Raw genomic sequence first — 56,713 nt, 5'->3', positions numbered from 1 at the left:
GAGGACGGACGGATCAATGCCCGCCTCGTACCTGGCCACCAGGTCACGGGTCTTCCTGGGCAGCCCCCTGGCGGCCTTCCGCATCTCCTCGTATCCGTCCGCGGTCAACACCTGGACGGAGAGCGGGAAGCGGAGCCGGTCAGCAAGGCTGTAGCCGGCACCGAAGTGGGCGGTCATCTCCTGCTCGTAGTTGATCACGTAGGCCTGCGCCCTGCCGCCCGTGACGATCCTCAGGTTGTGCTCGTAGCGGTGTTCCACCTTGTTGCGCAGGGCGACGAAGAGCTCAGCGTTGAGGCGCACCGTGTCGCCGCTGTTGGGAAAGCGCTCCTTCAGGCACTTCTCGAGGTCCCAGGCCTTCGGTTCGCCGTCGATCATCTGGTGGCGGCCGGTCTTGGAGTCCAGATAGTGGTAGTCGATCTCGGCCTTGTGGAATTCCGCGTGGAGCAGGTAGTGCCAGGCCTTGTGCATGTGGGTGAGGAAGTCGCTGTAGTCGCCGCTGGAGCAGTTCCATTCGTCGAGCGCCTTGAGGGCGTGACGCTGGGACTCCATGAGGATGTGGTGCCACCGGGGATGGGCCATGAAGATGCTCGCTCGTTTTCGTCCGGGTACGGGGAGATCGGTTCTCAGGGTGATAGAGCTGTCCGCAGACGGCGTGACGTGGGCTGCCTCGCGTTTCCTGCGCCTGCCTGTGTCGACGTGAACGTACGAAGACGAAGGAGGCCGGGAGGCTCGGCAACTGCCGCTTCGGTCCATAGCCTCAGGCAGCAACAAGGTCGCTCTCCGGCGCCTGCGGTGTGCCGTCCGGCAGTCCCCTGGCGCGGAGTTCCTGCCTCAGGGCCTCGGCGAAGGCCGCCGGGGATGACATGCGCGCCACCCTCAGTTCCAGCATGTCCACCGGCCGGGAGCGGCCGACGAGGCGGCGGGCACGCTGCTCCTTGCACACGGCCACCGCCTGCGACCGGGCCTGTCGCACCCTGCGCGCGTGTGCGCGCAACCGTCGCAGCCGCTCGGGGGGCTGAGCCGAGAGTTCCGCGCGCCGGACGGCCCCACGAGCGAGGACATCGACGTGGGCGAGAGCGACGGTGATGGGACCGACGAGCGAAGCGTGTTCCAAGGCCGCGGCGATCTCCGGAGCGCAGATCCCGTTCATGCGGGCGAGAACTGCCTCCTGCAGGGCGGTGAAGTCATCGGCGAAGCGACGAATCAGTTCTGTGTGCTCGGTGATCGTCACAATGGCCTTCCAGGTCGCGGGTGGTGGTGAGCGGGGCCGCACATGGTGTGCGAGCAGGGCGTGGGTGCGGGAGCCGTGGGTCGTGCCCCGCGGGGGGCGCCGTCCGGAGAGGGGCGTCGGCTGAAGAGGTCTCGGCGTCAAAGAGCCCGCGCGGCCGACCTGTTCAGCTCCGCACTCCCCGGATCTTCCGGCCCAACTGGCTGTTCGGGTCGAGGAGCGCGCCCGCGACGCGGCCGGCGGAGTCCTTCACACCGCCACTGAAGTTGAGTCGGCCGGTGGAGCCGACGCTGGCGCAGACGCCGTCCCAGTAGGCGGGTTCGCGCTCCCAGCGGACGTCGGCGAGCAGGTCCTCGACCGTCTCGTAGCTCATGGCATCACCGGGGTCGCACCAGGGGGTCGCGCGGTGCAGCAGGACGCCGAGGCCTGCCATCACGGCCGGGGCCGTGATCGCGCTGCGCCGGGCGAAGTCCGGGAAGCGGCCCCCGATCAGCCGGGACACCAGACGGACGACGACCGTCTCCACCTCGTCGGCGTCGGTGTTGGACGGCAGGTTGCCCTCGTGGACGTTGGCCGCCGAGTACTCCACACCCTTGCCGCCGAAGACGGTGGTGACGATCAGCGCCCGCAGCGCGGACAGCGTCACGACCTCCTTGTCGGTCCTGGTGAGCTGCCGCTTGCCGGCGTTGACCAGCTTGCCGAACGGCATCCGCCGACCGTCCGACTCGACCTCGAGTTTTTCGCCGACGCCGTAGGCGAGGCGGGTGGCGAGGTCGCGCTGGTCCATGGACATGGCCAGGTTCTTGGCGACGTCGATGCCCTTGACGTTGCGGTCGTAGAAGATCTGCCGCGCGTCCGCCGGGGAGATCCCCAGGTAGAGCTCGAAGGGGATACGGACCCGTCGGCTGAGCTCGGCGTAGGTGAGGCCGAATGCCTCCGGGTCCCGGTAGATGTCGTGCCAGGCGGTGGTCTGCGTCTCGCCGTCGATGGCGATCACCATGGCGTCCGGGGCGACGGTCAGCGTCCGCAGGCCCGACTCGGGGACCAGCTCCTCACTCACCGCGGCGGCCTCCCCCGCGTGCCAGAGCGTGATCGGGGGCGTGGACCAGGCGGAGCCGTGCTTGCCAAGGATGCCGTTGGCGATGTACTCGGCGTACTCCGGGATGTTCTTGCCCTTCTGGGACTTCAGCGTCCGCTGCACGGTCGAACGGAGCTCGGCGTGGCGCCGGTCGTGCCCGGAGGCGGTCTTGAGGGCGCGCGGGTCCTCCTCCTGGCGCGGTGACGGCACGAGACGCACCAGCGTCGCGAGGGACATGGTGCCGATGACCGCGTCCTCGCGGAACGGCATGACGGTGAGCGGGATTCCTTCCGGGGTGCCGCTCGGCATGGTCAGGCGCATGGGTTTCCCCCTGTGTCGTGGTCGATCGGGCTCGCCTGGCCCTCAGGCGCCACAGGTCCCCCGGCATCCGGCCGGGGGCGGTTGGCGCAGGACAAGGCGCTGGGTGCTCAAGGACATGGCTATGGCAAGGGAAGTCACGCTTCCGCCGGGGAGTACCGCTCACCAGTGGAAGCGATTACATGAAAGCATGACCGTGAAAGCACTGTCCAACAGCTTGCCGAAGTTGACTCGTGCTGTACGGTGTAACCACGCCGACCATCGGAGCAGGACCACATCCATGCCGCAGCCCCTCGCACCATCCGCCCAGGTGACAGCCGCCGAGATCTCCCGCATCGCGGGCGTCACGCGTGCCACCGTCAGCAACTGGCGACGCCGGCACGACGACTTCCCGGCGCCGTCCGGGGGCACGGACAGCAGCCCGCTGTACGACCTGGAGTCGGTGCGCGCCTGGCTCGCCTCACGCGGCCACGTCTCGGCGGCGAATCCCTCGGAGGAGCTGCGGACCACGCTGCGCCTGCGCGCGCAGAGCGGCGGCGGCGCGTCGGACCTTCTGCTCCTCGTCCTGGCGGCGGCGGGCCGCTCCCCGGAGGAGCTCACGGCCGCCGCACAGCTGCCGGACCGGGACCTCGTTACCCACGCCCAGCGCGATGTGGCCACCGCGGCCGACGCCGTACCGAGCGCGGACGCCGTCCACTTCACGGCGGACGACGCGGCGGTCCTGCGTGCGCTGTACGCGTGTGTACGCGACGACGGCGGCCAGGCCGCACTCGGCGTGCTCGCCGAGCGGGAGTTGGAGGACAGCGCCGCGTCCGGCGCGTACCGCACCCCGGAACCGCTTGCGAACCTGCTGGCCGCCCTGATCCCCGGATCAACGGCCCGCGTCCTCGACCCGGCCTGCGGCAGCGGCACCCTCCTGGAGGCTGCCGCCCGCCGGGGAGCTCGTGAGCTGTACGGCCAGGACAACCTGCCCGTGCAGGCCCTGCGCAGCGCCGTGAGCCTGATGCTGACGGCTCCGGAGGCCAAGGTCACCGTGCACGCCGCCGACAGCCTCCGCGCGGACGCCTTCCCCGACCTGCTCGCCGACGCGGTGCTGTGCAATCCGCCGTACGGCGTGCGCGACTGGGGCCACGACGAGCTGGCGTACGACCCGCGCTGGGCGTACGGCGTCCCGGCGCGCGCCGAGTCGGAGCTGGCGTGGGTGCAGCACGCGCTCGCCCACCTCACCCCTGGCGGTCACGCCGCCCTGCTCCTGCCGCCCGCCACGGCCGGCCGCGCGTCGGGGCGCCGGGTCCGGGCGGAGCTGGTACGAAGCGGGGCCCTGCGCGCGGTGATCGCGCTTCCGGCCGGCGCGTCGGTGCCGCTGCACGTCGGGCTCCAGGTGTGGGTGCTGCAACGGCCCGAACCGGGCGGCCCGGAGCACAAGTCAGTGCTGTTCGTGGACACGGCGGCGGACGCGGCGACGGGTACGGCGACGGCGGCCGGGCGCGGCCGAACGGCGGTGACCGCGTGGACGCGGGGTGGGAGCCGGTCCGCCTCCTTGGACTGGGAGGGGATCACCGCGCACGCCCTGGGCGCGTGGCGGGCGTTCGCGGAGAACCCGGACGCCTTCGAGGGCGAACCGGGTGTCGCGCACGCGGTCGGCGTGGTGGACCTGCTGGACGACGTGGTGGACCTGACCCCGGCGCGGCTCGTCCGGGCGTCACGGACGGAGATCAATCCGGCGAAACTGTCGGCCCAGGTCGATGCCACGCGCCAGGACTTGGTGAAGGCAGCGAAGTCCCTTGCGCGGGCGGCCGGTCGCGAGGACTGGAGCGCCGCGGGCGCCGGTGCACGCGAGTGGCGGACGGCGACGGCCTCCGACCTCTCGCGAGGCGGAGCACTCACCCTACTCCGCTCGGTGCCGGACAATGCGCGCACGCGGGCACACGCCGCGAGCGGCGAGAGCGAGCCACCCGAGACGCGGGCGGTGCTCACCGGTTCGGACATCGCGACCGGGTCGGGTCCCACGGGAGAGCCGGTGGGGCTGTACGACGACACGTCACCCGTGATCGCCGTCGGGGACGTCCTCGTACGAGCGGTCGCGAGCGCGGACGGCCCCATGGCCCGGGTCGCGGGCGAGCAGGACGCCGGCGCTCTGCCCGGACCGCAGGTCCACCTCTTCCGCCCGGACCCTGCACGCCTGGACGCCTGGTTCCTCGCCGGGTTCCTGGGCGCGGAGGAGAACATCGCGGGCGCGTCGACAGGCAGCACGGTCCTGACCGTCAGCCCGGGCCGACTGCGCGTGCCGCTGCTGCCGCTGGAGGAGCAGCGGCGGTACGGGGAGGCATTCCGGCACGTGCACGCGCTCCGGGCGGAGGCGCGGCGGGCGACCCTGCTGGCGGAGGAGACGGCACGGCTGCTGGCGGGCGGGCTCACGGGCGGGCAGTTGCTGCCGGCACGGGATGCCGCGGGCGGGGGTGTGGTCCGCGGCCGGGGTGACGATTCACCGCATTAGGCACGGCCCCTCACGCATAGACCACACTTGTCGGACCGCCCCTGGCCGGTTGATCGGCTCGGGCGGTGGGGTTGGGACGTTTCGGAAGGAATCCGGGGATCCAGTTGAACAGCAGTAAGCACACGGAGTTGGCGAACCACGCGTGGTCCGTCGCCGACCTCCTGCGGGGGGACTACAGGCAGTCCGACTACGGCAAGGTCATCCTGCCGTTCACGGTGCTGCGGCGTCTCGAGTGTGTGCTGGAGCCGACGCGCGAGAAGGTCGCGGCGCTGGCGGAGCAGCACAAGGACAGCGGGATTGACCCGCACCGCTTCCTGCAGCGGGCCTCGGGCCACTCCTTCTACAACAAGTCCAGCCTGACGTTGAAGAAGATCGCGGCGGACCCGCAGAACGCGGCGCAGAACCTCCAGGTGTACGTGGGGGCGTTCTCCGACAACGCACGGGGGGTGCTGGAACGCTTCGAGTTCGCGCAGCAGATCAAGCGGCTGGACAGCGCCGGGCTGCTCTACAAAATCATCGGCAAGTTCACGGACCTGGACCTGCATCCCGACGTCGTGCCCAACCACAACATGGGCTACATCTTCGAGGAGCTGATCCGCCGCTTCGCGGAGCAGTCCAACGAGACGGCCGGTGAGCACTTCACTCCGCGTGAGGTCATTCAGCTGATGGTGCGGCTGCTGGTTGCTCCAGACGGTGACGGGCTCCACCTGCCCGGTACCGTGCGTACGGTACTAGACCCGGCCTGCGGCACGGGCGGCATGCTCTCCGCGATGGACGACCTCATCACTGAGCTCAACCCTGACGCCACGGTCGAAGTGTACGGGCAGGAGCTCAACCCCGAGTCGTGGGCGATCTGCCGGTCCGATCTCATGATCAAGGGCCAGAACCCGGAGAACATCGCCTTCGGCAACTCCTTCTCCGACGACGGTCACGCCCGCAAGTCGTTTGACTACATGCTGGCGAACCCGCCGTTCGGCGTGGAGTGGAAGAAGGTCAAGGAGGAGGTCGAGCACGAGCACAAGTCGCTGGGCGAGGCGGGCCGCTTCGGCGCGGGGCTGCCGCGCATCAACGACGGGTCGCTGCTATTCCTGCAGCACATGATCTCGAAAATGAAGCCGGTGGACGTGAACGGCGGGGGCGGCTCGCGGCTCGCGATCGTCTTCAACGGCTCCCCGCTGTTCACGGGCGCGGCGGGCTCGGGAGAGTCGGAGATCCGCCGCTGGATCCTGGAGAACGACTGGCTGGAGGGCATCGTGGCCCTGCCGGACCAGCTCTTCTACAACACCGGCATCTCGACCTACTTCTGGATCCTGACCAACCGGAAGAGCCCGGACCACAAGGGCAAGGTCGTGCTGCTGGACGCGCGGGACCAGTGGCAGAAGATGCGGAAGTCGCTGGGCGACAAGCGCAAGCAGCTGGGCCCGGACCACATCGCGACGGTGGTCAAGCTGTACGGCGAGGCGCTGGCCGTGGTGGACGACCCGGAGCACCCGCTGCACGGCAAGGTGAAGGTCTTCCGCAACGAGGACTTCGGCTACCAACGGATCACGGTGGAGCGGCCGTTGAAGCTGCGGTTCGAGGTGACGGAGGAGGCGCTGGCGGCACTGGAGGCGTCCAAGACGATCCAGAAGCTGCCGCAGGCACCGGTTCTGGCGGACGCGTTCAAGTCCTTGATGGGCGCGAGCTGGGGCACGAAGCAGGAGGCTTGGCTCGCGCTGAAGGACGCGGTGGTGCAGGCCGGCGGTACGTGGCCGACGGGGGCGCCGTTCACCAAGGCGCTGCGGGATGTCATCGGAGTGCGGGATCCGGAGGGCGAGGTGCAGCTCGTGAAGGGGCAGCCGGAGCCGGATGGGGAGCTTCGGGACTACGAAAACGTGCCGTTGGGTGAGGACGTCGAGGAGTATCTGGCGCGGGAGGTTCATCCTCATGTGCCGGATGCGTGGATCGACGGCAGTAAGACGAAGGTGGGGTACGAGGTTCCATTCACTCGGCACTTCTATGTGTATGAGCCGCCTCGGCCGATGGCAGACATTGATGCGGAGTTGAAGGCGCTGGAGGCGGAGATTCAGGGGCTGTTGGGGGAGGTGACGGAATGAATACCACCAACTGGCAAACCGTGCCGCTCTGGTCCGTCGCTACCGAGACTCGTGTAGCGGTTGATCCCGCCGACCTCGGCGACCAAGTGGTGCATTACAGCATCCCGGCTGTTGACGCGACAGGAACAGGTCAGGTCGAGGCAACTGACTCCATCAAGTCCGCGAAGCTCCGACTGCAAGGTGGGGAGGTGTTGGTCAGCAAGTTGAACCCACGAAAGAGCCGGGTCCTGATCGTCCCTAACTCACCGTTGCCAATCGTCTCCTCAACCGAATTCGTTGGTCTCCTTCCGGGAGCGAAGCTTGAGCCTCGGTTCCTGGCTTACTTCCTTCAGTCCGAGGTAACACGCCAGGTCTTGGACTCTCAGGTTCAGTCTGTAACCCGCAGTCACCAGCGAGTGGCGCCGGAGGATGTTACGCACCTTCCGGTGCGGTTGCCATCAATGGATGAGCAGCGCCGCATCGCAAACTTCCTCGATGCCGAGACGGCACGGATCAAACAGATTGGTGCCAAGCGCCTTAAGCAGATGGACCTGCTGACGGAGCGCCGCACGGCTGCACTGGCTGAGTGCGTCTCCTCGGACGGTCCCGATTCGATTCAGCACCCCCTCGTGGGCACCGTGCCGCACACTTGGCCGGTACTGCCTCTACGTCGGGTCATTCCGGCGGTGAACGTCGGTGTCGTCGTTAACCCATCAAGTTACTTCACGGACGATGGAGTTCCTTTCATCCATGGATTCAATGTGCGATCCGGATGGATCGAACCGCATGGCATGAAGTTCATGTCCCATGAAAGCAATGAGGAACTCCACCGGTCACGCGTCCGCAGCGGAGACGTTCTGGTAGTCCGAGCTGGCTCCCCGGGGAGGGCCGCCGTCGTGACCGAGGAGTACGACGGAGCAAACTGTGCGTCTGTGCTGATTTTGCGGCGTGGTCGTGCGATGCTGCCGCAGTTCCTGTCGGCATTCATCAACTCACCGGCAGGACGGGGTCAAGTGCAGGTGTCCCAGTACGGAGCTGCGCAGGAGGTCATCAGCGCAGCACAGACACTCTCCTTCGTGGCCCCTGTTCCGGACGTGTCCGAGCAGCAGTATCGCGTTGACCGACTAAACGCACTCCTCAACAAGCAAGATCAGGTTGTCAGCAAGCTCCAGCGTCAGGCTTCTTTGCTTGCCGAACGCCGACAAGCTCTCATTACCTCCGCTGTATCCGGCCAGTTCGACGTCTCCACCGCCAGTGGCCGCAACGTAACCGAAGGAGTAACCGTATGAGCCCCGTGCACGACGAGTCCTCCTTCGGGTCCGCCATAGTCGCCGCCCTCTGCGAGCGGGGATGGCGGGAGGCAAACCCCGAGGACTACCGACCCGACCTCGGGCTCGACACCAACGAGTTGTTCACCTTTATCGGGGCGACCCAGCCCGACGAGTGGAATGAACTGCTCACCGTCTATGGTGGTAACCCCAACGAGGCACAGCGCGGTTTCGCTCAGCGTCTCGACCGGGCCATCGCCGATGAGGGGTTGCTCCATGTCCTCCGTAACGGTGTCAAGGATCGCGGTGTCCGGCTCCGCGTCGCCTACTTCAGGCCCAACCTCATCTCCGCCGACTCCGTTCTTAACGGATACCGGGCCAACCGCCTCACCGTCGTCCGGGAACTCCCCTACGCCACCAAGCAGGCCGACTGGGGTCACCGCCTCGACCTGACCCTGTTCCTCAACGGCGTCCCCGTCGCCACGGCCGAGCTCAAGAACCCGCTCACCGGGCAGGGCGTCGAACAGGCCAAGGAGCAGTACCGGACCGACCGGGACCCGACCGAGCTGATCTTCACTCGGCGGGTCATCGCGAACTTCGCCGTGGACCCGGACCTGGTCTTCGTCACCACGCAACTGCGCGGCAAGAGCACCCAGTTTCTGCCCTTCAACACCGGCTCGAACGGCCCCGGCCAGCCCGGCGGGGCAGGAAACCCGGCGCCCACCGCCTACGGCACGTACGCCACCTCCTACCTCTGGGAACAGGTCTGGCAGCGGGACAACTGGCTCGACCTCCTCCAGCGTTTCGTGCACCAGCAGAAGCACAAGACGCGCGGCGGCGGCACCACCAAGTCGACGATCTTCCCCCGCTTCCACCAATGGGACGTGGTCCGGAAGCTCACCGCGCACGCGTCCGTCCATGGCGCCGGCCAGAACTACCTGGTCATGGCCTCCGCCGGCTCCGGCAAGTCGAACACCATCGGTTGGCTGGCCCACCGTCTCAGTGACCTGCATGCCCGGACCGATCCGAGCGTCCTGAACCCTCATGCCCTCGCTGAGGGCCGTATCCAGCCGGGCGAGCCCGTCTTCGACAAGGTCATCGTCATCACGGACCGTCGGAATCTGGACGCTCAGCTCCGGGAGACCGTCGGCAGCTTCAGTCAGACCGACGGCCTGGTCGTGAAGGTCGACGAGAAGCACGGCGCCAAGAGCGAGCAGCTCGCCCGTGCCCTCTCCCGGGACACCGGGAAGATCGTCACGGTCACCCTGCACTCGTTCCCGGCCCTGCTCGACTACATCAAGCGCAACCCCACCGAGATCAAGGGCACCCGCTTCGCGGTCATCGTCGACGAGGCGCATTCCTCCCAGTCCGGTGATGCCGCTACCGCCGTGAAGTCCGCTCTGCGGGACCTCGGTCTGGACGCCGACTCGGACGACGAGGGCGCGACCGCGGTCACCGTGGACGACCAGCTCAAGGCGAAGGCGGTCGCGCGTTCCCGCGCCGCCAACCTCTCCTACTTCGCCTTCACGGCAACGCCCAAGTCCAAGACCCTCGAACTCTTTGGCACAGACGGCGTCGAGAACGGCAAGACCGTCTACCGCCCCTTCCACACCTACTCCATGCGCCAGGCCATCGAGGAAGGCTTCATCCTCGACCCGCTGCGCAACTACGTCACCTACAACACCTACTGGAAGCTCGCGAACCTCAACCGCGACGAGAAGGAGGTGGACCCCTCCAAAGCCAACAGCCTGCTCGCCCGGTTCGCGCTCATGCACGAGCACACGGTGTCGCAGCACGCCCAGGTGATCGTCGAGCACTTCGTCCACCACACCCGCGGCCGGCTCGGCGGACGGGCGAAGGCCATGGTGGTCACGGCTTCCCGTCACTCCGCCGTCCAGATGGCCCGCGCCATCCGCAGCTATATTGCCGACCGCGAGTACAACACCAAGTACCCGGACCTGGGCGTGCTCGTCGCGATCTCCGGCACCCTCACCATCGACGGCGAGGAGACCACCGAGGTCAAGGAGAACGGCGGCATCTCCGAGGCCGCGCTGCCGAAGGCGTTCGGCTACACCCGTGCCGACGACAAGGCCGCCAAGGCCGGCGGCAAGGGGCAGCAGGAGTACCGGATCCTGATCGTCGCCGAGAAGTACCAGACCGGCTTCGACCAGCCGCTCCTGACCACGATGTACGTCAATAAGACGCTGACCGGCATCGCCGCCGTGCAGACCCTCTCCCGCCTCAACCGCACCGCCGAACGCAAGTCACAGGCTGACCTTGCTGTCCTGGACTTCGTCAACGAGGCCGAGGACATCCAGGACGCCTTCCGCCCGTACTTCGAGGAGGCGCACACCCTCCCCTCCGACCCGAACCTCCTCTACACGGCACAGAGCCGCGTCATGTCCGCGCCGATCATCTCGGAGCAGGACATGGACGAGTTCGTCGCCGCGTACTTGGAAGCGGAGAAGAAGGCCGGCGGCGTCCAGTCCAAGTGGGAGAAGCTGCACGCCGAGCTGTACCGGCTCCTCTCCCCCGCCGTCGCCCGCTTCACCGCCCTCCTGGAGAGCGAGGAGGAGGACGACGTCGAGACGGCCGAGGCATTCCGCGCCAACCTCAACGACTACGTCCGCAAGTACGGCTTCCTCGCGCAGATCGTCCCGTACAGCGACGCCGAGTTGGAACGCCTGCACCTCTACGGGCGGCACCTGCTCAACCGACTCCCCCGCCTCGCCGACGGCGGAGTCGACATAGGCGAGGTCGACCTGAGTCACCTGCGCGTCGAGAAGACCGGCGAACACGACGTGTCTCTCAACCCCGAGGGCCCCGCCGAACTCAAGGGCTTCGGCGACGGGGCCGGCGGTGCGAAGGACGCGGACAAGTCACTGCTGTCCGAGCTGATCGAGAAGTTCAACTCCAAGTTCGGTACGGAGTTCACCGAGGAGGACGTCCTCCCAGCCTTCAACGCTACGAAGAAGGACCCCAAGGTCCGGGCCGCGGCCGTCGTCAACGACGAGGAGAACTTCGGGATCGTCTTCGACAAGAAGTTCGAGGAGAACATGATGGATCATGTCTCCACGATCGACACGCTCGGCAAGCGGTACTTCGGCACCGACCGGGACTTCAAGTCCAACCTCGACCGCAGCGCTCGCCGCGCGGCCTGGCGGATGATCCGCCGGGAGGAAGGACTGGACGACTTCTGAGACGAGCGGGGGCCGGTGCGCGCGTCACACCGGCCCCCGCTCGTCGTACGTCCGCGTTCAGCGACCTGAGGCCATCCGCACAAAGCCGGCCCACGCCCCCGACCCGAAGGACAGCCTGGCTTCTGCGGGCCGCTTGGAGTCACGCACCCATACAGCGTCGCTGGCCTCGGCAACCTCGATGCACTCGCCGCCCTCGCCACTGCTGTAGCTGCTCTTGAACCAGGCCGACTCAGGAACCGTCGGCTCATCCACTCGGTGGTTCATGTCCCTCCCAAGAGTCCTTCGACGAAGGCCAGCGATTCCCGGGGAGTCAGGGCCTGGGCCCTGAGGATGCCGTACTGCTCCTCCGCATCCCGCACCTCCGGACGGTCGGTGTAGAGGCGGCTGTTCTGCTGAACCTCAACGTAGGCCATCCTCCGCCCTTCACGGTTTTCGATCAAGGTGAACGGGCCACCCAGGCCGCAGTGTTCGGTTCCCCCAGTGGGCATCACCTGAATCACGACGTTCCTCCGCTGACCGTGCAGCAGAATGTGTTCCAACTGCCCCCGCAGCACAGGCCATCCGCCGATTGGCCGCCGAAGGACCGACTCCTCGATCACGAAGCTCAGGGTCGGTAGCGGCTTGCGCGAGAAGATCTCCTGCCGCGCCAGACGGGCCGTGATGCGCTGCTCCACCGTTTCCTCATCCAGCAGCGGGCGTCGCATCGTGAACACGGTCCGCGCGTACTCCTCCGTCTGCAACAACCCCGGTACCGCCAAGGCTCCGTAGACGTGGAGGGACACCGCACCGGCCTCCAACCGAGCCATGTCTCTAAAGAATGCCGGGTACTGGGCACGCCCGACCTCTTCCTTAAGCGCCGTAAGGACCCCACCCGCCCCCAGCACCTCATCCGCCTGCTCGATGAACTGAGGCTGCGGAATCCGCCTCCCCTGCTCAATGGACGCGACCGTCTCCCCCGAGTACCCCACCCGCTTCCCGAACTCCGCCCGCTCCAGCCCCGCCCGCGTCCGCAGCAGCTTCAACTGCCGCCCGAACGCGGTCACCACGCCCGTCCCCGGCTCATCCTCCGGCCGCTGCTGCCGCCGCGCCGCCGTCTCCTCGTCCCGCACCTCGGTCACCGCTGTGCCGCCTCTCCCCGCGTACCGCTCCGTACACCACCCGCGCCCGCTCCGTACGAAGGTCCGTGAGCGGCGCGTCACCACTGGTCACGCTAGGCCACCGCACGCCACGGTGAGTGCATGACCGCAACACAATCACCCCTCACGGTGCACCAATTCACGATGCGCTTCAGCTCCACGCCGCGCGGTGCCCGCCTCGCCCGCCGCCTGTGCGAGCACTGCCTCGATGCCTGGGGCGTCCCGTACGGCAGCGACGCCCACGACGTCGTCACCCTCGTCGCCGCGGAGCTGTGCGCCAACGCCGTACAGCACGGGCACGTCCCGGGCCGGGACTTCCAGGTGCATATGACGGCCTCCCTGTCGACCCGCACCGTACGGATCGAGGTCACCGACACCCGTGGAGAAAACGTCCCCCTCCTCCCCGCCGACCCGTCACCGGACGGCGAGAGCGGGCGCGGCCTGCTGCTGGTCGCGGCGCTGGCCGACCGCTGGGGCTGTTCGCCGCGCGCCGGAGGCGGGCCCGGCAAGACGGTCTGGGCCGAGTGCACCCCTTACCCGGCATGACCTGATCACGCAAGCGGCACCCCCGCAGGTTGGACGCGCACGCCCTCGCCCGGAAGACTGATCCCCGAACACATCGGAGACCTCTGAAGACCTCTGAAGTCGTCTTCGGACACTCGACGCGGGCGGGGGCCAGGACCAGGTGCCGGACGTACGACGGATCGCGGGGCGCTACGAGCTGCTGGAGCAGTTCAGCCACGGCGGCATGGGGGACGTGTGGCGCGGCTACGACGCCGTGCTGGACCGGCCGGTCGCCGTGAAGCTGATCCGCCCGCAGGCCGTGACCTCGCCGCATCTGGCGGAGGAGTTCGCGAAGCGGTTCCGGCGCGAGGCCCGTGTCACCGCGCGCATCCAGCACCCGGGTGTGCCCCAGGTGTTCGACGCGGTGCTCGACGAGTCGTACGAGCAGCTGTTCCTGGTGATGGAACTGGTCGACGGCGTGCCGCTGACCGCGTACGTGAGCCCGGACCGGCCGCCGCTCCCCGTCAGCTGGGCGGTGGCCGTGGCGGCGCAGGTGGCGACCGTGCTGTCGTACGCGCACGACGTGCCCGTCGTCCACCGTGACCTGAAGCCCAGCAACATCCTCGTCGCCCGGGACGGCACGGTGAAGGTGCTGGACTTCGGCATCGCGGCAATCCTGCGCACGGACGTCACCAAGCTGACCGCCACAGGCAGCCCGGTCGGGACGTACCAGTACATGGCGCCGGAGCAGGTGCGCAGCGCCCGGGTGACACCGCACACCGACCTGTACGCGCTCGGGTGCGTCGTGCACGAACTGCTGTGCGGACAGCCGCTGTTCGCGGGGGACAGCGAGTGGCAGCTGATGATGCAGCACGTCAACGCGGCCCCGGTGCCGCTGCGCCGGCTGCGGGCCGACGTTCCGGAGTCACTGGAAGAACTCGTCCTGCACCTGCTCCGCAAGGCGCCCGAGGCGCGCCCGGCGGACGTGCAGGAGGTGTACGAGCGGCTGCGCCCCCACCTGCCCGTGCCCGGCGAGGAGTCCGAACCCGAGGCGGCGGGGCTCGCCGGGGCGCCCGACCCCACCGGGATCTTCCGCCGCCCCTACGCGCCCCGCTCGCGCGCCGCAGCGTCGGGCGCGCGGGAGAACGCGGTCGGCGCCGGGCCGGACGCGGTTCCGGCACCCGTGCTGCCACCCGCCCAGCGTGACGAGCTGCGGGAGCAGATCCGCGAGGTGTACGAACACTGCGCCGCGCTGTGGGACGAGGACCGCTTCTCGCAGGCGGCCGAAGTGGTCGGCGAGATGATCGAGTCGGCCGCCCGGGTGCTCGGCGCGGAGAGCAAGGCGGTCCTCGCGCTCCGCAGGCGCCGGGCGTTCAGCCGTCAGCTTGCGGGTGATCACCGGTCCGCGTTGCCGGAGTTCGAGGCCCTGGCGGACGCCTATGGGCGTGTCAGCGGGCCGAGCAGCGAGGAGGCCCTGGACTGCCGCGCGCAGGCGGCGCGCTGCCGTGGCGAACTCGGCCAGGTGACCGAGGCGCTGGCCGGGCTGCACGACGTGCTCGACGCCGTCCGCGCCGTCGACGGTGACGTGAGCGAGAACGCGGTGGAGCTGCGCCGCGACATCGGCATGCTGTTGCTGGCCCAGCAGCGGGCGGCGGAGGCGTACGACGTCCTGGAGCCGCTGCACACGGACCTGTGCGTGGTGTTCGGCCCGGACGACGAGCTGACCGCCGAGGTGGCCGAGACCCTGGCGGTGATCCGTCTGGATCTCGACGGCGACAGTGCCGGTTCCTCGGCCTGACCTGGCCTTTGCCCGCACCGCGGGCGGCCGGGGCACTAGGATCTCCGCATGCCGCAGCTCGCCTTCGACATCGGTTTCTTCGCCGAACTCCCCAAGCTCCAGCCCCCGGTGAGAAAGGGTGTGCTCGACGCCTGGGAGAAGTTCAACCGGCTCACTCTGGACCAGCTCTTCCAGGATCAGGGTCTGAAGCTGGAAAGCCTCGTGAAGGCGAAGGACAAGCAGATCCGGACGATCCGCATCGACCAGTTCTGGCGCGGTGTGGTGCTCGCACCGCCCTCCGGGGACACCTTCGTCCTGCTGAGGGTCATGGCTCACGACAAGGCCATCGCCTGGGCCATGAAGCAGAAGTCCAGCATCAACGAGGTCACGCGCGCGGTCGAGATCCGGGACGCGGCGACCCTGGACGAGATCACGCCGGCGTACGAGCGAGTGGCCGAGTCGTCGCCGAAGCCCCGGCTGTTCGCGAAGTTCTCCGACGGGGACCTGAAGGCTCTCGGCATCGATGACGAGACACTGCGGCAGGCCCGGTCGCTCGTCGACCAGGAGCAGTTGGACGTCTTCGCGCCGCTGCTGCCGCAGGACCAGCGGGAGGTGCTGCAGTACCTGGCCGCGGGCTGCACGGTGGAGGAGGTCTGGCAGGACATCGTGGCGCCGGCGCTTCAGGCGTCCACGCAGCCGGTGGACACGCGGGACTACGAGACCGCGATCCAGTACACCCGGGCGCGTATCGCGCTGGTGACGGCTCCCGAGGAGCTGCGGGACATCCTCGAGAAGCCCTTTGCGGCCTGGCGGGTGTTCCTGCACCCCTCCCAGCGGAAGGTGGCCTACCGGGCGTCGTACTCGGGCCCCGCGCAGGTCACGGGCGGGCCTGGCACCGGCAAGACCGTCGTCGCGCTGCATCGGGTGAAACACCTGCTCGGCCACCTGCGCGAGGGCGACCGCATCCTCCTCACCACCTACACCAACGCGCTCGTGGGCGCACTCCGATCGGGCCTGGAGTCCTTGGTGGACGACCCGGAGCTGCGCGCACGCGTGGACACGTCCACCGTCGACGGCTTCGCGAGCCGGGTCGTCGCGGAGGCACCGGACGCCGTGCCGCTGCGGCCGCTGATGAACAACGAGGAGGTGAGCCGCTGGGGCAAGGCCGCCAAGGTGACGGGCTTCACCGGCAGCGCGCAGTTCCTCGCCCAGGAGTACCGGCATGTCGTCCTGGCGCAGGGCATCACCACCCTCGCCGAGTACGAGGCGGCGGACCGGCGGGGACGGGGCAGCCGGCTGACAACCGCCGAGCGGCCTCTGGTGTGGGAGACGGTGGAGCGGTTCACCGCCGACCTGGCCGCGGACGGGGCCCGCACCTGGCTGCAGACGTGCGCGGAGGCGGCACGGCTGCTGGAGGCGAAGGGGCCGCCGTACCGGCACGTCGTGGTGGACGAGGCGCAGGACCTCCACCCTGCGCAGTGGAGGCTGCTGCGCGCGGCCGTCCCCGCCCGCCCGGACGACCTGTTCATCGCGGGCGATCCGCACCAGCGCATCTACGACTCGCGGGTGTCGCTGAAGTCGCTGGGTATCAAGGTGGCCGGACGGTCGATGAAGCTGCGCAAGAACTACCGCAGCACCCAGGAGATCCTGCGCTGGTCCACCGCCCTGCTGATCGGCCGCCCGATCGCCCAGCTCGAAGACGAGGGCCGCAACGAGACCCTGCTCGGTTACCGCTCCGCCCTCCACGGCGACGGCCCCGTCGTACGGGACGCGTCGACCGAGGAGGCCGAACTGGACCTGCTCGTCGAGCAGGTGAAGGCGTGGATGTACGCGGGTGTCGGCGCCGGGGAGATCGGGGTCAGCGCCCGGTTCAACAAGACGTGCGCGAAGGCGGTCGCCCGCCTGAAGGACGCCGGCGTTCCCGCCGCCACCCTGCGCGCCGCCGAGGCCTCCACCCAGGACGGGACGACCGTGCGCGTCGGGACCATGCACTCGTTCAAGGGCCTGGAGTTCCGCTGCGTCGCGGTCATCGGCGTCACCGAGGACGCGCTGCCGTTCCCCAAGGCGGTCACACCGCCCGAGGTGGATCCCAAGCAGCACGAGACGGACATGCTGTCGGAACGCTGCCTGCTGTTCGTCGCCTGCACAAGGGCCCGCGACAGCCTGTACGTCTCCTGGTCGGGCAAGCCCAGTCCGTTCCTGATGGAGGCGGGAGTGTAGAGCGAGTTCCTCACTCTGGTTCTGCCGACATGGGTCAGGCAAACTCTTCGTCGCAGCTTCGTGTCCCGCACACAGGACACGGACACGGAACAAGGCGATCGCCACCCGTGGCGCCTCCCTCGCCGGCGTTGACGTGGCGCACCGTCACGGCCGGGGGCACGGCGGGGCACGGCTGAGTTCGCGCGACAAGGGGGGCCGATCGTGAGTGCTCAGGAAACACACTTCCAGGGTGCAGAGATCTTGCAGAGCACACGTACTCATGTCCGCTGGACCTTGCAGAAGCTTTCCGCGCCGGTTTCCTTCTCCTGCCACCTGTGCGGCAGGGCGACCACGGACACAGTGGTCGCCATCAAGACCACGAGTGCGGGAAGGAAACTCGCCCACTGCGCGGACTGCCACCTGCAAAGAACCACTGAGGTGGCCAGTACCCATGAGCCTCATGCCCCGGCCGTCGTCACTGCCTCGGCTCCTGACGGTGCAGAAGGTGCAGCGACCTCCCAAACTGGACCGCAGCCGGCTGCGTCTGTCTCTCACCCCACTGGAACGTCCCGTCTTCATCGCGAAGAAGCGGTTCTCTTACGCGTATGACTCCCGGATCATCGCCCGTGAACTCCCGACGAGCCTGGCCCACAGCCGAGCGGGCATCGGTGTCTCGCTCGAGGTGCTCGTGCAGGAGACAATCCGCAAACTCGGCCATCTCGACGAGGCGGGCAGCGCACTTCTGCCGGTGGAGAACCTGATCCGCGGCGTTCGAAGCCGTGGCATGTCCCACCAGTACTCGAGCGACGCGATCCGCGCTTCGGTGAACGGGCTCATCGCCCGAAAACGCCTCACCTGGGAAACAGGAAGCTGCGCGGCCGACGGCGTTCTTCACTTTCCGGCCCGTCCGGGCGAGAGAACGGTCCGCCTCGTCTGCTACACGCCCTTCGTACTGCCCAAGCCGAAGAAGCAGCGGGTCGTGCACCTGCCGAGCGCCTCTTCACGGCACGGCGTCGCGGGGCACCTGATGAAGATAGGGCACCTGGGCAAGCAGGCCAGCGATACGGCCCAGGCCGCGTACGCCGACGCCCATCGCAGCGCCGGCCTGACCGGGTCTCATCAGCTACCGAAGGGACACACCTACGTCAAACCTCACAAGCGCGGAGGCCTGACGTAGGCAGGCAGATGGAGGGGCCGTCCACTACCGAATGCTCTGCAACAACCGCCCCGTGGCAGTGACGGTCCAGAACGTCCATCCGTTCCGATTCGGATTGACGTGCGGGTTCAGGGCGTGGACCAAGGCGACCGCCGCCCCGCTGGGAGTCTCGTACTCGCCTCGCCCCGGACCGGAGGGGATCCTCACGACGCGGGACGCGGGATCGTAGTAGGCGTCAACGCGCTGGCCTTCGTAGGTCGCATGGATCTCAACACCGTACTTCGTGCGAAGTTCTTGGAGCTCCGCCCCGACGAGCGTGGGTGCGGTCGGGCCCTCCACGATCAGCTGCTCGTCGGCAGGCAGCTCGTCGGTGTCCCGGTGGGTGGCCTGTGCGTCGTAGCGGGGAAGACCGAGCAGCTCGTTGAGGACGTTGGCCAGCAGACTCCGGCGTGCGGCCAGGAAGTCGGGAAAACGGTCCAGGGACCGCAGCTCCGGATCGCCGGGGATCCACTGCTCGGCCAGGCGCTCCGGCGCGATCCCCGCCATGTAGTCGACGGGCAGCCTGGAGGAGATCATCTTGTTCGTCTGACCGGTGACGAAGGCCAGGTTGGCGAGGCTGTTCCACTCCTCCTTCGCGTATGTCCCCTGGACTCGGGCGCGCGGGAACACGTGATGGAATTCGATCTTGGCGCCGCTGCTCATCGGCTGGTCGCTGATGGCGATGTTGGTCGCCCAGTCTCGCGCCGTGCCCCGCAACGCGGCGATGTAGAGCAGTTTGAAGAAGGGATGCGTGGAGTACTTCTGCTCCAGGTCCCTCGGATGGAGGGCGCTGTCCCGGGACCGGGTGCCGGAGGCCCGGCGGATGAGTTCGGCGAACAGGCCCTCTCCCTCACGCGATTTGATCAGCCGTGCCTCCGCGTCGAGCTTGCCCTCGACCTGCAGCGAGTAGTGACTGAACGCCATCGCCGTGTACACCCAGCGGCGCAGCAGCTGAGCCTCCCCCGGACGCAGCTTGCCGTCCCGGTGGTGCAGCAACAGGGCGGGCACGATAGTGACGTTCGGCGACGAGAGGACCTCGGACCGGGGGATCGAGCACTCGCCCTTCAGGAAGTCGATGGCGAAGCGCAGCGCCCTCTCGGTGGCGTGCCAGGCCTCCTTCAGCGCGGCTTCGTCCATGTCCGCCCCGATGAGCTTGATGTGATGTGCGCCGGTTCCCGCGAGGAGGCTCGTGAGACGCAGGACGGCTTCCCTGTTCAGGGCGAAGTTGCTGTCCTGCAACTCCTGGTGGAAGGCGTCCATGGTGTCCAGGCCGTCGGACCAGCGCGCCGCGATGGCGCTGTAGACGAGGTCACCCTTGGACAACCTTCGACCGCCCTTGTTCAACCGGGCGAAGAGTTCGGCGACCTCCTCGTAGTCGTCGGACTCGTAGGTGATGACGGCGATCTCCTGCCTGCGGATGTCATGCACCTTCTGCAGGCGCTGCATCCATGCGCCGAACTGCGGGGCGGAGTACTCGATCCCGGCCGCTTTGAGCACCTCGTGGTACTGCACGTTCTCCTGCAGCAAGGTGGAAACACGGAACAGGAGCGGGTCCTTGCCTTGGATCGCGCTCGGGTTGACGAACTCCTCGGTGCGCACGTCGAAGCGCAGGTCGATGAACCGGCCGTCCGCCTTCGACTCCGGCCGGTACACCCACGCGAGGGAGGTCAACCGCTGTTGCCCGTCCAGCAGGTAGAGAGGCTGGTGCGCCGACTTGTCGGCCTGGACGACGGCAGCCGTCTTGAAGGGGACGGTCAGATTGGTCTTCCACAGCAGCAGGGCACCGACGGGGTAGCCCCGGTAGAGGGAATCGAAGAGATCGCGTACGTCGGGCCTCATCCAGACGAAGTCGCGCTGGATGGAGGGAATGACGACCTTGCCCTGCAACAGGTCCTCGATTTGAGAAGCGATCTTTTGGTTTGCCAGCCCCATGCTGCCCCCAGCCTGCGTGTGCTCCGCCACACACACGCTATCAACTACCGAGAAGGGCCAACTGCGGCCGAGCGGAACCACCTTCGCTTGCCAGGGTCGTCGCGTACCCCGCTCGGCCCTCCGGATGCCCGTACCCACGCCCCTACGCCGAACTGGCAGACATGGACGGCACGACACGCTGATCGGGTACAGCTCGGCCCTACACGGTTTCGGGCCACGCGTCCGCGCGGCGGAGATGGAGGAGGCTGAGCTCGACGACCGGGTCGAGCAGGTGCGTGAGTTGGTGGACGGCGGTGCCGCGTACGAGGAGATCGGTACCTGTGCGCGGTCATAGTGACTTGCGAGAGCCAAGGACCGCTCGATCGCGGCCGGGGTCCCCGCAAGCCGGGTGGTCCGCGCAAGCCGGGTGGTCCGCGCAAGCCGGGTGGTCCGCGCGGGAGTCGCCCGCACCGACGACGCAGTCAACGCGGGTGCATGCACACTTTTTAGGGCTCGAGTACCGCTACACCGCCGTCGTCGGCGTCAACGACCACGCCCTGCCGAATTCTTCGGCCGCCACCCCGCAGAAGCTCGACCGGCTCCAGCACGAGGCCACCCTCGCCGCGGAAGCTGCATGCTGTTCGCCGCCTGCACCCGGGGGACAGCCTGTACGTCTCGTGGACCGGGCAGCCGTGCCCGTTCCTGGTGGGGCCGCGTGCGGGACGTAGCCGACACAGTCTGCTCGTCATCCCTGAACCGGGCACACACCAGCGAACCGAAGCGGTTTGACGATGCTTTCAAGCGTATGGGAAGGTGTAGCCGCTTCAGCTCGTGTAAGGCGGCGCGGCGAAGGACGTCGTGACGCGAAGGGGTGGACGGGCGGTAGCGAGGGGGATGCGGCTTCAGCCGCCCACAGGGCTGCCGGGATGCCGGCGACCGGAATCCTTCTCCTACCCGCAGCAGTGCGGGATGCCCCCGGCGGGGCGCTCGCGGAAGGAGCATGTGATGGCCGACGAGAAGACTCCTGATGAAGGAGCGGCCGAGAAGGCCGGGCAGTGGGTCGCTGAGCTTGCGGAGAAGGTCATGGTGAACGGCGTGGGGCCGATCAGGGGGTCGGCAACCTGGGCCGAGGACCGTCTTTCGCGTCGGCAGGGTGCCGATTACCGGGCACCTGGTGACGATGAGCGCCGCTCTCCCCAGGACATGAAGGACGACATCGACGCGGTCGTCGCCCGCCTCATCAAGGAGTCCGTGGCCGCAGCCGGGGCTCAGGGGTTCATCACCGGGCTCGGAGGTCTGCTGACCGCAGGCGTGACGATACCCGCGAACGTGGCCGCATCCTTCGCCGTCAACATGCGGATGGCCGGCGCCATCGCGCACCTTCGGGGATGGGACATCCGTGATCCGCACGCGCGGACCGTCGCGATGATGCTCGCGATCGGGATGAGCACGCAGCACGTCCTCGCAGCCTTCGGGGTGAAGGCAGGCCAGAAGTTCGGCGAGCAGATGATCAAGAAGATCCCGATCACGATGATCCGGGCGATCAACAAGAAGGCAGGGACCCACCTCGTCGCGAAGTATGGGACCCAGCGCGCTGCGATCACGCTCGCCAAGGGGATCCCAATCCTGGGGGGCCTTGTCGGAGGGGCTGTGGACGCAGGAGCGACTGCTGTCATCGGGCGGGCCACGGACAAGGCCATGCGTGGCGACACCCTGCGGGCCGAGGAACCGAAGTAACGAAGAAGCGAACCAGGTGGACCAGCGCGCGCCTCTTCCTCGCTGGGTGCGGAGGAGCAGCGGGAGGACTTCCGGCACTCCCTGCGCTCGTCGCCGCCTGCCCTTGTCAGACCTCGTCCAGGTCGTGGGCGGTGCTTGCAGGTGTTGCAGAGCCTGTCGACAGGCACGTCACCGTCATCCCGGAGGTCGAAGCGAGTTCTACTGCCCGCTAATGCCCACCCCGCTCATCACTGCGGGCGCCACGTACATCGACAGCCGCACGGACGAGGACCGCGCCCACGCACTCAACCTGATCCAGTCCCGGAAGGACTACCAGACCAAGATCAAGGAGTACGGCCCCGCAGGGGACCAGCGTCGACAGTGCCCCGCCCTCGGGTCCCACGCCACGGTCACCTGCTACCGCCGACCCCAGCCACGCCCGTCCACCGTCGTCGACCTCGACGCCCCCGCTGTCCGTACCCCGGCGGCCCTGCCCACCATCCCCAGGCCCAAGCGGGACACCCCCGTCTACCCCGACATCTGCAGAGGGAAGAGCATCACCGTCCCGGGCACCGTGTTGGCCAAGTGGCGGCAGAAATACCCCCTGTTCACCCCTCTGTGGCAGGAAGCCTGGTCCGGACTGCGCAGTCAGAACGAGGGCGGCAACGGCAATCTCAAGAAGTCCGCCCTCGACAGCATCGACAATCCCCAGCTCCGCCTGCCGCACGGACGCGTCGCACAGACCCTGCTCAATGCCGTCATCATCTTCGTGGCGAACCTCAGAGCCATCCGACGGTTCCTCCGCGACCAGGGCATCCAGCCCCGCAAAGCCAGCACGCAGAGCGCCGCAGCCCAACCCGGTGAGCCCTCCTACCCGCCCCAGGCGCGACCGCTTCCGACCGAGCAGGTGGAGCCTCCGCCACGCGAGTGACGCACCTCCGCCGCGCTCCGCCCCCTGAAAACCCCACATGCCTGCGCCACGGCTACTAACCGTCGCGCAGGCATGTCTTGTTTCCGCAGGTGAGAGGCGCATTGCCTGGGCCGCCACCGCCTCACCTCCTCATCGAGCCGATCACGAGGCTTGAGGCCCCAGAAACGACGAATTACCGGTGAGTCACATGACTCGACCGGTAATTCGTGAACGCTTCGGGACGATCTCGTGAACGTCCCACTGGTGTCCGAGGGGGGACTTGAACCCCCACGCCCGATAAAGGGCACTAGCACCTCAAGCTAGCGCGTCTGCCATTCCGCCACCCGGACAAGGTGTCTGTCGCTTTCGGGCTGCTCCCCTCGGCGACACGGATAACTCTACCAGGGGTTCGAGGCGCCCTTCACCCGCATATCCCGTGGTCAGACGGCCGGGGCGGGTCTTCCCCAGGCACGCCCCGGGCGACTGACACGGAGCGTTTCCATGTGCGTACGAAGCGTAGGAGTAGCGTGCGCGTGTGCGCTTTGTGCCGGAATCCCGCAGGCCTCGCATGCTGTCACCGCTGCGGGAGCATCTGCGGGACACCTTCTGGTTCGCCCCCACCGCGGGGCTGGTGTGCGTAGTCGTGCTCTGGATGGTGGCGGCGACGGCCGATGCCGCGATCGTCGACCACCTGCGGGAGCGGCGGGCGTACGAGGAGATCAGTGATCTCACCTCGATCGCCGAGGACGCCAAGACGGTCGTCACGACGGTCAGCTCCGCCATGATGACCTTCATCGGCGTGGTCTTCAGCATTTCGCTGGTGGCCGTGCAGATGGCCAGCGGGCAGCTCACTCCCCGGGTGGTGCGGATCTTCGTGCGGAGCCGGATCAGCAAGCTGACGCTGACGGTGTTCCTGTCGACGTTCCTGTTCTCGCTGCTGGTGCTGACGTCGTACGAGAGCGAGACCGACCCGGAGCGGATCACAACCGTGCCACTGGTGCAGTCGGTGGTGACGTTGTTGCTGGTGGGGCTGAGTCTGCTGTTGTTCATCGCGTATGTGACGACCACGCTGCGCCTGATGCAGGTGGGACCCGTGGTGGACCGGATCACTCGGGAGGCGTTGGGGGCGCTGGTACGGCAGTCGGCCGGTGGGCGGGACCTCGACGTGCTGCCGCCCGAGACCGGCCGGATCGTGCACCGGGGGCGGGCCGGGGTGCTGCGCGACGTGTATGTGGCGCGGCTGGTGCGGGTGGCACGGCGACAGGGGATGGTGTTGCGCTTGATCCCGCGTATCGGGGACTACGTGGTGCCGGGTACGCCGGTGCTGGCCGTGCACGGCGGGCGGGCGCCGGTCCCGGGCGCCTTGCGGTCGGCGGGGGTGGTGGGGGTGTCGGTGGGGGTGGAGCGGACGTTCCACCAGGACGTGGCGTTCGGGCTTCGGCAGCTGGTGGACATCGCGCTGCGTGCAATGTCGTCGGCGGTGAACGATCCGACGACGGCGGTGCAGTGCCTCGACCGGATCGTGCAGTTCCTGGCGGCCGCCGCGGCGCGCCCCCTGGGTACCGTGCGGCACCGCGACCGGCGGGGCGTGGTGCGGCTGGTCCAGGACGTACCGGGGTGGAACGACCTGGTCGATCTCGCGTTCACCGAGCTGAGGCTGTGCACGGCGGGCAGCCCGCAGGTCACCCGGCGCATGCTGGCCGGCATCGACGATCTGTTGCTGCTCGCTCCGCCAGAGCGGCGGGAGCCTCTGCTGCGCCACCGCGCGCTCCTCCAACAGGCCGTGGAGCGTACGGTGGCGCAGTCCGCCGACCGGGTGTTCGCCATGGAAGCCGACCGGCAGGGCATCGGCTAGGCGGTGGGCGGGGACCCGATGCCCCCGCTGCTGCGCTACGGCCCGGCGCTCGCTGGGTCGGGGTGCCGTCGCGGCCCCGACCGGCGCGGTACGAGGCGGCGTCGGAGCGTCGGGGTGCTCCACCGGGAGGCAGTGGCCGATGTGGTGGGAGCTGACGGCGGGCGGCCATGGGCCGGCCATCAGGGCGAGCCCGCGGCCGATCAGCCGGGACGGCTAGCAGTGCTTCTCACGGAGTGAGTGGAGGTGAGTGCTCGCCTTGCGGGCGAACGTGAAGGACTCGACCGGATTGTCGTGTTCGGCCTGCCAGTGGTGGTCGCGGCGGCCGCCGTGCGTGCGGGTGACCGCCGAGATGAAGCGCTGGTAGTCGATGTCGCCGTCCCCGACGTCCACCATCCGGTAGCCGTCGCGGGCGGAGGTGTCGTGTTCACCGTCCTTGACGTGGAAGAGCGGGTAGCGGTCGGGGTGCTTCAGTACGTAGGCGAGCGGGTCGAAGGGTGCAGGCGTGCCGTCGGCGCGCCTGCCGAACCGGAACTGACCGGCGTACGCCCAGTAGATGTCCATCTCCAGGTAGACGAGGTCCGGGTCGGTCTCGGCGAGGAGCACGTCGTAGAGCCGGACGTCGGGCCGGTCGGTGGCGAAGGAGAACTCCTCGGCGTGGTTGTGCTGGTAGAACTTCATGCCGCGCTTCTTCGCCTCGGCACCGTAGTGGTTGAACTCCTCGGCGCAGCGCTTCCAGCCGTCGACGGTGGCGCCGTAGCGCCAGGGGCCGGAGGCGGTGCCGATGTGCCTGAGGCCGAGCGCCTGGGCGTCGTCGAGGACCTTGGTGAGGTTCTGGGCGAAGGTGTACGCCGTGGGGTCGGAGGAGTAGTAGCCGACATGGCTGCCGATGGCGCGCAGGCCGTGGTCGCGGGTGAGCCGCTTCAGCTGGGTGAGGGTGATGGGGCCGGCGGCGCCCTGTGAGTATCCGGCGTACTCGACCTCGTCGTAGCCGAAGCGCCGCAGTTCCTCGAAGACCTTGGCGAAGCCGAGGGTGGAGACCTTGTCGCGCAGGGAGTACAGCTGGATGCCGAGGCGACCGGGAGGCAGGACGGGGCGGCCGCGGCCGCTGCTCGCGCCGGTTTCGGCGGCCGAGGCGGGGGTCGTGGTGCCGCCGAGGAGGGCGGCGGCGGTGGCGCCGGCGGCGACACCGAGCATGTTGCGTCTGCTGAGTTTGTGCGCGAGCTCGGGATCGGTGGTCCTGGTCGTGCGACGCATGTGGATAACTCCTCGTTGTCAGTGGCGTCTGCTTCACTGAGGTCAGGTCAGTGGAGACCGGCGAGTTGGAGCAGCAGGGACTTCACATCGGTGGCCGCGACGCGGCCTTGGAGTGCGCGGGGGGTGGAGCACACGATGAGCGGACCTTCGTCATCGCTCGTGGGGAGGCGGCCATGGCTGCCGCGAATAGGTGAGGGGTCGAGGGGCACGACCGCCAGGCGGTAGCGCATGCCGAGTTTCTTGCGGGCGATCGCCGTGGCCGCCTTGAGGCGTACATAGGGGTCGAGGGGGTCCATGAACAGCTCGACGGGGTCGTAGCCGGGTTTGCGGTGGATCTCGACGAGCTGGGCGAAGTCGGGCGCGCGTGCGTCGTCGAGCCAGTAGTAGTACGTGAACCAGGCGTCGGGGTCGGCGAGGGCGACGAGCTCGCCCGAGCGGGGGTGGTCCAGTCCGTGGGCCTTCTTGCCTTCGTCGTCGAGGAGCGTCTCGATACCGGGCAGGTCGGCGAGGGCGGCGCGGGCGGCGGCCATGTTCTCGGGGTTCTCGGGGTGTCGTACGTAGACGTGGGCGATCTGGTGGTCGGCGACGGCGAAGGCTCGGGAAGCCATGGGGTCGAGGTACTCCATGCCGTCCTGGGTGTGGACCTCGAGCAGCCCGGCGCGGCGCAGGGCGCGGTTGATGTCGACGTGCCGGTTCACCCGGGTGATGCCGTATTCGGACAGGGCGACGACGGTGCGGCCTTCGGCCTGCGCGTCGGCGAGGAGGGGGGCCATGGCCGCATCCAGGTCGGTGGCGGCCTGGTGGGAGCGCGGGTCGTCGGGGCCGTAGCGCTGGAGGTCGTAGTCGAGGTGCGGGAGGTAGCACAGGGCGAGGTCGGGGGTGCGGGTGCGGATGATGTGGCGGGTGGCGTCGATGATCCATCGGCTGGAGACGATGTCGGCGCCGGGGCCCCAGAAGTGGAAGAGGGGGAAGGTGCCGAATTTCTCGGTGAGTTCGTCGTGGAGGGCCGGTGGGCGGGTGTAGCAGTCGGGTTCCTTGCGGCCGTCGGCGTAGTAGACGGGTCGGGGGGTGACGGTGATGTCGGTGTCGGCGCCCATGGCGTACCACCAGCAGATATTGGCGACGGTGTAGCCGGGATGGGCGCGGCGGGCCGCGTCCCAGAGTTTGTCGCCGGAGACGACTCCGTTGTGCTGGCGCCACAGCAGGACGTCGCCGAGTTCACGGAAGTACCAGCCGTTGCCGACGATGCCGTGTTCGGCGGGGAGGGTGCCGGTGAGGAAGGTGGACTGGGCGGCGCAGGTGACGGCGGGCAGGACGGTGCCGAGCGGGGCGTGGGAGCCGTCGCGGGCGAGCCGTCCCAGGTGGGGCATGTGGTCGAGGAGCTGGGGGGTGAGGCCGACGACGTCCAGGACCAGGAGGGGGGTGGGCCGGTTCATGGGAGTTCCTTGAGGCCGAGGTCGGTGAGGAGGTCGCGGGCGAGGGTGAGTTCGGCGGCGATGCCGTCGGCGAGTCGGCCCCGGGTGCGGGGGCGCAGGCCGGGCGGGAGTGCCTGCCAGGTGTAGGTCTCGACCTCGAGGTGGCGGGTGTGCGGGGCCGGGCCGCCGACGAGCCGGGCCAGGGTGTCGCGGAGCACGGGCAAGGTGGAGGTGAGGGGCGCGGCGGGCGAGCTGTGCAGGGGGACGTGGAAGTGGGCGCGCCACGGGGCGCCGTCGGGGAGCGTTTCGCCGTCGAGGGCCTCCGTGAGGTCGTCGGTGCCGCGCAGGCCTCCGGCGGTGCGGGTTCGGGTCTGGTGGAGGAAGCGCGGTTCGGCGAAGGCGGCGAGGGCTTCGCGCACTTCGGGGAGGTGGGGGTGTTCGGCGTGGAGGGCCGCGGAGAGCTGGGCCTTGGGGATGGGGACCCGGGCCGCGACCAGGGCGTCCAGGGCCGTGTGCGGATCTTCGAAGGAGGTGGCGAGGTGGCAGGTGTCGACGCAGATGCCGATGCGGGGGCTTGATACGTCGGTGAGCGGGCCGATCGCGTCGGCGGTGGTCTCGATCGTGCAGCCGGGCTCGGGTTCGAGGGCGATGCGGATGGACCTGCCGGTGAGCTCCTCCAGGGCGTCCAGGCGTTCGGCAAGGGTGATCAGCGCGGAGCGGGCGGTGTCGGCCGCGGCGGCGTCGAAGGAGGTGCGCCAGGCGAGGGGCAGGGTGGAGATGGAGCCTTCGGTGACGTCGTCGGGGAGGAGCGCGGCGAGAAGGCGGGCGAGGTCGGTGGTGTGGGCCAGACGCTCGGGCCGGGTCCAGTCCGGCTGGTAGACGCGGTACTTGACCTCGTCGGCGCCGAAGCCCTCGTAGGGGAAGCCGTTGAGGGTGACGACTTCCAGGCCGCGTCGGTCGAGTTCGGCGCGGAGTGCGCGCAGGGCGGCCGGGTCGGTGGTCAGGGCGTGTGCGGCGGCCTTGGCGAGCCAGAGGCCGATGCCGAGGCGGTCGCGGCCGAGGCGTCTGCGGACCGGTTCGCAGTGGTCGCGGAGCTGGGCGAGGACTCCGTCGAGGGTCTCGGCGGGGTGGACGTTGGTGCAGTAGGCGAGGTGGAGGGTGGAGCCGTCCGGGTGGCGGAAGCGCATGGCCGGCTCCTTTCATTCCCCGCCGCGGAGGATGGAGTTCCCCTCGTGGAGGGGGCCTGGAGAGGGGAGTTCGAGGTGGAGGCGTCCGCTGAGGCCGTAGAAGGCGACGGGGTTGCGCCACAGGACCTGGTCGACGTCGTCGTCGGTGAATCCGGCGGCGAGCATGGCGTCACCGACCTTGCGGGTCTTGAGTGGGTCGCTCTTGCCCCAGTCGGCGGCGGAGTTCACCAGGACGCGCTCGGTGCCGTAAGTCTTGAGGATCGTGACCATGCGGTCCTCGTCCATCTTGGTGTCGGGGTAGATGGAGAAACCGAGCCAGGCACCGCTGTCAGAGGCTTCCTTCACGGTTGTCTCGTTGAGGTGGTCGAGCAAGACCCGCTCCGGGGGGAGGTGGGATTCGCGGATGACGTCGATGGTGCGGCGCAGTCCGGCGAGCTTGTCCCGGTGCGGGGTGTGGACGAGGGCGGGGAGGCCGTGGTCGGCGGCGAGCTGGAGCTGGGCGGCCAGGGCGGTGTCCTCGGCGGGGGTCATGGAGTCGTAGCCGATCTCGCCGACGGCGACGACCGAGTCCTTGACGAGATAGCGCGGCAGCGCGTCGAGGACGGGGGTGCAGCGGGGGTCGTTGGCCTCCTTGGGGTTGAGGGCCAGGGTGCAGTGGTGGGCGATACCGTACTGGGCGGCGCGGAAGGGTTCCCAGCCGAGCAGCGCGTCGAAGTAGTCGAAGAAGGTGGCGGGCGAGGTGCGGGGCTGGCCGAGCCAGAAGGAGGGTTCGACCAGCGCGCGGACCCCGGCGTCGTACATCGCCTGGTAGTCGTCCGTGGTGCGGGAGGTCATGTGGATGTGCGGGTCGAAGATGCGCATCAGGGCTCCTCCGGGGGGACGGTCAGGGCGAGGACGCGGTGGAGGTCGGCGGGGACGGGGCGGCCGGCGGCGGTGCGTTCGGCGGCGTAGTCGGCGAGCATCCGGGCCAGTTCGGCGTCACCTCGGGCCCGCTGCGGCAGATCGGCGACGGCGTCGACGGGGACGGCGGTGAAGAGGCACTTGAGAACGGCGTGGCGCCAGGAGTGCGTGTCGAGGTGGGCTGCGGCGTAGGGGCCGACGGCGGCGGCGACCAGCCGGGTGTCGTTGGTGCGCAGGGCGTCCTCGACGAGGGGCAGGGCCTCCGGGCCCGGGACGAGGGAGGAGAGGGCGAGGAGGACGGCGCGGCGCTCGGCGGCGGTGCCGTGCTGGTAGAGGCGGGTGAGGGTGTCCGTGTCGGCGCGGGCCTCGTGGAGGAGGAGGGTGCGTACGGAGTCGGCGTGTTCGGCTCCGCAGTGGCGGCCCACGGAGGCGAACCGCAGCTCCCAGGAGGCGGCCAGGTAGGGGCTCGTCGGCTCGGGCGGCGCGTCGGCGGCGTGCGCGGCCTCGGCGAGGGCCTCGTCGAGCCAGGCGCGGGCGGTGCCGTCGAGCCGGTCGTCCAGTTCCTTGCGGGTCGCTGTCATGGCGCCGGTGCTCCCTTCGTGCCAGTCACGTTGTGGAGGAACTCGATCGACGCGCGGGCGAGTTCGGGTCCCGCATGGGAGTGGCGGGGCAGCTCGACGACCGTGAGGCCCTGGTAGCCGGTGGCTGCCAGGGCTTCCAGGACGGGCGGGAAGTCGATCTCTCCGTCGCCGAACGGGAGGTGTTCGTGGACGCCGCGCCGCATGTCCTCGATCTGGACGTGCCGCAGCCAGGGCGCGGCGTCGCGGACGCAGTCGGCCGGGGAAGCCGGCTCCAGGCACTGGCAGTGGCCGATGTCGAGGGTGAGGCCGAGAAGGTGGGGGCCCGGATCGCCGAGGGTGCGGCGGAGGTGGTGGAAGTCGCCGAGGGTGGCGAGGAGGTGGCCGGGTTCGGGTTCGACGGCGAGCGGGATGCCGGCGGTGGCGGCGGCGTCCAGGACGGGGGTGAGGGACTCTTCGAGCCGCTTCCAGGCGGTGGTGGTGTCGGTGGGCGGGATGTCGTCGGGGGCGGTGCCGCTGAAGCAGTGCACGGCGTGCGCGCCGAGGTCGGCGGCGACCCGGACGGCGAGGGCGAGGAGGCGGGTGCGGGCGGCTCGGCCGTCCGGCTCGGGGTCGAGGAGGGAGGGGCCGTGTTTGCGACGGGGATCGAGTACATATCGGGCGCCGGTCTCGACGGTGACGCCCAGGCCCAGATCGCCCAGTCGGCGGGCGACCCGGGCGGTGCGGGCGGCCAGGTCGGGGGCGAGGGGGTCGAGGTGCATGTGGTCGAGGGTCAGGCCGACGCCGTCGTAGCCGAGGTCGGCGAGGAGGGCGAGGGCGTCGTCGAGGCGGAGGTCGGTGAGGCCGTTGGTGCCGTAGCCGAAGCGGAGGGCGGTGGGGGGAGCGCTCGTGTCGGGCTCGATCGTGTGGGGCTCACTCATGTATGGCTCACTCATGTGGGGCTCACCTTCCGGGCGAGGGCGCGGGCGAGTGGGACGAGCCCGATGAGGGAGAGTCCGGTGCCCACGGCTCCTTCCCGGGCGGCCAGCGCGGCCTGGAGGGGGATCATGGCCCGGATGCCGCCGCCGACGGCGCGTTGGGTGAGGGGCGGTGAGGGGTTGAGCGCCGCGTGGAGGAGGGGTACGGCGGCGGTGCGGAGGTAGGCCGCCGCGGAGAGGGTCGTGGTGAGGCCGCCCCTCGACCGGTCCCTGCCCCACGGTCCACGGCCTCCTCGGACTTCCTGCGCTCCCCGGGCTCCTCGGGATTCCCCGCCTCCCCGGGCTCGCCGGGCTCCCCGGCCGATGGCCTCGTCCGGGAGGCGGGACGCCACGGCGCCGAGCAGGACGGTCGCCGCGAGGGCACCGAGCGGGGCGGCTGTCGAACCGCCACGGGCCTCGTGACGGGACACGGCGGTGACCGCGTAGGTATGGGCGCCGATGAGGACGGCGGACGGCAGGGCGGCCGACGGGACGAGGCCGCCGGGCTTCGGCCGCCCGGCGCGCGGCAGGGTGGGCACGGCCCGCCGGGTCCCGGAGCGGGAACCTGCGGTGGACGGACCGGTTCGCCCGCGGTGTGCGCTTCGGGCTCGGGCCCATGCCCCGGCCCGAGCCCGGGCGGCGGGCGGGCGGGGGTGGGCGGCCGTGGCCGTCGCGCCGAGGAGGAGGTCCAGGGCACGGGCCGTAGCCATGGCGGCGGGGGCCGCGCGGGTGTGCTTCAGGCGGAGGTCGTACGCCCATACCGTCGCCGCCAGGGCGGTCGCCACCGTCAGCGGCGCGCGGCCCGCGCGGGCGGCGAGCGCGAGGCCCGTGGCCGTGAGGACCGTCGAGGCGGCCAGGGCGGCGGGCGGCGTGACGCGGCCCGAGGGGATGGGACGGTGCGGGCGGTCGACGGCGTCCTCGTCGCGGTCGGCCCAGTCGTTGAGCGCCATGCCCGCTTCGTACAGGCAGAGGGAGGAACCGATGGCCAGTACCGTGCGCCGGTTGGGGCGCACGCCCACGGCAGCCGCGCCCGCGAGGGCGTCGCCCGGCACGGAGAACAGGGCGGAGACGCGCAGGAGTTCCGCCCAGGCCCGTCGGCGTGCCCCGCGAGGGCGCCCACCGGTGGGGCCGGTTGGGCCCGCCCCGGCCGGGCGCGTTCCCGTCGGGTGCGCCGTGCCGGTGGGGGGCGTCATCGGGCGTTCCGGAGCCGGGCCGCGAAGGCGAGGAGCGCGGCGTACTGGTCGGAGAGGGCCGCCGGCCCCCCGTCCGGGTCCTTGAAGTAGAAGCCGAGTTCGGGGAGGGGTCCCGAGAGGCCGGCCTCGTGGGCGCGGGAGACGAGGCGGGCCAGGTCCAGGACCAGGGGGGCGGCGAGGGCCGAGTCGCAGCCCTGCCAGATGGTCTGGAGGACCATCCGGGAGCCGAGGAAGCCGTCGAAGGCGATGTGGTCCCAGGCGGTCTTCCAGTCGCCAAGGGCGGGGACGTCGTCGATGTGGACGTGGCCTTCCGGTACCACGCCCAGGGTGTCGGCGAGGACGCGTTCCTTGCCGGCGTTCTTCGCCGCCGCCGCGGCCGGGTCGGCCAGCGCCGCCCCGTCCCCGCCGCCCAGGAGATTGGTGCCGGACCATGCCCGTACGGACAGGGCGCGCTGCACGAACATCGGGGCGAGTACGGAACGGAGCAGCGTCTGGCCGGTCTTGCCGTCGCGGCCCGCGTGGGGAAGTCCACAGGCGGCGACGGCGTCGGTGAGGGCCGCGGCGCGCAGCCCGGTGGAGGGGGTGAAGTTGACGTAAGGGCAGCCGGCCCGCAGTGCGGCGACCGCGTAGAGGGAGCTGGGTGCCAGGCGCGGGTCGTCCGGGTGCGGAGCGGGCTCCGTGGAGGCGACGTTGACGACGACCGTACGGGCGAGGCCGTGGCGGTGCGTGAAGTCGATGATGTCGGAGGTGAAGGACGTGATGAGTTCCTCGTCGGTGCGCGTGTCCCCGGCCAGGGGGCCACCGGGTCGGATCTCCGCGTCAGCCGCGGCCAGTTCACCGTGCACGGCGGTGGCCAGGCCGTGCGGGAGGACGCCCGCCGTGGTCAGTTCCTCCGCGCGTTTGGGCAGCGGGCACGCCGCCGTGTCGTGTCCGCCGAAGACCAGCGAGGAGAGGGAGGGGAGGCCGGACCCGGTGAACGGCGGGGTTTCGGTGACCATGCCCGTCGGCGGGTGCAGCCCGGCGGTGACCGCCGCGCATCCCGTCATGGCGGTCGTGGCGACGGAGCCGCGGGCCCCGACGAACCAGACCCCGATGCCTCCGACACGACGTTCAGCGAACATGGCCAGCCTCCTGAGTGTGGTGCGTTGGAGACGGCGGGCGAGGGGTACGGCGCCTCCCCGCCCGCCGCCGGCTTGGACGGGAGCGGCCCTACGAGGGCAGTTCCTTGAGCTGGATGTCACGGAAGGACACCTGGTCGTCGGCGCCGTGGTTCTGGATGCCGATGTAGCCGTCCTTCAGGCTGCGGACCGGGTCGGTGTTGGTGAAGTCGTTGATCTTCACACCGTTGAGGAAGACCTGGAGCCGCTCCCCCCGGACCTTGATCTCGTAGCTGTTCCACTGGCCCGGGGGGCGCAGGACCTGGTCACGGGCCTTGATGTTCGCCGATTTGAAGCCGTACACGGCTCCCGTGGTGCGGTCGGGCGCATCCGTTGCGTCGATCTGGATCTCGTAGCCGTTGTTCACGGCCGACCAGGGGTCGTCGGAGGCCGGGAACCCCACGAAGACGCCGGAGTTGTCGTCGCCCGCCGTCTTCCAGTCCAGCTTCAGCGAGTACGACGAGAGCTCCTTCGCCCGGTACCAGAGCATCCCCATGCCGCCCTCGGAGCGCAGCTCACCCTCCACGACGGTGAACTTCCCCGGTCCGGCCTGCTTCCAGCCCTCCAGGGTGTGCCCGTTGAACAGGGAGCGGTAGCCGCTCTGGGGCTTGCAGTCGGCGCGCACCTGCCCGGTGGCGTAGCGGAGGCCACCCAGCAGGTGCTGCCGCAAGGCCGGCTCGGCGTAGGACGCGGCCGTGTGGCCGCCTCCGGTGTAGAAGGCGCGCCCGCCCTCGTACGCCTGGCACCAGGCGATCGGGTGGTCACCCTTCATGGTGCCGCCCTGATAGGTGGTTTCGTCGAGGGTGGCGAGGATACGGGCCTGGCCGCGCGGATTGGTCCGGTAGTTGTACCACTCGTCCGTGCGCTCCCAGCCGGCCGCCGGAAGGTGGGACGTGGCCGGGTGCTGGTGGTCCTCGACGCGCACGGTGGCGGGCTGGATGTGCGGGTGCGAGGCGAAGTGGGCGCCGACGAGTCCGCCGTAGAACTCCCAGTCATACTCGGTGTCGGCGGCCGCGTGGACACCGACGTACCCGCCGCCCGTGGCGACGTAGTTCTCGAACGCCTTCTGCTGCTCGGCGTTCAGCACGTCACCGGTCGTCGACAGGAACACCACCGCGTCGTACCGGGCCAGGTTGTTCGTGGTGAACTGCGCGGCCGTCTCCGTGGCGTCGACCGTGATGTTGCTGGAGGCGCCCAGCTCCTTCAGCGCCGCGATCCCGGCCGGGATGGAGTCGTGCCGGAAGCCGGCGGTCTTGGAGAAGACCAGGACACGCTCGGCGGTCCGGTCGACCGGCGTGCTCGACAGCTCGAAGTCGTCCACGTCGTACAGGGCACCGGCGCCGCCCTTGAAGACCATGAACAGCTGCGTGGTCCGCTTCGGTACGGACCGCAGCGGCACGTCGATGTCCTGGAAGGTCTCCCAGCCGCCGGTCACCGGCACTGGGGCGGACCCCAGGAGCGTGCCGGTCGCCGATCCGGTGCGTACCTCCAGGAAGCCGCCCGCGCCACCCGACGAGATCCGGGCGGTGAGCTTCCTCGAACCGGTCAGGTTGTAGGGGGTGAAGGAGATCCAGTCGCCGTTGTGGATGTCGCCTACGGTCTTGCCGCCGTGCGCGGTGGCCTTGTCGTACGTACGGATCCCGGACTGCGACGAGAAGTGTTCGGCCTGCCGGTGGCGCGGCTGGAGCTGTGCCTGGTCGTGGCTGGTCAGCGCGGCCTGTCCGCCGCCCCCGCCGTCGGTGTACTCGGCGTCGAAGACACCGAAGATGTTGGCGTTCGGGTCGTGGCCGCCGTCCGCCGACGTCTTGATGGTGCCCGAGCACCCGTGAGCCGATGTCACGGGGTGACCGTGGCTGTCATGGCCGAGGATGTACGTGACCTTGACCTTGGCGCAGTCGATCGTGCCGTCCTCCGGGTCGGTGACGGTCACCTTGAACGGGATCTCGTCGCCGAAGCTGAACAGCGCACCGTCCTTCGGCAGGTCGAGCGTCACCTTGGGTGCCGTGTTGCCGACGACCACGTGGACGCTCGCGGAACCGGTGCGGCCCGATGCGTCGCGCGCGGTGACGGTGGCGGTGTAGGTACCGTTCTTCCGGTACGTGTACGTCGGATTCGCGGCCGTCGACGTACCGGTGCCGTCACCGAAGTCCCAGCTGTAGGTGAGGGCGTCACCGTCGGCGTCCGTCGTGCCCGCGGACGAGAAGGCGACCCGCAGGGGAGCCTTACCGGACGTCCTGGTGGCCGACGCCTCGGCCACCGGCGAGCGCCCCCCGGTGGCGTTCTCGATCCGGTACAGGCCGGAGTTCTCGTCGCCGCCGAACCAGGCGGTGCCGTAGTCGAGGACGTACAGCGCCCCGTCCGGGCCGAACGCCATGTCCATCACCTGGGTGCCGGTCCACGGCACCGGGTTGATGGACTGCACGGCCCCGGTGCCTTCGGCGTCGTGTTCGATCCGCTTGATCCAGCGCCGCCCGAACTCACCGGCGAAGAAGTCCCCGTCATACGCTTCCGGGAACTTCACCGGGGAGGTGTTGGCGGCGTCGTACCGGTACACCGGCCCGCCCATCGGCGACTCCGACCCGGAGCCGAACTCGGGCAGGGACCCGCCGTCGTACGGGATCCACGCGGGCTCGGCCGGCGGCAGGTCGACCAGGCCCGTGTTGTGCGGTGAGTCGTTCCTGGGCGCCGCGCAGTCGAAGGGGGCGCCGGAGGTCTTGGTGCCGAAGTCGTAGTCGACGTACGGGTCGTTGTCGCCGGTGCAGAAGGGCCAGCCGAAGTTGCCCGGCTTGGTCACACGGGCGAACTCGACCTGTCCGGCCGGGCCGCGCTTCGGGTCCGCCGCCCCGGCGTCGGGGCCGTAGTCGCCGACGTACAGCACGCCCGTCTTCTTGTCGACGCTGAAGCGGAACGGGTTGCGGAAGCCCATCGCGTAGATCTCGGGCCGCGTCTTCGCCGTGCCGGGTGCGAAGAGGTTGCCGTCGGGGACGGTGTACGAGCCGTCGCCGGCGACCTTGATGCGGAGGATCTTGCCGCGCAGGTCGTTGGTGTTGCCCGACGTCCGGCGGGCGTCGTACGCGGGGTTGCGCGTGGGCCGGTCGTCGATCGGGGTGTAGCCGTCGGAGGCGAAGGGGTTGGAGTCGTCGCCGGTCGAGAGGTACAGGTTGCCCTGTGCGTCGAAGTCGATGTCGCCGCCGACGTGGCAGCAGATGCCGCGCGTCGCGGGGATGTCGATGACCTTCTTCTCGCTGGCGTTGTCGAGGGTGCCGTCCGCCTTCAGCACGAACCGCGAGAGCCGGTTGACTCCGTCGTACCTGGCGAAATCGGCTGCCGTGCCGTCGCTCGGCGCGTCCCCGGGCGGCGTGTCGAGCGGGGGCGCGTAGTAGAGGAAGACGGCGCGGTTCCGCGCGAAGTCCGGGTCGAGGGCGACGCCCTGGAGGCCCTCCTCGTCGTGGGAGTAGACGGGGACGGTTCCGATGACCTTGGTGTTGCCCGCCGCGTCGGTACGCCGCAGCTCGCCGTTCCTCGAGGTGTGCAGCACGCTGCGGTCGGGCATCACGGCCAGCGACATCGGTTCGCCGACCTCCTCACCGCCCTTGGCGAGGGTGACCTGCTGGAACTGCTCCTCGGCCGCCGTGGTCGACGGCGGCTCGGCCGCCGCGCCCGGTGGGGCGCCGAGGGCGAACGACGTCATGGCGAGTACGCCGCCGGTGAGGAGGGCGAGCGCGTTGCGTGCTCCGAGCCGTTTTCTGTGCACGAGTGTCCTCCGGAGAAGGCCGGGGTACGGACTGTTGCCTCGATCGGGCGGCTTGGCGGGCAGTGCCCCGGGGAAGCCGCGCGGGATGTCCGGGGACCGGCGTGCGCCGTCACGCTGGTCGCTGGTCGGGGTCGGGGTCGGGGTTGGCCGGGGTCGGTGGGGCGGGAGAGGGTGGGGCGGAGGTGGAGGTGGGTCCAAGCCCGATGAGGTGTCCTGTACACATCAGGGCCGTCACACGGAAGGGACGTTAGCCGGGTTGGTCCTGCGCCGAAAGCCCTTGCGAGAGAAGGGAATTCCTCTTTCTCCCGGCGCTGGACAAAGCCGGGGGCGGGCAGCGCGGACCGTCCGGTGACGGCGACCGCCACCAGCCCGGTGAACTGCACCGATGCCCCTATTCGGCACCTCCGAACGCCGCGTCGAAGGAGGCCGCGGGCGGATCGAAGTCGTACCGTTTCAGCGTGGCAAGCGCTTCCGGCGCACCGGTCAGCCGGTCCATCCCGGCGTCCTCCCACTCCACCGACACGGGCCCGTCGTAGCCGATCGAGCGCAGCATCCGGAACACGTCCTCCCAGGGCACGTCCCCGTGCCCGGCCGACACGAAGTCCCAGCCGCGCCGGGGATCGCCCCACGGCAGGTGCGAGCCGAGCCGGCCGTTGCGGCCGTCGAGCCGCCGCCGCGCCTCCTTGCAGTCCACGTGGTAGATCCGGTCCCGGAAGTCGTAGAGGAACCCGACCGGGTCCAGGTCCTGCCAGACGAAGTGACTCGGGTCGAAGTTGAGCCCGAAGGCCGGGCGCCGGTCCACCGCCTCCAGGGCACGCTGTGTCGTCCAGTAGTCGTACGCGATCTCGCTGGGGTGTACCTCGTGGGCGAACCGCACGCCTTCCGCGTCGAACACGTCCAGGATCGGGTTCCACCGCTCGGCGAAGTCCTCGTACCCGCGCTCGATCATCCGCTCCGGGACCGGCGGGAACATCGCCACCAGATGCCAGATGGACGACCCGGTGAACCCGATGACCGTGCGCACGCCGAAGGCGGCGGCCGCCCGCGCGGTGTCCGCGAGTTCCCGCGCGGCCCGCTGCCGCACGCCCTCCGGGTCACCGTCGCCCCAGATCCGTCCCGGCACGATGGCCTGGTGGCGCTCGTCGATGGGGTGGTCGCAGACGGCCTGGCCGACCAGGTGGTTGGAGATGGCCCAGCACCGCAGCCCGTACTTGTCGAGCAGCGCCCGGCGCCCGTCCAGGTACGAGGGGTCGGTCAGCGCCTTGTCGACCTCGAAGTGGTCGCCCCAGCAGGCGAGTTCGAGCCCGTCGTAGCCGAAGTCACGGGCGAGGCGGCAGACCTCCTCCAGCGGCAGGTCGGCCCACTGGCCGGTGAAGAGGGTGAAGGGACGTGGCACGGCGAACCTCCTACAGCGACACGGGGGTGTAGACGGCGTTCTTCTCGGCGCTCTCCTCCACGGCCGCCAGCACGCGCTGCACCTGCAGCCCGTCCGCGAAGGACGGCGCCGGCTCGGCGCCCGAGGCGATGGCGTGGACGAGGTCGCGCGCCTGGTGGGCGAAGGTGTGCTCATAGCCGAGGGCGTGGCCGGGCGGCCACCACGCTTCCAGGTACGGGTGGTCCGGCTCGGTGACGAGGATCCGCCGGAAGCCGGCCGACTCGGCCGGGTCGCCGCCGTCGAAGAACGAGAGCTCGTTCAGCCGTTCCAGGTCGAAGGCGAGCGAGCCCCGCTCCCCGTTGATCTCCAGCCGCAGCGCGTTCTTGCGGCCCGCCGCCATCCGCGTCGCCTCGAACGACACGAGCGCCCCCGACGCCAGCCGCCCCGTGAAGACCGCCGCGTCGTCCACCGTCACCGTGCCGCGCTCGGCGCCCCCCGACGCCGAGAGCCCGGCCGACGCCCCGGCGAGCAGCGGCCGCTCGCGTACGAAGGTCTCGGTGAGCGCCGACACCCCCACGAGCGGCTCCCCCGCCAGGTACTGCGCGAGGTCCACGATGTGCGCGCCGAGGTCGCCGAGGGCCCCGGATCCGGCGTGCTTGCGCTCCAGCCGCCAGGTGAGCGGGAAGTCCGGGTCGACGAGCCAGTCCTGGAGATACGTCACCCGTACGTGGCGCAGCGCGCCCAGCCGCCCGTCGGCGATGAGCTCCCGCGCGTACGCCATGGCGGGCACGCGCCGGTAGTTGAAGCCGACCATGGCGACCTGCCCGCGGGCCCGCGCCCGCCCGGCGGCCGCGACCATGGCCTCCGCCTCTGCGACCGTGTTCGCGAGGGGCTTCTCGCACAGGACGTGCTTGCCCGCCTCCAGGGCGGCGATGGCGATCTCGGCGTGGCTGTCGCCCGGGGTGCAGATGTCCACCACGTCCACCTCGTCCCGCGCGACGAGGTCCCGCCAGTCGGTTTCGGCGGCCGCCCAGCCGTGTCTGTCCGCGGCCGCCCGCACGGCGGCGGCGTCGCGTCCGCAGACCGCGGCAAGCACCGGCCGCAGCGGCAGGTCGAAGACACGGCCCACGGTGCGCCAGCCCTGTGAATGGGCGGCGCCCATGAAGGCGTACCCGACCATGCCGATGCCGATGGTCCGTTCCTGCTGCGCCATACGGGTTCCTCCTCGTCGGTTGCTCGGTGGGGGCGGGCAGAGCCGGTCAGCTGAAGCCCGTCGGCAGGTACTCGTCGACGTTCTCCTTGGTCACCACGGCCGAGTACAGGGTGATCGACGCCGGGATCTCCAGCTCCGACATGCCGCTGACGCCCTTCTTCTGGCCCAGCGCGCGGGCCAGGTCGACGGCGGAGGCGGCCATGGTCGGCGGGTAGAGCACGGTCGCCTTCAGCACGCTGTTGTCGGCCTTGATGGCGTCCATCGCCGACTTGGCGCCCGCTCCGCCGACCATCAGGAAGTCCGTCCTGCCCGCCTGCTGGATGGCGCGCAGCGCGCCCACGCCCTGGTCGTCGTCGTGGTTCCACAGCGCGTCGAACTGCTGCTGTGCCTGAAGCAGCTGGGCCATCTTGGCCTGGCCGGACTCGACGGTGAACTCGGCGGCCTGCCGCGCCACTTTCCTGATGTTGGGGTAGTTCTTCAGGGCGTCGTCGAAACCCTGGGTGCGCTGCTTGGTCAGCTCCAGGTTGTCCATGCCCGCGAGTTCGACGACCTTGGCGTTCGGCTTGTCCTTGAGCTGCTCGCCGATGTAGCGGCCGGCGTTCAGGCCCATGCCGTAGTTGTCGCCGCCGATCCAGCAGCGGTACGCCTGCGGGGAGGCGAAGACCCGGTCGAGGTTGATCACCGGGATGCCGGCCTTCATGGCCTGGAGGCCGACCTGGGTGAGGGCCTTGCCGTCGGCCGGCAGGATGACCAGGACGTCGACCTTCTTGTTGATCAGGGTCTGGATCTGGCCGATCTGGGCGGCGGTGTCGTTGGAGCCCTCGGTGATCTCCAGGGTCACCTCGGAGTACTTCTCCGCTCGCTGCTTGGCGTTCTCGTTGATGGCGTTGAGCCAGCCGTGGTCGGCCTGCGGGCCGGCGAAGCCGATGGTCACCGGCGTGCCGGGCTTGTCGTCGGCGGCCGGCACGTTGTTGGTGGCGGGGGTGGAGTTCTTGGGTTCGTTGCTGGTGCAGGCGGTCAGCAGGGCGCCGGCGGAGACGGCGGCCGTGCCGAACAGCAGTCCTCTGCGGCTGGTTTCTGGCATGGCGGTGGAACCCTTCCGGTCGGGACTCACAAAGGGGGGATCAGGCTTCGCCGGAGCCGCGCGCGGTGCGGCGCTGGACCAGGACGGCGGCGACGATGATCGCGCCCTTGGCGATCTGCTGGACGTCGCTCTGGAGGTTGTTCAGGGCGAAGATGTTGGTGATGGTGGTGAAGACGAGGACGCCCAGTACGGAGCCGACGATGGTGCCGCGTCCGCCGCTGAGCAGGGTGCCGCCGATGATCGCGGCGGCGATCGCGTCGAGTTCGTACAGGTTGCCGTTGGTGTTCTGGCCGGATCCCGCGAGGACGATCAGCAGGAAGGCCGCGATCCCGCAGCACAGCCCGGACAGCAGGTAGAGGTAGAGGCGCTGGCGGCGTACGTCGATCCCGGCGAGCCGTGCCGCCTCCGCGTTGCCGCCGACCGCGACGGTCCGGCGCCCGAACGTGGTGCGGTTCAGCAGCAGCCAGCCGATGACGGTGACGGCGGCGAAGACGAGGACGAGCGGCGGTATGCCGAGGACGTACGAGTCGGGGACGCCGAGGTCGAGGACGGACTGGACGGTGACGATCTGGGTCTTGCCGTCGGTGATCTGGAGGGCGAGGCCGCGCGCCGAGGCGAGCATGGCGAGGGTCGCGATGAAGGGGACCATTCCTCCGTACGCGATGAGCACGCCGTTCACCAGGCCGCACCCCAGCCCCACCACCACGGCGGTGAACAGGATCCCGGCGAAACCGTACTCCTGGGTGGCGACGGTGGTCGCCCACACGGAGGCGAGGGCGACGATCGCGCCGACCGACAGGTCGATGCCGCCGCTGGTGATGACGAACGTCATGCCGACGGTGACGACCCCGATGACGGACGCCTGGGTGAGGACCAGTTGGAGGTTGGAGGTGTCGAGGAACTGGTCGGGCTTGGTGATGCCGCCGACCGCGATCAGTACGGCGAGGACACCGAGCAGGGAAAGGTTGCGGACGTCGGCCCGCAGCCCCAGGGGCGGACGGCCACCGGCTTTGCCGACGGGTGGTTCGGCGGTGGTGACCGGAGCGGGCTGCGTCATGACGTCGGGCTCCCTTCCATCACAAGGTCGAGTACGCGGTGTTCGTCGAGCTCGTGCGCGGGCGCCGTGTGCACGACGTGGCCCTCCCGGAGCACCAGCACCCGGTCGGCGAGGCCCAGCACTTCGGGGACCTCGCTCGAGACCAGCAGCACGGCGAGCCCGTCGTCGGCGAGGCGGCGGATCACGGCGTACAGCTCGGCTCGGGCACCGACGTCGACGCCTCGGGTGGGCTCGTCGAGGAGGAGGACGCGGCAGCCGCGCAGCAGCCAGCGCGCGAGGACGGCCTTCTGCTGGTTGCCGCCGGAGAGGGTGCGGACGCGGGCGTCGGGGTTGTCGGGGCGCAGCGACAGTTCGCGGGTGGCGGTACGGGCGGCGGTCCGTTCGGCGGTGCGGTCGATCCAGCCGACCCGCGAGAAGCGGGCCAGGGACGACACGGAGACGTTGCGCGTCACGGATTCGAGCATCAGCAGGCCCTGCGCCTTGCGTTCCTCGGGGGCGAGGCCGAGTCCGGCGCGGACGGCGGCGCGGACGCTGCCGGGGCGCAGGGGCCGGCCGTCGACGAGGACACGTCCGGCGGTGGGGCGGCGGGCGCCGTAGACGGTCTCCAGGATCTCGGAGCGTCCTGAGCCGACGAGCCCGGCGAGGCCGACGATCTCGCCGGGCCGCAGTTCCAGGTCGACCGGTGCGAACTCGCCCTCGCGCGCGAGGCCTTCGACCCTCAGCACGGGCGCCCGGGTGGTGGTGACCGGGCGGCCGGGGCGCTCGGGGAAGACGTACTCGACGTTCCGGCCGGTCATCATGGCAACGATGTCGCGTGTCGGCGTGTCCTGGGCGGACAGTCCCCCGGCGACGGCCCGCCCGTCCTTCAGTACGGTCACGCGGTCGCCGATGCGGCGGATCTCCTCCAGCCGGTGGGAGATGTAGACGACGGCGACCCCGCCGGCGGTGAGGTCGCCGACGATCCGGAAGAGGTTGGCGGTCTCGTCGGGGTCGAGGGCGGCGGACGGCTCGTCCATGACGATGAGGCGTACGTCGTGGGAGAGCGCGCGGGCCATGGAGACGATCTGCTGCTGGGCGGCGGACAGGTCGCCGACCGCCCGGGCGGGGTCGATCTCCGGGTGGCCGAGCCGGCGCAGCAGGGCGGCGGTGGCGGCACGGGCGCTCCGGCCGCGCACGACGAAGCCGGCGGTGGTGGGCTCGTGGCCGAGGAAGACGTTCTCGGCCACGGACAGGCCTTCCACCAGGTCCAGTTCCTGGTAGATGGTGGCGATGCCGAGGCGCATGGCCGCGCTGGGCGACTTCAGTGCGACCTGTTCGCCGCGCCAGGTGATCGTGCCGTCGTCGGGCTGGTGGGCGCCGGCGAGGACCTTGATGAGGGTGGACTTTCCGGCGCCGTTCTGGCCGAGGAGGCAGTGGACTTCGCCGGGCCGGACCTCGAGATCGACACCGTCGAGGGCGCGGACGCCGGGGAACGACTTGGTGATGCCGGACATGGTGAGCAGGGGTGGTTCTGGTGGTGCCATGACGAATCCCCTCGGCGGGCGCGGTGCGTGCGGTGCGGTGCGGTGCGTGCGGTGCAGTGCAAGTGCAGTGCGTGCGTGCGTACGTACAGCAGTGCGTGCGGTGCAGTGCCGGTGAGCGGGCAGGGCGAGGTACCAGGTGTGCGGGGTGTGCGTACGAGGTGGTGCGGGTCCCGGCCGGGCAGGCCGGTGGTGATCAGGCCGGTGAGAAAAGGTGGTCGCTGATGAGCCGGGCGGCGCCGATGACTCCGGCGGTGGCGCCCAACTCCCCGAGGACGATGGGAAGATTGCCGGTGGCCAGGGGCAGGGACGTGCGGTAGACCTGGGTGCGGACGGCGGCGAGCAGGTTGTGGCCGAGGCCGGTCACCCCTCCGCCGATCACCACCAGGCCCGGGTTGAAGAAGCTGACGAGCCCCGCGATGACCTGTCCGACCCGGTTGCCGCCCTCGCGGATCAGGGCGAGCGAGGTGGCGTCGCCGGCGGCCGCGGCCGCGGCGACGTCCACGGCGGTGAGCCGCCCGGCCGCCTCCAGCCGACGGGCGAGTTCCTCGGACTGGCCGGCGCGCGCCGCGTCCTCGGCGTCCCTGGCGAGCGCGGCTCCGCTGAAGTGGGCCTCCAGGCAGCCCCGGTTGCCGCACGCGCAGGCACGACCGTCGGGGACGACCTGGATGTGGCCGATGTCGCCGGCGCTGCCCGTCGTACCGCGGTAGACCTGGCCGCCGACGACGATGCCGCAGCCGATGCCGGTACCGATCTTGACGCAGAGGTAGTCACGCGCGGAGCGGGCGACGCCCGCGTGCTGCTCCCCCATCGCCATCAGGTTCACGTCGTTGTCGACCATGACCGGGCAGCCGAGCTCCTGGCTGAGCGCCTCCCGGACGGGGAAGCCGTCCCAACCGGGCATGATCGGCGGAGCGACCGGTACGCCCTCGGGAAAGCGGACCGGCCCCGGTACGCCTATTCCGGCGCCGTCGAGGCCTTCGGTGAGGCCGGACGCCTTGAGCTTGGCCGCCATGGCGAGCACCTGTTCGAACACGGCGACGGGGCCTTCGCGTACGTCCATGGGGTGGTTGAGATGGCCCAGTACCTCCAGCTCCGCGTTGGTGACGGCCACGTCGATCGAGGTGGCGCCGATGTCGACGCCGAGGAACCGGAGGCCGGGCGCGAGGCGGATGTTGTGCGACCGCCGCCCGCCCCGGGACGCGGCGAGCCCGTCGGCCACCACGAGCCCGGTCTCCAGCAGCCGGTCCACCTCGACGGCCAGTTTGGAGCGGGACAGCTCGATCTGGTCCCCGAGCTGCGCCCGGGAGTTGGGCCCGCCGTCGCGCAACAGCCGCAGCAGCCGGGCCTGGTGCGCATTGGCGGGTCGAGCCGTCATACGTCTCACGCGCCCCTCCCCGCCGTCGTGTCCGGCCTTGGTGTGCTGCTTTCGAGGGGAACGTAGCAGCGCTTTGCCGCAGGGGGAAGAAGTTGCGCGGCAATCCATGCCAACTTTCTCCACAGTCAGGACAAAGCCCGGTGCCACCACGCCCGTTGGGCGCGTGTGGCGCCGACGCTTGTACGGTGGCCGCGGAGTTGCGGCCGGAGGAAGGGGGCGGGATGAGCCGGGTGGTCCGGGTGTTCACCGTGGGGGTTCTGGTGATCAGCGGTGCCGGGTACGGAGCCACCGCCCACATCAACGGCACCACCCACGCGACCACGCCACCCAGCCCGTACGCGTCCCAGCCCCCGCCGCCGGACTGCACCTCTCCCGGGAAGCACCCCGCCGACTGCCCTCCGCCCGGCGACGACTGCGCCTCCCCCGTCCCCGCCCGACCGCTCCCCCTCCTCACCGGGGACCCCGGGCGTGAGGCACCCGCGTGCACCGGACTCTTCGTGGCCGTGCGCGAAGCGGACTGACCGGCGGGGGTCAGGCCGTGTCGGACGTCGCGTGGCGAGAGACGCGGGTCACCGCCGCCGTGAGGCTCACGGAACGCGGACGACCTGACCGGCGTACGAGAGGTTCCCGCCGAAGCCGAAGAGCAGCGCGGGCGCGCCGGAGGCCACCTCGCCCCGCTCGACCAGCTTGCTGAGCGCCATGGGGATGGAGGCGGCCGAGGTGTTGCCGGACTCGGTGACGTCGCGGGCGATCACCGCGTTGACCGCCCCGATCTTCTGGGCGACGGGCTCGATGATGCGCAGGTTCGCCTGGTGCAGCACGACCGCCGCCAGTTCCTCGGGCGCGACGCCCGCCCGCTCGCACACCTTGCGGGCGATGGGCGGCAGCTGCGTGGTGGCCCAGCGGTAGACCGTCTGGCCCTCCTGGGCGAAGCGCGGCGGGGTGCCCTCGATACGGACGGCGTGGCCCATCTCCGGGACGGATCCCCACAGGACCGGCCCGATACCGGCGTCCGGTGCGGCCTCGACGACCGCCGCGCCCGCACCGTCGCCGACCAGGACGCAGGTGGTCCGGTCGGTCCAGTCGGTGATCTCGGTCATCTTGTCGGCGCCGATCACCAGCACGCGGCTCGCCGAGCCCGCCCGTACGGCATGGTCGGCGGTGGCCAGCGCGTGGGTGAAGCCGGCGCAGACGACATTGAGGTCCATGGTGGCGGGTGCCCCCATGCCCAGCCGGGCGGCGACCCGGGCCGCGGTGTTCGGGGAGCGGTCGATCGCCGTCGAGGTGGCGACGAGGACGAGGTCCACGTCGGCCGGGGCGAGCCCGGCGGCGGCCAGCGCCTTGGCGCCCGCGTGGGCGGCCATCTCGTCGACGGGCTCGTCGGGGCCCGCCACATGGCGGGTCCTGATGCCGACCCGGCTGGTGATCCACTCGTCGCTGGTGTCGACCAGCGCGGCCAGGTCGGCGTTGGTGAGGACTTTGGCGGGCTGGTAGTGCCCGAGCGCGGCGATACGAGTGCCCGTCATGCTCGGGACCCCCTTGGTGGCGATGTGCAGGAGCTTCCCAGTCTCACCAGCGACTGACGAGTAACCGGTCAGGTGAACCGACAGGATTCACGCCCGCCTCTTGGAGAGTCCGCAACATCACCCGTCCCAGCCGGTCTCGCCATGAAAAGCTGTTCGGCCCCTTGAGCGGCCGTCCCGCATCCCCCGATCCCGCTCTCTGGAGCCGGGGCGGGCGGGCGAACCACCCCATCCGCGCCCGCCCGGCGCGCTCGGCTTCCGCGGCGAGGTCGGCATGCGGGCCGGCCGGCACATGGGACGAGTCGCGCCGGACGTACCGCGGAGCCGGCCGCAACCTCACCGTGCACGTGCAGGACAATGAGATCGTCGAGGTCACCTCGCCGCACGACAGCCCGGTGACGGCACGGCAATCTCTGCATCAAGGGCCGTTTCGGCCACCCACACGTACAGAACCTTCAGAAGCGGGACTGATCAGCATGGGACGGGTCACCGAACGCCGCCGCGTCATCCGCATCCGGGACGGAGCCGTCTCGACCCGTCCCGACACCCTGGTCGCCGAGGAGCCGCTGGAGATCCGGCTCAACGGCAAGCCGCTCGCCATCACCATGCGCACACCGGGTGACGACTTCGCGCTGGCGGCGGGCTTCCTCGTCAGCGAGGGCGTCCTGGGCGCCGCCGCCGAGGTACGGAACATCGTGTACTGCGCCGGGGCCAAGGACGACGGGACGAACACGTACAACGTGGTGGACGTACAGCTCGCCCCCGGCGTCGCCGTCCCGGACATCACGCTGGAGCGGAACGTCTACACGACGTCGTCGTGCGGCCTGTGCGGCAAGGCCGGCCTGGACGCGGTACGCACCACGGCCCGCTTTCCGATCGCCGACACTCCCCCGCTCCTGGTCGAGCCGGAGCTGCTGGCCGTCCTCCCGGACCGGCTGCGGGAAGCGCAGCGGGTGTTCGACCGGACCGGCGGGCTGCACGCGGCCGCGCTGTTCTCGGAGGACGGCGAGCTGCTCGACGTACGGGAGGACGTGGGGCGGCACAACGCGGTGGACAAGCTGGTCGGCCGGGCGCTGCGGGAGGACCTGCTGCCGCTGGACCGGGCGATCCTGCTGGTGTCGGGGCGGGCGTCGTTCGAGCTGGTGCAGAAGGCGGTGATGGCGGGAATTCCGATGCTGGCCGCGGTGTCGGCGCCGTCGTCCCTGGCCGTGGACCTGGCCGCCGAGACGGGCCTGACGCTGGTCGGTTTCCTGCGCGGACGGAACATGAACGTGTACGCGGGTGAGGACCGGATCGCCCTGACGGCAGCTGCCTCCCGGGGCTGACGCCCTGCCCCGCCCGGCGCTCGGGCCGGGCCGGCCGGCCGGCGGGATGCGCTCCCTGCGCCGGCCGGTTGCCGCGCCCTACTTCTTGTTCGGCGGGTCGATCATCTGGAGCGTGAGCGTGGCCGGGGGCTCCGCGATGCCGGGCCCGCCCGCCTCCACCCACGCGAGGATGTCGTCGAGGCAGTCGTCGTCGAGCGCCCACCCGATCCACGCGGCGCGGGCGCCCCGCCGCCGGGCCTCGGTGGAGGGCTGGACGACCACCACGTTGGCCTGGCCGCACGGCCCGAGGCAGTCACTGGTGCGGACGGAGAGCCGGCCGCCGGACGCCGCCGCGGCCGCACGCAACCGGGCCAGCTGGCCCGCGTGGTCGGTCCCGGGGCGCTTGCGGGCGTCGCCGCAGCAGCAGCCGCGGCAGACGACCAGGGAACAGGGGCGGCTGGCGCCGGGGCGTATCCAGGTGCGGTTCACCGGGCGGCGTCCTGGGCGTCGGATGAGGGCATGGCCTCACGGTATCGACCGGCGTGATCATCACCGGTCGGTGGGGTGCACGATCCGTTCCAGCAGGGCGACGAACCGGTCGCGTTCGGGGGGGCGGGGGGGCCAGGAGTTCGTCGTCGGCGCGGTCGGCGGCGGCCTCGCAGCGGCGGAGGCGGCCGGTGCCGTCGGCGGTGACGGTGATGGCGTTCTTGCGGCGGTCGGTGGGGTCGGGGGCGCGGGGTGACCAGGCCGTCGTCCTCGAAATCGTTGAGGATGCCGGCCCTGTCCTTGGGGCCGAGGGCGAGGCTGCGGCCGAGTTCGGCCTGGGCGACGGGTCCACGCTCATCGAGGCCCGGGCGAACCTGGGCAAGGTGGTGCCGGTCCCATGACGGCAGCCGTCAGCGCCGGGCGGGCTCCGGCGCGGGGCGGGCCGGGTCCGGCTGGGGCGCCGGGTCGTTCGCGCGGCGCTTGGCGATGACCGCGCAGACCATCAGCTGCACCTGGTGGAACAGCATCAGCGGCAGCACGGCGAGTGAGGCGTGCGCGCCGAACAGCACGCTCGCCATCGGCAGGCCCGCCGCCAGGCTCTTCTTGGACCCGGCGAACTGGATCGCGATCCGGTCCTCCCGCCCGAATCCGAGCCTCCCCGCCCCGTACCAGGTGAGCGCCAGCATCACGGCGAGCAGCACCGCCTCCACGGCCAGCAGCGCCGCCAGCCGCGCCGGGGTGACCTGGTGCCAGACGCCCTGGACCATGCCCTCGCTGAAGGCCGTGTAGACGACGAGCAGGATCGAGCCGCGGTCGACGTACCCCAGCGGCTTCTTGTGCCGGGTGAGGAAACCGGCCGTCCACCGGCGCAGCGCCTGCCCCGCCAGGAACGGCACCAGCAACTGGGCGACGATCTTCACCAGGGAGTCCGCCGAGAAGCCACCGCCACCGCCTCCCAGCAACAGGGCGGCCAGCAGCGGTGTGAGGACGATCCCGGCCAGCGACGAGAAGGAGCCCGCGCAGATCGCGGCGGGCACGTTGCCCCGCGCCATCGAGGTGAAGGCGATCGACGACTGGATGGTGGACGGCACCAGGCACAGGAACAGCAGCCCGCCGTACAGGGCGGGCGTCAGCACGGTCGGCACGAGCCCCCTCGCGGCGAGACCGAGCAGCGGGAAGACCACGAACGTGGCCGCCAGCACCGTCCCGTGCAGCCGCCAGTGCCTCAGCCCGTCCAGTGCCTCACGGGTGGACAGCCGCGCCCCGTACAGGAAGAACAGCAGCGCGATCGCACCGGTGGAGACCCCGCCGACCGCGTCGGCGGCCCTGCCCGACGCCGGGAGCAGGGCCGCGAGGGCCACCGTCGCGATCAGCGCCAGGATGTACGGGTCGATCGGCGGGCGCAGGGGCGAGGTCAGGCGCAGGGGCAGGGGTCGGCGGCGGCTCATGTGCTCCACGTGCTCTCAGGTTCAGGTCGTGCCCTCACCATCGTGCATGGCGACGGGCCGATCGGGAATCCCGTATACCGCTCTGACTGTCATCACGTTCCGCGATGACCGCGCTAGCCTGGGGAGGGTGTACGAGCCCTCCCAGCTGCGCACCTTCCTGGCGGTCGCACAGACTCTGAGCTTCACCCAGGCCGCCCGCCGTCTGGGACTGCGCCAGTCGACCGTCAGCCAGCACGTGCGGCGGCTGGAGGAGGCGGCCGGGCGTGCGCTGTTCAGCCGGGACACCCACAGCGTGGAACTCACGGAGGACGGCGAGGCGATGCTCGGCTTCGCCCGGACGATCCTGGCCGCGCACGAGCGGGCGGCGGCGTTCTTCACGGGAACCCGGCTGCGCGGGCGGTTGCGTTTCGGGGTGTCGGAGGACTTCGTGCTGACCCGGCTGCCCGAGATCCTGGAGTCGTTCCGCCGTGAGCACCCCGAGGTGGACCTGGAGCTGACGGTCGGCCTGTCCGGCACGCTGCACGAGAAGCTGGCAGCCGGGCGGCTGGACCTGGTCCTCGCCAAGCGGCGCGGCGGCGACACCCACGGCCGGCTGGTCTGGCAGTCGACCCTGACCTGGATCGGCGCGCCCCGGCTGCGGCTGGATCCGGACCGCCCGGTGCCGCTGATCGTCTTCCCGCCGCCAGGCATCACCCGCGCCCGCGCCCTGGAGGCCCTGGAGGCGCACGGCCGCCCGTGGCGGATCGCCTGCACGAGTACGAGCCTGAGCGGCCTGATCGCGGCCGCCCGCGCCGGACTGGGCGTGATGGCCCACACCCGTGGCCTGATCCCGCCGGGTCTGAGGCCGGTCCCCGCTCGCGTCGGCCTGCCGGAGCTGGGCGACGTGGACTTCGTCCTCCTGCACGGCCGCCCCGAGGGCACCGCCCGGGAGGCGGCGGACGCCCTGGCTTCGGCCATCCTCGCGGGCGGCGACCGCCTGCACCGGTAGCCGGGCGCCCGCGAGGCGCGTGAGCGCGACGTACAGATTCCGTGGAGATTCCGGCCCCCGCTACTGACTGCCGGGTAAGTAGCGTGCGCGCGCCCACCCCCGTGGCCGGGCACTTAGCTTCTGACCTGTGGCGATGCCATACGGACAGGGTCCGCGAAGGCACTCCCGCGCGGGTCCGGCGTGGGGTACCGTCACCCTCCGCCGTGCGGAGCACCCCCCAAGGAGCAGGCCATTGCGCGAGTTCACTGTCCCCCCCATGGCGACGGCTCCCCCGGTCGGCGGACTGGCCGATTCCGTATTCGAGCACGCCGTGGACGATCCGGACCGTGTGGTGCTCGGTCGCAAGGACGCGGACGGGCAGTGGGTCGACGTGACGGCGGCGCGGTTCCGGGACGAGGTACTGGCGCTCGCCAAGGGGCTGCTCGCGGACGGCGTACGGTTCGGCGACCGGGTCGCCATCATGGCACGCACCCGCTACGAGTGGACGCTGTTCGACTTCGCACTGTGGACGGTGGGGGCCCAGTCCGTGCCCGTCTACCCCACCTCCTCCGCCGATCAGGTCCACTGGATGCTGCACGACGCCGAGGTGACCGCCTGCGTGGTGGAGCACGAGGACCACGCCATGACCATCGGCTCGGTGGTCGACCGGCTGCCCCGGCTCAAGCGGCTGTGGCAACTGGACGCCGGGGCGGTCGCCGAGCTGGTGGAGGCGGGTACGCGCATCGACGAGGAAGTGGTGCAGCGCCACCGGCGGGCGGTGACGCCCGAGTCGATCGCCACGGTCATCTACACGTCCGGGACGACAGGCCGCCCCAAGGGGTGTGTGCTGACCCACGCCAACTTCATGTTCGAGGCGGACACCCTGGTCAGCCGCTGGGAGCAGGTCTTCCACTCCAAGCCGGGCGACGAGGCGTCGACGCTGCTCTTCCTGCCGCTCGCGCATGTCTTCGGGCGGATGGTGGAGGTCGCGGCGATCCGTAAGCGGGTCAAGCTCGGCCACCAGCCGCAACTGGCGGCCGGACCGCTGCTGGCCGATCTGGCGGCGTTCCGGCCGACGTTCGTGCTGGCCGTGCCGTACATCTTCGAGAAGGTCTTCCAGGCGGCGCGGCGCCGGGCGGAGGCGGAGGGGAGGGCCGGTCCCTTCGACAAGGCCGTCGAGGTGGCGGTGCGGTACGCGGAGGCGCTGGAGAACAAGGCGTTCGGGCTGGGGCCCGGCCCATCGGCGGCGCTGCGGGTGCAGCACCAGTTCTTCGACAAGGTCGTGTACGGGAAGGTCCGCGAAGCGCTGGGCGGGCGCGTGCGGCACGCGATGTCGGGCGGGTCGGGGATGGCGCGGCGGCTCGGGCTGTTCTTCGAGGGTGCGGGTGTGACCGTGTACGAGGGGTACGGGCTGACGGAGTCGGCGTCGGCGGCCACCGCGAACCCGCCCGAGCGGACCAAGTACGGGACGGTCGGCCCGCCCATCCCGGGGACCACGGTGCACATCGCCGAGGACGGCGAGGTGTGGCTGCGCGGGCCGCACATCTTCGCCGGCTACCTCGGGAACCCGGCCGCGACCGCCACCGTGCTCCGCGACGGGTGGCTGGCGACCGGTGACCTCGGTGCGCTCGACGAGGACGGCTACCTGACGATCACGGGCCGGAAGAAGGAGATCCTGGTGACCTCGGGCGGCAAGAGCGTGCCGCCGGCCGGCCTGGAGGAGCGGGTGCGGTCCCATCCGCTGGTGGCGCAGTGCATCGTGGTCGGCAACGACCGCCCGTACATCGCCGCGCTGGTCACCCTCGACCAGGAGGCGGTCGAGCACTGGCTGGCCATGCAGAACAGGCCGCCCCTGCCGCCCGCCGAGCTGGTGCGGGACCCGGCGCTGGAGACGGAGATACGGCGGGCCGTGGTGGCGGCGAACACGCTGGTGTCGCAGGCCGAGTCGATCCGTACGTTCCGGATCCTGGCCCACCCGTTCACGGAGGAACACGGCCTGCTGACGCCGTCCCTGAAGCTGAAGCGGAAGGCGATCGAGGCGGCGTACGCGGCGGAGGTCGAGGCCCTGTACCGGTGACCGCGGTCATCGGCGCCCTTCCGTGCGGTAGGCGTAGCCGGCGCCCGTGCCCGGGCGGGCCGCGTCGACGAGGGCGGTGACGAGCCCGTGGTCGGGGGACTTCGGACAGACCGGGTCGGTGCGGGCGGCGTCGCCGGTCAGGGCGTACGCCTGGCAGCGGCAGCCGCCGAAGTCGGTGGTGCGCAGGGCGCAGCTGCGGCACGGTTCGCGCATCCATCCCTCGCCCCGGTACGCGGTGAAGGCCGGGGACTCGCGCCAGATCCGGTCCAGGGCGTGGTCCCTGACGTTCGGCGCGCCGAGCCCGGGCAGCGCGGCGGCGGCCGGGCAGGGCAGGACGGTGCCGTCGGGGTGGACGGTCAGGGACAGGGCGCCCCAGCCGCCCATGCAGGGCTTGGCGGTGCCGTCCACGTAGTCGGGCGCGACCCACACCAGGTCCAGCCGGCCGGCCAGTCGCTCCCGCCACCGTGCGACGGCGGCGCGGGCCCGGGCCACCTGCGCCCGGTCGGGCAGGAGCGCCGCACGGTTGCGCAGCGCCCAGCCGTAGAACTGGGTGTTGGCCAGCTCGATGCGCTCCGCGCCCCAGGCGAGGGCCAGCTCCACGAGGCCGTCCAGCGCGTCGAGGCTGGCCCGGTGCAGGACGACGTTGAGGCCCAGCGGCAGATGCGCCTCTCGTACGAGGCGGGCGGCGCGCTCCTTGGCGGTGAACGCCCTGGCTCCCGCGATGCGTTCGGCGGCGGCCGGGTCCGTGTGCTGCACGGACAGCTGGACGCTGCGCAGCCCGGCCGTGACCAGGCCGCGCAGCCGGTCCCGGGTGAGCCCGACGCCGCTGGTGACGAGCTGGGTGTGGATGCCCGCACCGTCGGCTGCGGCCACCAGGGCGTCCAGGTCGCGGCGCAGCAACGGCTCGCCGCCGGACAAGTGGGTCTGGACGACGCCGAGGGCGGCGGCCTGCCGGAAGACGTCCGCCCACTCGTCGGTGGTCAACTCGTCGGACCGCGCCGCCAGTTCGACGGGGTTGGAGCAGTACGCGCAGCGCAGCGGGCAGCCGTGGGTGAGTTCGGCGAGCAGGGCCCACGGCGGCGGGGGCAGTGGTGGGGACGGTGGCGTCATGTGAGCCAGCCCTCCTCCCGCAGCCGTCCGAGGAAGTCGGGCACCTCCTCGGCGACGGGCGCGCCCGGGTGGCGGGCGCGGAGCTCGGCGACGATGCCGTCGACGTCCCGCTCGCCGTCGCAGAGCCGCAGGACGGACCCCGCGTTGCCGTGCAGGACGACGACCCGTTCGGGCAGGACGAGCAGGTCGGTGCCGCGTACGCGGTCGTGCCGGAGCATCACGGACCGGGACAGCGCCGGTCGCCACGTACCGCTCATGCCCTTCCTCCGGCCTCGACGGCGTCCAGCAGCGACCACAGCACGTCGCACTTGAAGGCGAGCGCGGCCACGGCCCGGTCCTGCTCCTCGCGGGTGCGTGCCCAGTCCAGGACCAGGTCGAGCGCTTCGGCGCTGTCGCGTCCGCCCTGCCCGATCCGGTCACGGAAGTACGCGAGTCCGTCGGTCTCGATCCACGGGTAGTGCTTCTCGAACGCCTCGACGCGGGCGCGCATCAGGGTGGGTGCCGAGAGCTCGGTGAGGGAGGCGGCGACGGCGTCGAGCCGGGGGCGGAGCCGGCAGAAGTTCACATAGCCGTCGACGGCGAGCCGTACCCCCGGGAGGACGTCGTCGCCCGACTGGAGGCGCGCGCGGTCGATGCCGGCGGCCTCGCCGAGACGCAGCCAGCGTTCGATGCCTCCCTGGCCGTCCTTCTCCCCGTCGTGGTCCTGGATGCGCCGCAGCCACGCGCGGCGCAGCGCGGGCGTGTCGAGCTTGGCGAGGACGAGGGCGTCCTTGACGGGGATGTGGCGCTGGTAGTGGAAGCGGTTGACGATCCAGCGGCGCAGCTCGGTGGGGGTGAGGGTGCCGTTGTGCATACGGACGTTGAAGGGGTGGCGGTCGTGGTAGCGGTCGGCGGCGACGGCGCACAGCCGCGCCGTGAACTCGTCGCGGCTCATGGGCTGTCGGTTCACAGCTCGATCACCATCCGGTCGGCGGCGACGCCGAGGCCCCACTCGGCGAGCCGGTCGTGCTGCGGGGCCGCGGGGTCGGTGAGGGGGTTGGTGTTGTTGAGGTGGGTGTAGAGGCAGCGGGTGCCCAGGGCGGCGAGCCGGTGGGCGGTGCCGTGCGGACCGTCGATGGGCAGGTGTCCCATTCCGGTGGCGGTCCTGCTGGAGATGCCGGTGCGCACGGGTTCCTCGTCGTCCCAGAAGGTGCCGTCGACGATGACGCAGTCGGCGTCCTCGACGGCGTACTGGAACCCCTCGGTCCAGGCGGCGAGAGCGGGGGCGTACACGAGGGTGCGGCCGGTCGCCGTGTCACGCAGCCGGAGGGCGACGACCCAGCCGGGCCCGGTGGGGTCGCCGGACCCGGTCGGGGCGCCGGACCCGGTGGAGTCGCCGCACGCGGTGGGGGTGACCGCGGCGTACCGGGGCCGTTTGGCGGAGACGGGCACGGCGGCGGTCTCGATCGTCCCGCCGGGGCTGAGCGGCTGCGGCTCGCTTCCCAGCTCGCGCCAGGTGACACGGGTGTAGGGGGCGAGGGTGACGCCGAGGCGGAGGCCCTCGAGGAGCGCCGTGCGTACCGGCGGGGTGGCGAGGATCTCGAAGCCGTCGGCTTCGCGGAGGCGGGCGATGCCCAGGGTGTGGTCGAGCTCGGCGTCGGTGAGGACGACGCCGGCCAGGGGTGTGTCCCGGGGGCCGGGCCCCGGCCGCAGCTCGTGACTTTCCTCGATCTGTTCACCGAGGTCGGGCGTGGCGTTGACGAGGTACCAGGAGCCCTCGTCCGCGCGGACGGCGAGCGAGGCGTGACGGCGGCGCCGCTCCGGGTGGGCGCGCGCCCCGGCACAGCCGGGACACGCGCAGTTCCACTGGGGCAGCCCGCCGCCCGCCGCGGTGCCGAGCACCTGGAGCAGCATGGCGGCGGGGTCTACCGGTCGGCGAGGACGTAGGCGGTGACTTCGAGGGCGGTCTCGACGACCGTGTACGCGGGGGTCTGCCAGCCGGCCGGGGCGGCTGCGGTCTCCTCGGCGCTGTCGTGGGACACGGGCGGTTCCTGCATGGCCGGACCTGCTTTCCTGAGAGGTGGGGGTTCAGGAGTGCCGAACGCGGCTATTCAACCGTTCAGATGGGCGCATCGCGTTCAGCGACGTGCAACAGAGTCGCGCGGTGACGGGGCACGGTCAATGGCGCGATGCCGGGAACACGTTCCAGGATGTGATCGTTGACCCTGGAGTACCAACCGACGACGTAAGGAACGACCGCTCGTGAGCATGGTCCCCTCCATCACCCTCAACAACGGTGTCTCCATGCCGCAGCTCGGCTTCGGTGTCTGGCAGGTGCCCGACGGCGAGGCGGCGAAGGCGGTGGGCACGGCCCTGGAGGCCGGGTACCGCAGCATCGACACCGCAGCGATCTACGCGAACGAGAAGGGCACCGGCGAGGCCGTCGCCGCCTCCGGTATCGCCCGTGAGGAGCTCTTCGTCACCACCAAGCTCTGGAACAGTGCGTCCGTGACATGGACCCGCGACGCCGTGCTGCGTGAGTTCGACGCCTCATTGGACAGGCTCGGCCTGGACTACGTCGATCTGTACCTGATCCACTGGCCCCGGCCGATGCGGGACGACCACCTCACCATCTACCGGACGTTCGAGGAGATCGCGGAGTCGGGGCGCGCGAAGGCCATCGGTGTGTCCAACTTCCTGCCCGAGCACCTGAAGCGGCTGCTCGACGAGACGTCCGTCGTCCCGGCGGTGAACCAGATCGAGCTGCACCCCCGGCTCCAGCAGGCGGAGTCGCGGACGTTCCACGCACAAGCCGGCATCGCCACCGAGGCGTGGTCGCCACTGGGTCAGGGCAAGGGCCTGCTGGAGGTCCCGACGATCGCCGCGATCGCCCGCAAGCACGGCCGCACCCCGGCACAGGCGGTGCTGCGC

At 70.5% G+C, this 56,713-nt stretch carries 46 protein-coding genes, 1 tRNA gene and 1 pseudogene (2 of these 48 cut by a window edge); 18 read left to right on the top strand and 30 right to left on the bottom strand.

Annotated elements, in window-relative coordinates; all coding sequences use genetic code 11:
* The 3 genes from ABT360_RS08690 to ABT360_RS08680 all read right to left on the bottom strand — a co-directional run.
* Positions 1 to 549 carry the 5' portion of a DUF3644 domain-containing protein gene (locus tag ABT360_RS08690; RefSeq protein WP_351812822.1) on the bottom strand. Its footprint begins 492 nt before the window's first position, so the window shows 549 of its 1,041 coding nt (coding positions 1-549); it begins with the start codon at positions 547 to 549; its stop codon lies beyond the left edge, outside the window.
* A gap of 208 nt (positions 550 to 757) precedes the next feature.
* Entirely contained in the window at positions 758 to 1,231 is a 474-nt protein-coding gene (locus tag ABT360_RS08685; protein ID WP_351812819.1) for a hypothetical protein, read from the bottom strand.
* Positions 1,232 to 1,394: 163 nt separating this feature from the next.
* Positions 1,395 to 2,627, bottom strand: coding sequence for a DNA sulfur modification protein DndB (locus tag ABT360_RS08680; protein ID WP_351812816.1), 1,233 nt, complete (start codon positions 2,625 to 2,627; stop codon positions 1,395 to 1,397).
* Positions 2,628 to 2,904: 277 nt separating this feature from the next.
* Here ABT360_RS08680 and ABT360_RS08675 point away from each other — a divergent pair, with 277 nt between their 5' ends.
* The 4 genes from ABT360_RS08675 to ABT360_RS08660 all read left to right on the top strand — a co-directional run bounded on the left by ABT360_RS08675 (position 2,905) and on the right by ABT360_RS08660 (position 11,664).
* Positions 2,905 to 5,121, top strand: coding sequence for an N-6 DNA methylase (locus ABT360_RS08675; protein WP_351812813.1), 2,217 nt, complete (start codon positions 2,905 to 2,907; stop codon positions 5,119 to 5,121).
* Between the two features lie 104 nt (positions 5,122 to 5,225).
* On the top strand, positions 5,226 to 7,217 hold the full coding sequence (locus ABT360_RS08670; RefSeq protein ID WP_351812810.1) for a type I restriction-modification system subunit M: 1,992 nt from the start codon (positions 5,226 to 5,228) through the stop codon (positions 7,215 to 7,217).
* Positions 7,214 to 8,485: a restriction endonuclease subunit S gene (locus ABT360_RS08665; protein ID WP_351812807.1), complete on the top strand. Its 1,272-nt coding sequence runs from the start codon at positions 7,214 to 7,216 to the stop codon at positions 8,483 to 8,485. Before ABT360_RS08670 ends, ABT360_RS08665 begins: the two co-directional genes overlap by 4 nt.
* Positions 8,482 to 11,664, top strand: a complete 3,183-nt coding sequence (locus ABT360_RS08660) for a type I restriction endonuclease subunit R (RefSeq protein ID WP_351812804.1) — start codon at positions 8,482 to 8,484, stop codon at positions 11,662 to 11,664. The genes ABT360_RS08665 and ABT360_RS08660 overlap by 4 nt, the downstream gene beginning before the upstream one ends.
* A gap of 57 nt (positions 11,665 to 11,721) precedes the next feature.
* On the opposite strand, the gene ABT360_RS08655 is transcribed toward ABT360_RS08660, so the two are convergent.
* Positions 11,722 to 11,928: a DUF397 domain-containing protein gene (locus ABT360_RS08655; protein WP_351812801.1), complete on the bottom strand. Its 207-nt coding sequence runs from the start codon at positions 11,926 to 11,928 to the stop codon at positions 11,722 to 11,724.
* On the bottom strand, positions 11,925 to 12,782 hold the full coding sequence (locus ABT360_RS08650; RefSeq protein ID WP_351812798.1) for a helix-turn-helix domain-containing protein: 858 nt from the start codon (positions 12,780 to 12,782) through the stop codon (positions 11,925 to 11,927). Before ABT360_RS08650 ends, ABT360_RS08655 begins: the two co-directional genes overlap by 4 nt.
* Positions 12,783 to 12,902: 120 nt before the next feature.
* On the opposite strand from ABT360_RS08650, the gene ABT360_RS08645 reads away from it, so the two are divergent.
* The 4 genes from ABT360_RS08645 to ABT360_RS08630 all read left to right on the top strand — a co-directional run bounded on the left by ABT360_RS08645 (position 12,903) and on the right by ABT360_RS08630 (position 18,457).
* Positions 12,903 to 13,346, top strand: a complete 444-nt coding sequence (locus ABT360_RS08645) for an ATP-binding protein (RefSeq protein ID WP_351812795.1) — start codon at positions 12,903 to 12,905, stop codon at positions 13,344 to 13,346.
* A gap of 202 nt (positions 13,347 to 13,548) precedes the next feature.
* The gene (locus tag ABT360_RS08640; RefSeq protein ID WP_444852195.1) at positions 13,549 to 15,102 is read left to right on the top strand and encodes a protein kinase domain-containing protein; all 1,554 of its coding nucleotides are present in this window, start codon (positions 13,549 to 13,551) and stop codon (positions 15,100 to 15,102) included.
* 48 nt (positions 15,103 to 15,150) lie between these two features.
* Entirely contained in the window at positions 15,151 to 17,301 is a 2,151-nt protein-coding gene (locus ABT360_RS08635) for a DEAD/DEAH box helicase (protein ID WP_351812790.1), read from the top strand.
* Between the two features lie 430 nt (positions 17,302 to 17,731).
* Positions 17,732 to 18,457 (top strand): hypothetical protein, encoded by a 726-nt coding sequence (locus ABT360_RS08630; RefSeq protein ID WP_351812787.1) that lies wholly within the window; start codon positions 17,732 to 17,734, stop codon positions 18,455 to 18,457.
* 24 nt (positions 18,458 to 18,481) lie between these two features.
* Here ABT360_RS08630 and ABT360_RS08625 read toward each other — a convergent pair whose 3' ends face one another.
* Positions 18,482 to 20,407 carry a GmrSD restriction endonuclease domain-containing protein gene (locus ABT360_RS08625; RefSeq protein ID WP_351812784.1) on the bottom strand — a complete coding sequence of 642 codons (1,926 nt, stop codon included), beginning with the start codon at positions 20,405 to 20,407 and terminating at the stop codon, positions 18,482 to 18,484.
* A 984-nt stretch (positions 20,408 to 21,391) separates the two neighbouring features.
* Between ABT360_RS08625 and ABT360_RS08620 the strand changes: the two genes are divergently transcribed.
* Together ABT360_RS08620 and ABT360_RS08615 are read left to right on the top strand one after the other, a co-directional pair.
* Positions 21,392 to 22,123 carry an EcsC family protein gene (locus tag ABT360_RS08620; RefSeq protein ID WP_351812781.1) on the top strand — a complete coding sequence of 244 codons (732 nt, stop codon included), beginning with the start codon at positions 21,392 to 21,394 and terminating at the stop codon, positions 22,121 to 22,123.
* Positions 22,124 to 22,334: 211 nt separating this feature from the next.
* A complete protein-coding gene (locus ABT360_RS08615) occupies positions 22,335 to 23,033 on the top strand; it encodes a hypothetical protein (RefSeq protein ID WP_351812778.1) in 699 nt (232 codons plus the stop codon).
* 241 nt (positions 23,034 to 23,274) lie between these two features.
* On the opposite strand, the gene ABT360_RS08610 is transcribed toward ABT360_RS08615, so the two are convergent.
* A tRNA-Leu gene (locus tag ABT360_RS08610) sits at positions 23,275 to 23,362 on the bottom strand.
* 218 nt (positions 23,363 to 23,580) lie between these two features.
* Here ABT360_RS08610 and ABT360_RS08605 point away from each other — a divergent pair.
* Positions 23,581 to 24,867 carry a DUF2254 domain-containing protein gene (locus ABT360_RS08605; RefSeq protein WP_351812775.1) on the top strand — a complete coding sequence of 429 codons (1,287 nt, stop codon included), beginning with the start codon at positions 23,581 to 23,583 and terminating at the stop codon, positions 24,865 to 24,867.
* Positions 24,868 to 25,080: 213 nt separating this feature from the next.
* Here ABT360_RS08605 and ABT360_RS08600 read toward each other — a convergent pair whose 3' ends face one another.
* From ABT360_RS08600 to ABT360_RS08530, 15 genes are all read right to left on the bottom strand, one after another.
* Positions 25,081 to 26,121, bottom strand: coding sequence for a sugar phosphate isomerase/epimerase family protein (locus ABT360_RS08600; protein ID WP_351812773.1), 1,041 nt, complete (start codon positions 26,119 to 26,121; stop codon positions 25,081 to 25,083).
* A gap of 47 nt (positions 26,122 to 26,168) precedes the next feature.
* Positions 26,169 to 27,557 carry a nucleotide pyrophosphatase/phosphodiesterase family protein gene (locus ABT360_RS08595; RefSeq protein ID WP_351812770.1) on the bottom strand — a complete coding sequence of 463 codons (1,389 nt, stop codon included), beginning with the start codon at positions 27,555 to 27,557 and terminating at the stop codon, positions 26,169 to 26,171.
* Positions 27,554 to 28,723 carry a metabolite traffic protein EboE gene (gene eboE / locus ABT360_RS08590; protein WP_351812767.1) on the bottom strand — a complete coding sequence of 390 codons (1,170 nt, stop codon included), beginning with the start codon at positions 28,721 to 28,723 and terminating at the stop codon, positions 27,554 to 27,556. The genes ABT360_RS08595 and eboE overlap by 4 nt, the downstream gene beginning before the upstream one ends.
* A 12-nt stretch (positions 28,724 to 28,735) precedes the next feature.
* Positions 28,736 to 29,584, bottom strand: coding sequence for a TatD family hydrolase (locus ABT360_RS08585; RefSeq protein ID WP_351812764.1), 849 nt, complete (start codon positions 29,582 to 29,584; stop codon positions 28,736 to 28,738).
* On the bottom strand, positions 29,584 to 30,204 hold the full coding sequence (locus ABT360_RS08580; RefSeq protein ID WP_351812761.1) for an EboA domain-containing protein: 621 nt from the start codon (positions 30,202 to 30,204) through the stop codon (positions 29,584 to 29,586). The genes ABT360_RS08585 and ABT360_RS08580 overlap by 1 nt, the downstream gene beginning before the upstream one ends.
* Positions 30,201 to 31,121 (bottom strand): sugar phosphate isomerase/epimerase family protein, encoded by a 921-nt coding sequence (locus ABT360_RS08575; RefSeq protein ID WP_351812858.1) that lies wholly within the window; start codon positions 31,119 to 31,121, stop codon positions 30,201 to 30,203. The genes ABT360_RS08580 and ABT360_RS08575 overlap by 4 nt, the downstream gene beginning before the upstream one ends.
* Before the next feature lie 11 nt (positions 31,122 to 31,132).
* On the bottom strand, positions 31,133 to 32,350 hold the full coding sequence (locus ABT360_RS08570) for an SCO3242 family prenyltransferase (RefSeq protein ID WP_351812758.1): 1,218 nt from the start codon (positions 32,348 to 32,350) through the stop codon (positions 31,133 to 31,135).
* Positions 32,347 to 33,471 (bottom strand): inositol-3-phosphate synthase, encoded by a 1,125-nt coding sequence (locus ABT360_RS08565; RefSeq protein ID WP_351812755.1) that lies wholly within the window; start codon positions 33,469 to 33,471, stop codon positions 32,347 to 32,349. The genes ABT360_RS08570 and ABT360_RS08565 overlap by 4 nt, the downstream gene beginning before the upstream one ends.
* Positions 33,472 to 33,559: 88 nt before the next feature.
* The gene (locus ABT360_RS08560) at positions 33,560 to 37,261 is read right to left on the bottom strand and encodes a ThuA domain-containing protein (protein ID WP_351812753.1); all 3,702 of its coding nucleotides are present in this window, start codon (positions 37,259 to 37,261) and stop codon (positions 33,560 to 33,562) included.
* Positions 37,262 to 37,652: 391 nt separating this feature from the next.
* On the bottom strand, positions 37,653 to 38,657 hold the full coding sequence (locus tag ABT360_RS08555; RefSeq protein ID WP_351812750.1) for a sugar phosphate isomerase/epimerase family protein: 1,005 nt from the start codon (positions 38,655 to 38,657) through the stop codon (positions 37,653 to 37,655).
* Positions 38,658 to 38,667: 10 nt separating this feature from the next.
* A complete protein-coding gene (locus tag ABT360_RS08550; protein ID WP_351812747.1) occupies positions 38,668 to 39,849 on the bottom strand; it encodes a Gfo/Idh/MocA family protein in 1,182 nt (393 codons plus the stop codon).
* Between the two features lie 46 nt (positions 39,850 to 39,895).
* On the bottom strand, positions 39,896 to 40,933 hold the full coding sequence (locus tag ABT360_RS08545; protein ID WP_351812744.1) for a substrate-binding domain-containing protein: 1,038 nt from the start codon (positions 40,931 to 40,933) through the stop codon (positions 39,896 to 39,898).
* Positions 40,934 to 40,973: 40 nt separating this feature from the next.
* Entirely contained in the window at positions 40,974 to 41,990 is a 1,017-nt protein-coding gene (locus ABT360_RS08540; RefSeq protein ID WP_351812741.1) for an ABC transporter permease, read from the bottom strand.
* Positions 41,987 to 43,513 carry a sugar ABC transporter ATP-binding protein gene (locus ABT360_RS08535; RefSeq protein WP_351812738.1) on the bottom strand — a complete coding sequence of 509 codons (1,527 nt, stop codon included), beginning with the start codon at positions 43,511 to 43,513 and terminating at the stop codon, positions 41,987 to 41,989. The genes ABT360_RS08540 and ABT360_RS08535 overlap by 4 nt, the downstream gene beginning before the upstream one ends.
* Before the next feature lie 193 nt (positions 43,514 to 43,706).
* Positions 43,707 to 44,888, bottom strand: coding sequence for an ROK family transcriptional regulator (locus tag ABT360_RS08530; protein WP_351812735.1), 1,182 nt, complete (start codon positions 44,886 to 44,888; stop codon positions 43,707 to 43,709).
* 221 nt (positions 44,889 to 45,109) lie between these two features.
* Here ABT360_RS08530 and ABT360_RS08525 point away from each other — a divergent pair, with 221 nt between their 5' ends.
* Complete coding sequence (locus ABT360_RS08525; protein ID WP_351812733.1) at positions 45,110 to 45,409, top strand: hypothetical protein; 300 nt, start codon at positions 45,110 to 45,112, stop codon at positions 45,407 to 45,409.
* 66 nt (positions 45,410 to 45,475) lie between these two features.
* Here the strand turns inward: ABT360_RS08525 and ABT360_RS08520 are convergent, their stop codons facing one another.
* The gene (locus ABT360_RS08520) at positions 45,476 to 46,414 is read right to left on the bottom strand and encodes a beta-ketoacyl-ACP synthase III (protein WP_351812730.1); all 939 of its coding nucleotides are present in this window, start codon (positions 46,412 to 46,414) and stop codon (positions 45,476 to 45,478) included.
* Positions 46,415 to 46,649: 235 nt separating this feature from the next.
* Here ABT360_RS08520 and ABT360_RS08515 point away from each other — a divergent pair.
* Positions 46,650 to 46,882: pseudogene (locus ABT360_RS08515) on the top strand (2Fe-2S iron-sulfur cluster-binding protein); the annotation flags it as partial.
* Positions 46,883 to 46,887: 5 nt separating this feature from the next.
* Entirely contained in the window at positions 46,888 to 47,736 is an 849-nt protein-coding gene (gene fdhD, locus ABT360_RS08510; RefSeq protein WP_351812727.1) for a formate dehydrogenase accessory sulfurtransferase FdhD, read from the top strand.
* Positions 47,737 to 47,814: 78 nt separating this feature from the next.
* On the opposite strand, the gene ABT360_RS08505 is transcribed toward fdhD, so the two are convergent.
* Complete coding sequence (locus tag ABT360_RS08505; RefSeq protein ID WP_351812724.1) at positions 47,815 to 48,204, bottom strand: (2Fe-2S) ferredoxin domain-containing protein; 390 nt, start codon at positions 48,202 to 48,204, stop codon at positions 47,815 to 47,817.
* 188 nt (positions 48,205 to 48,392) lie between these two features.
* Here ABT360_RS08505 and ABT360_RS08500 point away from each other — a divergent pair, with 188 nt between their 5' ends.
* Positions 48,393 to 48,602, top strand: coding sequence for a hypothetical protein (locus ABT360_RS08500; RefSeq protein WP_351812721.1), 210 nt, complete (start codon positions 48,393 to 48,395; stop codon positions 48,600 to 48,602).
* Positions 48,603 to 48,611: 9 nt separating this feature from the next.
* Here ABT360_RS08500 and ABT360_RS08495 read toward each other — a convergent pair whose 3' ends face one another.
* Complete coding sequence (locus tag ABT360_RS08495; RefSeq protein WP_351812718.1) at positions 48,612 to 49,649, bottom strand: bile acid:sodium symporter family protein; 1,038 nt, start codon at positions 49,647 to 49,649, stop codon at positions 48,612 to 48,614.
* A 127-nt stretch (positions 49,650 to 49,776) separates the two neighbouring features.
* Here ABT360_RS08495 and ABT360_RS08490 point away from each other — a divergent pair, with 127 nt between their 5' ends.
* On the top strand, positions 49,777 to 50,637 hold the full coding sequence (locus tag ABT360_RS08490) for a LysR substrate-binding domain-containing protein (RefSeq protein ID WP_444852194.1): 861 nt from the start codon (positions 49,777 to 49,779) through the stop codon (positions 50,635 to 50,637).
* A 256-nt stretch (positions 50,638 to 50,893) separates the two neighbouring features.
* Positions 50,894 to 52,693, top strand: coding sequence for an AMP-dependent synthetase/ligase (locus ABT360_RS08485; RefSeq protein ID WP_351812715.1), 1,800 nt, complete (start codon positions 50,894 to 50,896; stop codon positions 52,691 to 52,693).
* Positions 52,694 to 52,699: 6 nt separating this feature from the next.
* Here ABT360_RS08485 and pqqE read toward each other — a convergent pair whose 3' ends face one another.
* The 5 genes from pqqE to pqqA are packed head-to-tail and all read right to left on the bottom strand — an operon-like array spanning position 52,700 to position 55,824.
* On the bottom strand, positions 52,700 to 53,803 hold the full coding sequence (pqqE, locus tag ABT360_RS08480) for a pyrroloquinoline quinone biosynthesis protein PqqE (protein ID WP_351812712.1): 1,104 nt from the start codon (positions 53,801 to 53,803) through the stop codon (positions 52,700 to 52,702).
* The gene (gene pqqD, locus ABT360_RS08475; RefSeq protein ID WP_351812709.1) at positions 53,800 to 54,060 is read right to left on the bottom strand and encodes a pyrroloquinoline quinone biosynthesis peptide chaperone PqqD; all 261 of its coding nucleotides are present in this window, start codon (positions 54,058 to 54,060) and stop codon (positions 53,800 to 53,802) included. Before pqqD ends, pqqE begins: the two co-directional genes overlap by 4 nt.
* Positions 54,057 to 54,737 carry a pyrroloquinoline-quinone synthase PqqC gene (pqqC, locus tag ABT360_RS08470; protein ID WP_351812854.1) on the bottom strand — a complete coding sequence of 227 codons (681 nt, stop codon included), beginning with the start codon at positions 54,735 to 54,737 and terminating at the stop codon, positions 54,057 to 54,059. The genes pqqD and pqqC overlap by 4 nt, the downstream gene beginning before the upstream one ends.
* A gap of 11 nt (positions 54,738 to 54,748) precedes the next feature.
* The gene (pqqB, locus tag ABT360_RS08465) at positions 54,749 to 55,696 is read right to left on the bottom strand and encodes a pyrroloquinoline quinone biosynthesis protein PqqB (RefSeq protein ID WP_351812706.1); all 948 of its coding nucleotides are present in this window, start codon (positions 55,694 to 55,696) and stop codon (positions 54,749 to 54,751) included.
* A gap of 11 nt (positions 55,697 to 55,707) precedes the next feature.
* Entirely contained in the window at positions 55,708 to 55,824 is a 117-nt protein-coding gene (gene pqqA / locus ABT360_RS08460; RefSeq protein ID WP_351812703.1) for a pyrroloquinoline quinone precursor peptide PqqA, read from the bottom strand.
* Positions 55,825 to 56,044: 220 nt separating this feature from the next.
* On the opposite strand from pqqA, the gene ABT360_RS08455 reads away from it, so the two are divergent.
* Positions 56,045 to 56,713 carry the 5' portion of an aldo/keto reductase gene (locus tag ABT360_RS08455; RefSeq protein WP_351812700.1) on the top strand. 174 nt of this gene lie beyond the right edge of the window, so only the first 669 of its 843 coding nucleotides appear in the window; its start codon is at positions 56,045 to 56,047; the stop codon falls past the right edge of the window.

The organism is Streptomyces sp. NPDC000229 (genome assembly GCF_040300825.1).
GTDB lineage: Bacteria > Actinomycetota > Actinomycetes > Streptomycetales > Streptomycetaceae > Streptomyces.
This window is presented reverse-complemented; position numbering and strand designations above follow the sequence as displayed.

Bases quoted from the DNA above. Each gene is read 5' to 3' on its own strand.
- ABT360_RS08680 (WP_351812816.1), bottom strand. From the start codon at position 2,627: ATGCGCCTGACCATGCCGAGCGGCACCCCGGAAGGAATCCCGCTCACC.
- ABT360_RS08675 (WP_351812813.1), top strand. From the start codon at position 2,905: ATGCCGCAGCCCCTCGCACCATCCGCCCAGGTGACAGCCGCCGAGATC.
- ABT360_RS08665 (WP_351812807.1), top strand. From the start codon at position 7,214: ATGAATACCACCAACTGGCAAACCGTGCCGCTCTGGTCCGTCGCTACC.
- ABT360_RS08660 (WP_351812804.1), top strand. From the start codon at position 8,482: ATGAGCCCCGTGCACGACGAGTCCTCCTTCGGGTCCGCCATAGTCGCC.
- ABT360_RS08655 (WP_351812801.1), bottom strand. From the start codon at position 11,928: ATGAACCACCGAGTGGATGAGCCGACGGTTCCTGAGTCGGCCTGGTTC.
- ABT360_RS08645 (WP_351812795.1), top strand. From the start codon at position 12,903: ATGACCGCAACACAATCACCCCTCACGGTGCACCAATTCACGATGCGC.
- ABT360_RS08640 (WP_444852195.1), top strand. From the start codon at position 13,549: ATGGGGGACGTGTGGCGCGGCTACGACGCCGTGCTGGACCGGCCGGTC.
- ABT360_RS08635 (WP_351812790.1), top strand. From the start codon at position 15,151: ATGCCGCAGCTCGCCTTCGACATCGGTTTCTTCGCCGAACTCCCCAAG.
- ABT360_RS08630 (WP_351812787.1), top strand. From the start codon at position 17,732: ATGAGCCTCATGCCCCGGCCGTCGTCACTGCCTCGGCTCCTGACGGTG.
- ABT360_RS08625 (WP_351812784.1), bottom strand. From the start codon at position 20,407: ATGGGGCTGGCAAACCAAAAGATCGCTTCTCAAATCGAGGACCTGTTG.
- ABT360_RS08620 (WP_351812781.1), top strand. From the start codon at position 21,392: ATGGCCGACGAGAAGACTCCTGATGAAGGAGCGGCCGAGAAGGCCGGG.
- ABT360_RS08615 (WP_351812778.1), top strand. From the start codon at position 22,335: ATGCCCACCCCGCTCATCACTGCGGGCGCCACGTACATCGACAGCCGC.
- ABT360_RS08605 (WP_351812775.1), top strand. From the start codon at position 23,581: ATGCTGTCACCGCTGCGGGAGCATCTGCGGGACACCTTCTGGTTCGCC.
- ABT360_RS08600 (WP_351812773.1), bottom strand. From the start codon at position 26,121: ATGCGTCGCACGACCAGGACCACCGATCCCGAGCTCGCGCACAAACTC.
- ABT360_RS08595 (WP_351812770.1), bottom strand. From the start codon at position 27,557: ATGAACCGGCCCACCCCCCTCCTGGTCCTGGACGTCGTCGGCCTCACC.
- eboE (WP_351812767.1), bottom strand. From the start codon at position 28,723: ATGCGCTTCCGCCACCCGGACGGCTCCACCCTCCACCTCGCCTACTGC.
- ABT360_RS08585 (WP_351812764.1), bottom strand. From the start codon at position 29,584: ATGCGCATCTTCGACCCGCACATCCACATGACCTCCCGCACCACGGAC.
- ABT360_RS08580 (WP_351812761.1), bottom strand. From the start codon at position 30,204: ATGACAGCGACCCGCAAGGAACTGGACGACCGGCTCGACGGCACCGCC.
- ABT360_RS08575 (WP_351812858.1), bottom strand. From the start codon at position 31,121: ATGAGTGAGCCCCACACGATCGAGCCCGACACGAGCGCTCCCCCCACC.
- ABT360_RS08570 (WP_351812758.1), bottom strand. From the start codon at position 32,350: ATGACGCCCCCCACCGGCACGGCGCACCCGACGGGAACGCGCCCGGCC.
- ABT360_RS08565 (WP_351812755.1), bottom strand. From the start codon at position 33,471: ATGTTCGCTGAACGTCGTGTCGGAGGCATCGGGGTCTGGTTCGTCGGG.
- ABT360_RS08550 (WP_351812747.1), bottom strand. From the start codon at position 39,849: ATGGCGCAGCAGGAACGGACCATCGGCATCGGCATGGTCGGGTACGCC.
- ABT360_RS08545 (WP_351812744.1), bottom strand. From the start codon at position 40,933: ATGCCAGAAACCAGCCGCAGAGGACTGCTGTTCGGCACGGCCGCCGTC.
- ABT360_RS08540 (WP_351812741.1), bottom strand. From the start codon at position 41,990: ATGACGCAGCCCGCTCCGGTCACCACCGCCGAACCACCCGTCGGCAAA.
- ABT360_RS08535 (WP_351812738.1), bottom strand. From the start codon at position 43,513: ATGGCACCACCAGAACCACCCCTGCTCACCATGTCCGGCATCACCAAG.
- ABT360_RS08530 (WP_351812735.1), bottom strand. From the start codon at position 44,888: ATGACGGCTCGACCCGCCAATGCGCACCAGGCCCGGCTGCTGCGGCTG.
- ABT360_RS08525 (WP_351812733.1), top strand. From the start codon at position 45,110: ATGAGCCGGGTGGTCCGGGTGTTCACCGTGGGGGTTCTGGTGATCAGC.
- ABT360_RS08520 (WP_351812730.1), bottom strand. From the start codon at position 46,414: ATGACGGGCACTCGTATCGCCGCGCTCGGGCACTACCAGCCCGCCAAA.
- fdhD (WP_351812727.1), top strand. From the start codon at position 46,888: ATGGGACGGGTCACCGAACGCCGCCGCGTCATCCGCATCCGGGACGGA.
- ABT360_RS08495 (WP_351812718.1), bottom strand. From the start codon at position 49,649: ATGAGCCGCCGCCGACCCCTGCCCCTGCGCCTGACCTCGCCCCTGCGC.
- ABT360_RS08485 (WP_351812715.1), top strand. From the start codon at position 50,894: ATGGCGACGGCTCCCCCGGTCGGCGGACTGGCCGATTCCGTATTCGAG.
- pqqE (WP_351812712.1), bottom strand. From the start codon at position 53,803: ATGACGCCACCGTCCCCACCACTGCCCCCGCCGCCGTGGGCCCTGCTC.
- pqqD (WP_351812709.1), bottom strand. From the start codon at position 54,060: ATGAGCGGTACGTGGCGACCGGCGCTGTCCCGGTCCGTGATGCTCCGG.
- pqqC (WP_351812854.1), bottom strand. From the start codon at position 54,737: ATGAGCCGCGACGAGTTCACGGCGCGGCTGTGCGCCGTCGCCGCCGAC.
- pqqB (WP_351812706.1), bottom strand. From the start codon at position 55,696: ATGCTGCTCCAGGTGCTCGGCACCGCGGCGGGCGGCGGGCTGCCCCAG.